Origin of the sequence: Bradyrhizobium sp. UBA2491, from assembly GCF_002341725.1 — a bacterium.
GTDB lineage: Bacteria > Pseudomonadota > Alphaproteobacteria > Rhizobiales > Xanthobacteraceae > Bradyrhizobium.
On sequence record NZ_DDOP01000030.1, the window covers coordinates 1 to 57671 of the forward strand.

The following is a 57671-nucleotide window of genomic DNA, read 5'->3' on the forward strand; positions in this document are numbered from 1 at the left end:
GGCGAGCAGCAGATGCTCGCGATCGGCCGCGCGCTGATGACGCGGCCACGCCTGCTGATGCTCGACGAGCCGTCGCAGGGCATCATGCCGAAACTGGTCGACGAAATCTTCCAGGCCGTGAAGCGCATCCGCGACGCCGGCATGACGGTCCTGATCGTGGAGCAGCGCATGGCTGAGTGCCTGGAGATCGCCGACCGCGCCTACATCCTGCAAACCGGCCGCCTGCTGATGCAGGGCACCGCCGCCGAGATCAGCACCAATCCGGACGTACGCAAGGCGTATCTGGGGCTGTAGCCGCCGTCATTGCGAGCGCAGCGAAGCAATCCATCCTTCCGCGCACGAGGAGGGATGAATTGCTTCGTCGCTTCGTAGCCCGGATGAGCGCCAGCGACATCCGGGGCAGGCTGTCCCGCATATCGCTTCGCTCATGCGGGCTACGATCATTTATTGAGATCTGGCCTTTGCGGCGGCCAACAACATCTGTTCTACGATTCCTTCAAACTCGCTTCTGGCGATGGGGTCCGTTTTCGCGAACTCCTGGTAGGGTTTGATCGATTTGGGCCACCAATGATGGTGGCGCCCGGCCCTGTCGAGGATAAGAGCGGCTGCTTCGACCTCGGCGTCTGTTGGTCGTCCTCACCAATTCGCGATGTCAGTTGTTTCCGGGTGCTAGTGCCCGTGCTCCGGCAACGTCAGCCCGAACACCCTCGTCAGATCCGCGACCTGTTCCGGTGACAGGTATCGCGGGTTCAACCCGCGCAGCAGCAGATAGAGCTTTGCGGTTTCCTCGAGCTCTTCGGTCGCGAACACCGCCGCCTCCAGCGTGTCGCCCGACACGACCGGGCCGTGATTGGCGAGCAGCACCGATGAATATTGCCCGGCGAGCCCCCTGATCGCGTCGGCGACGGCGGGATCGCCGGGGCGATAATACGGCACCAGCGCGGTCTGGCCGCACTTCATCACGTAATAGGCCGTCATCGGAGGGAGTGCGGCGCGTGGGTCGATCTCGGGCAGCATCGAGAGTGCGACCGAATGGGTGGAGTGCAGATGCACCACGGCGCCGGCGGTGTCGCGGGTCTGGTAGAGTGCCGTGTGCAGCGGCACCTCCTTGGTCGGGGCGTCGCCGGAGACGAGCCGGCCCTGACCGTCGAGCCGCGACATTTTCGCCGGATCGAGGAAGCCGAGCGAGGCGTTGGTCGGCGTCACCAGCCAGCCGCCATCATCGAGCCGGACGCTGATATTGCCCGAGGAGCCCGGCGTCAGCCCGCGTTCGAACAGCGAGCGGCCGAAGCGGCAGATGTCTTCACGAAGCTTTGTTTCGCTCATCCCGTTTCGCTCATGGCGCCATTCATGTCCCGGTTTGTCTCATGCTTTGGCAGCGCGGCCAAGCCGTGATAGGCAAGCCCTCTAAAGCAGCAAAGAACGTTCGAGGGATCGCCGCATGTCCAGTTCCGCAACGCCGCGCGTCGCCGTGATCGGGCTTGGCTCGATGGGATACGGCATGGCGACCTCGCTGAAGCGCAAAGGCTTCGAGGTCACCGGCTGCGATGTCTCGGCCGATGCGGTCAAGCGCTTCGAGGCCGAGGGCGGCAAGGGCGCGACGTCGCCAGCGGAGGCGGCAAAGGGCGCCGATATCATCGTCAGCGTCGTGGTCAACGCCGCGCAGACCGAGACGATCCTGTTCGGCAAGGACGGCGTCGCCGAGACGCTGGCGAAAGACGCGGTGTTCATCTCCTCGGCGACCATGGACCCCGACATCGCGCGACGGCTGGCCAAGCAGCTCGAGGCGACCGGCCGGCATTATCTTGATGCACCGATCTCCGGCGGTGCGCAGCGCGCCGCGCAGGGCGAACTGACGATTCTCGCCTCGGGCAGCGCGGCGGCGTTCGCCAAGGCGCGGCCGGCGCTGGATGCGATGGCCGCAAAACTCTACGAGCTCGGCGATGCCGCAGGGCAGGGCGCCGCGTTCAAGATGATCAACCAATTGCTGGCCGGCGTGCATATCGCCGCCGCCTCGGAGGCGATCGCGTTCGCCGCCAAGCAGGGCCTCGATATCAGGAAGGTCTATGAGGTGATCACGGCTTCCGCCGGCAATTCCTGGATGTTCGAGAACCGCATGCCGCATGTGCTCGACGGCGATTACGCACCGCGCAGCGCGGTCGAGATTTTCGTCAAGGACCTCGGCATCATCCAGGACATGGCGCGCAGTGCGCGCTTCCCGGTGCCGGTCTCGGCCGCGGCATTGCAGATGTTCCTGATGACCGCGGCCGCCGGCATGGGCCGCGACGACGATGCCTCGGTGGCGCGGATGTATGCCCAGGTCACCGGCACCAAGCTGCCCGGCGAGAAATAAGAGGATCCTGCAATGCCCCGCTTTGCCGCCAATCTCACCATGATGTTCAACGAGGTCCCGTTCCTCGACCGCTTCGAGGCGGCGGCGAAGGCCGGCTTCACCGCGGTCGAGTTCCTGTTTCCCTATGACCATCCGGCCGTGGAGGTCGGCAAGCGCCTGAAGGGAGCCGGTCTGACCCAGGCACTGTTCAATCTGCCGCCGGGCGACTGGGCCGCCGGCGAGAAGGGATTTGCCGCGCTGCCGGATCGCTTCAATGATTTGCAGCAGAGCCTGACGACCGCGCTGCCCTATGCGCAAGCGACCGGTGTCAAGCGGGTGCATCTGATGGCGGGGATTGCCGACCGTGGCGATGCCAAGGCCGTCGCCGCGTTCCGCAAATCGGTGGCTTACGCCGCTGAGTTCTTCGCGCCGCATGGTCTCGACGTCGTGATCGAGCCGATCAACCCGCGCAACGTGCCCGGCTACTTCCTCAACGACTTCATGTTCGCGCGCGACCTGATCGACGCGCTGAAGATTCCAAATCTCAAGCTGCAATTCGACATCTATCACTGCCAGATCATCCATGGCGACGTCACCATGCGGCTGCGCGAGATGATGCCGATCATCGGCCACATCCAGATCGCCTCGATTCCCTCGCGCAACGAGCCCGACGGCGAGGAGCTGAACTATCCGTTCCTGTTCGGCGAGCTCGACCGGCTCGGTTACGACGGCTTCGTCGGCTGCGAATACAATCCGCGCGGCAAGACCACTGACGGTCTGGCCTGGTTCAAGCCCTATGCCGGAGTGAAGCCGTGACGCGAGCCGGAAAACTGTCGCTGGGTTGTATCGCCGACGACTATACCGGCGCCTCAGACCTCGCCAACACGCTGACCCGCGCCGGCCTGCGCACGGTGCAGACCATCGGCGTGCCGGCCGACGATCTTGCGCTGCCCGAGGTCGACGCTGTCGTCGTGTCGCTGAAGAGCCGCTCGATTGCAGCCGATGTCGCGGTGACGCGTTCGCGCGACGCCGAGGGCTGGCTGCGCGGCCGCGGCGCCGGGCATATCCTGTTCAAGATCTGCTCGACCTTCGATTCCACCGATGCCGGCAATATCGGCCCGGTGATGGATGCGCTGCGCGCCGATTCCACGGATGCGATCGTGCTGGTGACGCCGGCCTTCCCGGAGACCGGCCGCACCGTCTACCAGGGCAATCTGTTCGTCGGCTCGGTGCCGCTGAACGAGAGCCCGCTGAAGGACCATCCGCTCAATCCGATGCACGATTCCAACCTGGTCCGCGTGCTGGGTCGCCAGAGCAGGACCAAGATCGGCCTGGTCGATCTGGCGACGCTCGCCCGCGGCGCGGACGCGGTGCGCGCCAAGCTGGCCGAACTCGCGCAGGGCGGCATCGGAGCCGCCATCATCGACGCGGTGTTCGACCGCGACCTCGAGACCATCGGGCAGGTGGCGCTGGATCACCGGCTCTCGGTCGGCGCCTCCGGGATCGGGCTTGGATTGGCGCGCGCGCTGGTCGATGCCGGCAACGCCAAGCCTGGTGCGACGGACAGGTTGCTTGAGACGCCGGTCGGCGGCCCGGCCGCCTGCCTCGCCGGCAGTTGCTCGCAAGCGACCCTGCGTCAGATCGCCAGCGCCGAGAAGGTAATGCCGGTGCTGCATCTTGATCCGGAGCGCGTGGTCGCCGGCAAGGACGAGGCGCAGCGTGCGCTGGCCTGGGCCAAGGACCGGCTCGGCGCACGGCCGATCCTGATCGCCAGTAGCTCGACACCTGAGGAGGTCGCAGCTCTGCAATCCCGTCATGGCCGCGATGCGACGGGACATGCCATCGAGCAGGCGATGGCCGACATCGCCGACGGGCTGGTGCAGTCGGGCGTGCGCAGGCTGGTGGTCGCAGGTGGTGAAACTTCAGGCGCCGTGGTCGATCGTCTGCACATTCCGGGCTTCCTGGTCGGCGCGGAAATCGCTGCAGGCGTTCCGGTTTTGCGCGCGGTCGGCGCGCGAGATGGCGACATGCTCCTTGCCCTGAAATCAGGCAATTTCGGCGGGCCGGCGTTTTTCTCGGATGCGCTCGCATTGATGCCTTGAGACGTCTCGCGCGCATCATGTCAGGAGCGTAACGGGTATCTCCGTAGTTCAACGGGTACGCAAATTAACCCTACCTAAGGAGGGGGGCTGGCTTTGATGTCTGCGGCGTCCCGCCGCGCCCACAGCCATTCGATCGGACCTCGCGGGCCCGATACCCAAGAGACCTCACGATGTTCGCCAAATTCTCGATCCGCGCCAAGATCATTGCCGCGGTTGCGTTCCTGCTTGTCGCGCTGAGCGGCATGGGCCTGCTCGCCGTCTGGAATATGCGGGCGATCAACGCCAACACGGTCGACATCACGACCAACTGGCTGCCGAGCGTGCGCGTGCTCGGCGAGTTGCGCGCCGGCGTCATCACCTATCGCAACGTGATCCGCGAGCACATGCTCTCCGAGACGACCGAAACCAAGCTGGCGCAGGAAAAGACGCTGGTCACCGTGGTCGAGATGATCGCCAAGGCCCGTACCACCTACGAGCCGATGATCACGTCTCCGGGGGAACGGGCGCTCTACAATCAATGGGTCGAGACCTGGGACAAGTACCGCAAGGGTACCGAACAGGTGATGGAGCTGTCACGCAAGGACGTCGGCAAGATTCCCCATGACGCGCATGAGCTCAATACCCAGGTCGTGAACAAGATCGGCCTCGAGGCGGACGAAATCCTCAACAAGGACATCGCCTACAACAACACCGGGGCCGACAAGGCCGCGCAGGACGCCACCGACAGCTACAATTCGGCTTTCATGCTGCTCGCGGTGATCCTCGGCGCTGCCGTCCTGATCGGCGTCGGTGTCAGCTTCTACCTGGTTCGTGACGTCTCGGCCGGTATCGCTTCGATCATCACGCCGATGCAGGCGCTGGGCCGCGGCGACCTCACCGCGGACGTGCCGCACCAGGGCGAGAAGACCGAGATCGGCGCGATGGCCGATACCTTGCAGGTGTTCAAGGAGGCGCTGGTCGCGAAGAAGGCGGCGGATGAAGCCGCGGCTGCCGACGCCGAAGCCAAGATCGAGCGCGGTCGCCGCGTCGACACCATCACCCGCAATTTCGAGCAGATGATCGGCGAGATCGTGCAGACCGTGTCGTCGGCCTCGACCCAGCTCGAAGCTTCAGCCTCTACGTTGTCATCGACCGCCCAACGTTCGCAGGAACTGACGACCACGGTCGCCGCTGCGTCCGAGGAGGCCTCGGCCAACGTCTCCTCGGTTGCGTCCGCGACCGAAGAGCTGTCGTCCTCGGTGACCGAGATCAGCCGTCAGGTGCAGGAATCGGCGCGGATGGCCGGCGATGCGGTTGGCCAGGCGCGCACCACCAATGATCGCGTCAGCGAGCTGTCGAAGGCGGCCGCGCGGATCGGCGACGTCGTCGAGTTGATCAACACGATTGCCGGCCAGACCAATTTGCTGGCGCTGAACGCCACCATCGAGGCGGCGCGCGCCGGCGAGGCCGGCCGCGGCTTCGCGGTCGTGGCGTCGGAGGTGAAGGCGCTGGCGGAGCAGACGGCGAAGGCGACCGGCGAGATCGGCCAGCAGATCGCCGGCATCCAGGCCGCGACCCAGGAGTCGGTCGGCGCGATCAAGGAGATCTCCACGACCATCGAACGGCTGTCGGAGATTTCGTCGACCATCGCAGCGGCGGTCGAGGAGCAGGGCGCGGCGACCCAGGAGATCTCCCGCAACGTGCAGCAGGCCGCGCAAGGCACCCAACAGGTTTCGGCCAACATCACCGACGTGCAGCACGGCGCCAATGAGACCGGTTCGGCCTCGAGCCAGGTGCTGTCGGCGGCACAGTCGCTGTCGGGTGACAGCAGCCGCCTCAAGCTCGAAGTCGGCAAGTTCCTCGACGCCGTCCGCGCCGCCTGACGTCATCGAGACATCACAGATCGGACAATGCCCGGCCCTCGCAGGCCGGGCATTTTTCATTGCCGATTCTTTCGGCAACGCTCCGTACTTCAACGGAAGGTCCGGTTAACGATCCGTAGTTCCACGCGCGGTAACTTGCCGCAGCGCGACACTGCCACCGCACGAGATCGCGACATTCACTCCGAACGAGGCAATCGATGATGATCCTGGCGCGCTTCCGTATTCTCACGAAGATTCTGGCGATTGTGGTCGGCCTCTCGGTCATTGCCAGTGCGCTGGCCTATCTCGGGATTTCATCGCTCAAATCGCTGAGCCAGCGCGGCGAGGTCACGGCACACGCGGCGGAACGCGCGCTGCTCTCGGCGCGCGCCAATCAGAGCGTGCTTGCGATTAACCGGGCCGAGTTCCGCAGCGCGCTCGATCCCCGCGACGAGAACCGGATCGCGGCCCGCGGCGTGATCGACGAACAGCTCAAATTGCTCGAGGAACGCCTCGTCGAACTCGGCAAGACCGAGGATCAGCCGACCATCGCGCTGCTGTCCGGCGTGCGGTCGGCGCAGTCGACCTATCAGGCCCAGTTGAAGCAGACGCTCGATGCGGTCGATGGCGCCCGGGCCGCCGACCTGACTGCGTCGGCGGAGAAGCTGCGCGATGCCGCGATGAAGAGCCGTGCGGCGGCGGAAGAGTTGCAATCCAAGGTGCGGGCGGTAGCCGATCGCCAGGATCAGCGGGTCAGGGACAACGTCAAGGCCAATGAGCTTGAGTATACCTCGACCTCGGAGCTGTTGATCCTGCTCGCGGCATCGGGCGTCGTGCTCGGCCTGGTATTCGGCTTCCTCGTCGGACAATACGGCGTCGCCAAGCCGATCCGGGCCGTCGTCGAGCTGTTGCAGCAGCTTGCCAACGGCAATTACGAGGTTGCGGTGCACGGCACCGACCGCCGCGACGAGGTCGGCGACGTGGCCAAGACCGCGCTCGTGTTCAAGGACAACGGCCTTGCCAAGATCCGGATGGAACGCGAGCAGAAGGCCGCCGAGGCGCGCGCCGCTGCGCAGCGCCGTGCCGACATGCTGCAACTCGCCGACGGTTTCGAGCGTGCGGTCGGCGAGATCGTGGAAACGGTGGCGTCAGCCTCGACCGAGCTCGAGGCCTCCGCGACCACGCTGACCTCGACCGCCGAACGGTCGCAGGAGCTGGCGACGACGGTCGCAGCAGCCTCGGAAGAGGCGTCGACCAATGTGCAGTCGGTGGCATCCGCGACCGAGGAGCTGTCGTCCTCGGTCTCCGAGATCAGCCGCCAGGTGCAGGAATCGGCGCGGATGGCGGGCGACGCGGTCGATCAGGCCCGTGCGACCAATGATCGGGTCGGCGAGCTGTCGAAAGCCGCCGCCCGTATCGGCGACGTGGTCGAACTCATCAACACCATCGCCGGCCAGACCAACCTGCTGGCGCTGAACGCGACCATCGAGGCGGCGCGCGCCGGCGAGGCCGGCCGCGGCTTTGCCGTGGTGGCGTCGGAAGTGAAGGCGCTCGCCGAGCAGACCGCGAAGGCGACCGGGGAAATCGGCCAGCAGATTTCCGGCATCCAGGCCGCGACCGAGGCCTCCGTGAACGCGATCCGCGAGATCGGCGCAACCATCGAGCGGCTCTCCGAGATCTCCTCGACGATTGCCGCCGCCGTGGAGGAGCAGGGCGCCGCGACCCAGGAAATCTCCCGAAATGTTCAGCATGCGGCCGAAGGCACCGGCCAGGTCTCGGCCAACATCGCCTATGTCCAGCGCGGCGCCACCGAGACCGGGTCGGCCTCGACGCAGGTGCTCGGTGCCGCACAATCGCTCTCCGGCGACAGCAACCGCCTCAAGCTCGAGGTCGGCCGGTTCCTGGACTCGGTCCGGGCCGCCTGATTCTGCGCAGGCGCGGTTGCGCCATCGGCGTGACGGACCGGACCGGTTCGTCATGCTTTGCATTTTCGCGGGGCAGCGATGCGCTGGCCACGCGTCGCCCGGAATGGTGTCCTTGCCCTGCTCACTCCCAGAGCAGGGCTGTCTCTTTTTGGTGATGATCCGACTGGGATCGCTGGCGCCGCGGCCGGCGCAACCGATCGAATCGCGCTGCCTCACGGGCTATGCCAAGGAAGTGAAGGCGGCCGCGGCTCCACGGGTTGGCGTTTTGCCCGGCATCGGGTAAATCGGCGCCAGCGGATCGGCCTTTTGGAACGCCGATTGCTTTGCCTGGGCGGGCTTTATTTCGGGAATGCTGCTTTTATGATCGCACTGGTCCGTATCGCGCTGAGCCGGCCATATACTTTCGTCGTGCTCGCGATCCTGCTGCTGATTATCGGACCGCTGGCGGCGCTGCGCACGCCGACCGACATCTTTCCCGAAATCCGCATCCCGGTGATCGGCGTGGCCTGGTCGTACACCGGCCTGCCTCCCGACCAGATGTCGGGGCGCATCACGACGCCGTTCGAGCGGACGCTGACCACGACGGTCAACGACATCGAGCACATCGTTGCGAACTCCTACAATGGCATCGGCATCGTCAAGATCTTCTTCCAGCCCAATGTCGACATCCGTACCGCCAACGCGCAGGTCACGGCGATCGCCCAGACCCTGCTGAAGCAATTGCCGCCGGGCGCGACACCGCCGCTGATCCTCAACTACAGCGCCTCGACGGTGCCGATCATCCAGGTCGCGCTGTCGGGCGACGGCCTCACCGAGCAGAACCTCGCCGACATCGGCATCAACCAGTTGCGCACGCCGCTGGTCACGGTGCCCGGCGCCGCGATCCCCTATCCGTATGGCGGCAAGCAGCGCCAGGTCCAGATCGACCTCAATTCGACCGCGCTGCAAGCGCGCGGCCTGTCGGGGCAGGACGTCGCCAATGCGCTCGCCGCGCAGAACCTGATCACGCCGGTCGGCACCCAGAAGATCGGCAACTTCGAATACACCATCAACCTGAACAACTCGCCGCTGAAGATCGAGGAACTCGGCGACCTGCCGATCAAGACCGTCAACGGCGCGATGGTCTATATCCGCGACGTCGCCACCGTCCGCGACGGCAACCCGCCGCAGACCAACATCGTCCATGTCGACGGCAACCGCTCGGTGCTGATGATGGTGCTGAAGGCCGGCGCGACCTCGACGCTCGATATCATCTCCGGCATCAAGCAGAAGGTGATCGAGGTCAAGGACCAGATGCCGGACGCGCTCAAGATCGGCTTCGTCGGCGACCAGTCGGTGTTCGTCCGCGGCGCCATCACCGGCGTCGCCTTCGAAGGCGTGATCGCGGCGCTCTTGACCAGCGTCATGATCCTGCTGTTCCTCGGCAGCTGGCGTTCGACCGTCATCATCGCGGTGTCGATCCCGCTGTCGGTGCTTGGCGCCATCATCATGCTGTCCCTGATCGGCGAGACGCTCAACATCATGACGCTCGGCGGCCTCGCGCTCGCGGTCGGCATCCTGGTCGACGACGCCACGGTGACGATCGAGAACATCAACTACCATCTCGAGCAGGGCAAGCCGGTCGAGCAATCGATCCTCGACGGCGCCAACCAGATCGTGACGCCGGCGTTCGTCTCGCTGCTGTGTATCTGCATCGTGTTCGTGCCGATGTTCTTCCTGTCAGGCGTCGCGCGCTTCCTGTTCGTGCCGATGGCCGAAGCGGTCATGTTCGCGATGATCTGGTCGTTCATCCTGTCGCGCACTTTGGTGCCGACGATGGCGAACTATCTGTTGCAGCCGCATGTCCATCACGAAGGCGCGCCGCCGAAGTCGCGCAATCCCTTGGTCTGGTTCCAGCGCGGCTTCGAAGCGCGGTTCGAGCGCATCCGCGGCGGCTATCACGGCCTGCTTGCGATGGCGCTCGGCCACCGCAAGGTGTTCGTCGGCGGCTTCCTCGCGGTGGTCGCCGCGTCGTTCCTGCTGGTGCCGTTCCTCGGCCGCAACTTCTTCCCGTCGGTCGATGCCGGCAACATCCTGATGCATGTCCGCACCCAGGTCGGCACCCGCGTCGAGGAGACCGCCAACCAGATGGCGGATGTCCAGAAGGCGATCCGCAAGCTGATCCCGGGCGAGATCGAGACCATGACCGACAACATCGGCATGCCGATCTCCAGCATCAACCTGACCTACAACAACACCGGCGTGATCGGTCCGCAGGATGCCGACATCCAGATCAAGCTGAAGGAAGGTCACAAGCCGACCGAGGAGCATGTGCGCACGCTGCGTGAGCAATTGCCGCGGCTGTTCCCGGGCACCAGCTTCTCCTTCCTGCCCGCCGACATCGTCAGCCAGATTCTGAACTTCGGTGCGCCGGCGCCGATCGATTTACAGATCCGCGGCGCCAATCTCGAAGGCAACTACGCCTATGCCAACAAGCTGCTGGCGAAGATCAAGCGCATTCCCGGCATCGCCGACGCGCGGATCCAGCAGTCGCCGAACAATCCGACCTTCAACATCGATGTCGATCGCACCCGCGCACAATATGTCGGCCTGACCGAGCGCGACGTCACCAACGCGCTGGTGGTCAATCTGGCCGGTTCGTCGCAGGTCGCGCCGACCTACTTCCTCAACCCCGACAACGGCGTGTCCTATTCGATCGTGATGCAGACGCCGCAATATCAGATCGACTCGCTGAGCGCGTTGCAGACCTTGCCGATCACCGCGACCGGCAACACCCAGGCGCCGATCCTCGGCGGCATCGCCGACATCAAGCGCGCGACCTCGAGCGCGGTGGTCTCGCAATACGACATCCAGTCGCTGGTGCAGATCTACGCCACGACGCAGGGCCGCGATCTCGGCGGCGTCGCGACCGACGTGCGCCAGCTGATCGCCGATACCGCCAAGGAGGTGCCGAAGGGCTCGTCCGTGGTGCTGCTCGGCCAGGTGCAGACCATGAACTCGGCCTTCACCGGTCTGTTGTTCGGCCTGCTCGGCGCGGTCGTGCTGATCTACTTCCTGATCGTGGTGAACTTCCAGTCCTGGTCGGATCCGTTCGTGATCATCACGGCGCTGCCGGCGGCGCTGGCCGGCATCGTCTGGATGCTGTTCACCACCCAGACCACGCTGTCGGTTCCGGCGCTGACCGGCGCCATCATGTGCATGGGCGTCGCGACCGCCAACAGCGTGCTGGTGATCAGCTTCGCCCGTGAGCGCTATGAGGAGCTTGGCGACCCCGTCGCGGCGGCACTGGAGGCCGGTTTCGTCCGCTTCCGCCCGGTGCTGATGACGGCGCTGGCCATGATCATCGGCATGGCGCCGATGGCGCTGGGGCTCGGCGAGGGCGGCGAGCAGAATGCGCCGCTGGGCCGCGCCGTGATCGGCGGCCTGATCTTCGCCACCTTCGCGACGCTGATGTTTGTTCCCGTGGTATTCAGTATGGTACACAAGAAGCAAGGCGCCAAAGTCGCCGCCTCATCGGAGATTCCGCATGCAGCCCACTGAACAGCGCCCCCCGGTGTCCGGCCGGAAATTGGGCATATTCGGCGTGGTTGCACTGGTCGGCGCAGGACTGATCGTCGGCACCGGAATCCGCGCCCGTGAGGAGCAGGACAGCAAGCTCAAGCAATGGACCGATGAGCAGGCCGTTCCCACCGTCGCCGTGGCGTTGCCGAGCGCCAAGGCGCTGAGCCCGACCATCGATCTGCCGGGCCGGCTCGAAGCCTATTCCCGCGCACCGATCTTCGCGCGCGTGTCGGGTTATCTGAAGAGCTGGGACGTCGACATCGGCGCCCGGGTCAAGGCCGGTCAGGTGATCGCCGAGATCGAGGCCCCCGACCTCGACCAGCAATTGTTGCAGGCGCGCGCCGATCTCGCCAGCGCCCAGGCCTCGGCCAAGCTGTCGGAGGCGACGCTCGCCCGGCGCAAGACGCTGGTGGCCTCGAACTTCGTCTCCGCCCAGGAGATCGACGAGCGCACCGCCGACCTCTCCAACAAGAACGGCGCGGTCAGGGCCGGTCAGGCCAATGTCGAGCGGCTGGAAGCGCTCGCCGGCTACAAGAAGATCACGGCGCCGTTCGACGGCGTGGTGACTTCGCGCGATACCGACGTCGGCGCGTTGATCAATGCCGGCGGCGGCTCGGGCCCCGCGATGTTCACGGTCTCCGACATCGCCAGGCTGCGCGTCTACGTCAACGTGCCGCAGAACTACGTCCCGGCGATCAAGATCGGCGCCAAGGCCACGCTGAGCCTGCCGGACTATCCGAACCGCACCTTCCAGGCGACCGTGGAAGCCTCCTCGCAGGCGGTCGATGTCGCCTCCGGCACGACGCGGATGCAGCTCGGGCTCGACAACTCCTCCGGCGAACTGATGCCGGGCAGCTACGCCAGCGTGAAGCTGAACCTGCAACGCGAATCGACGCCGCTCAGCATTCCTGCCAGCGCGCTGATCTTCAACGGCAACGGCCTGCGGGTCGCGACCGTCGGTCCCGACGACAAGGTGCTGTTCAAGACGGTGAAGATCGGCCGCGACCTCGGCAAGGAGATCGAGATCGCAGCGGGCCTTGCGCCTGACGACCGCATCATCACCGCGCCGCCGGACGGTCTCGCCGACGGCGATCATGTCCGCGTCACCGGTGTCGGCGCCAAGGGCAAGCCGACCACCGCCTCTGAAAAGCAGGACGCGAAGGGGTAGGGCGCGCGGCGTCTCTCACTCCGTCATGCCCGGGCGTGTCCCGGGCATTTTCGTTTCGAGATCCGATCAAGCCGGATGCGTAGGGTGGGCAAAGGCGCGAAAGCGCCGTGCCCACCGTCAAGTACACTGCACGCGATGGTGGGCACGCTTTCGCCTTGCCCACCCTGCCAATTCAGTCGCTCAGCCAACCCGCCATTCCGGCACGCCGTCAGCGGCGGTGACGATGTTGCCCGTGGTGCCGACCGGGGTGCGGTCGAGATTCTGCAGATGCGCCAGCGTTGCGGTGTCGCTTGCCGGGATGCGGCCGAGGCTGCGGCGGCCGTCGTCGGTGCGCAGCATGGTGACGCCGTGCTCGACCTCGCCATTGGCGCGATAGATCACGGTGAAGGCCTCGACCTTGCCTTTGCCTGTCGCCTCGGCGGTGAAGTCAGGCACGTCGCGGCGATGCCGGTCCGCCTCCGCCTGCACGCTGGTGTCCTGCTTGAGTGCTGATGTCGGCGCCGCGCGCGACAGCACCAGGCCGTGATGCTTGGTGACGAAGCCGCCCTGGCCGTAGAGCAGGCCGAGCGTGCCGCCGCTGCGCAGCTTGCGCACCATCGCGCAGGCCGAATGCGTCATGTAGGTGTTGAGCGGCGCGCCGAAGAACGTCAGCCCGCCTGTCACGGTCGGCTGTACGTCGGGCCCAAGGCCGAGCGTCCGGCGCGCCATCTTGGGCACGCAGGGGAAACAGCTATAGAGTTCGATCGCGTCGAACTTCTTGCCGTCGCCGCCGACCAGATCCATCACCGCCTTCAGCACCGCGGTCTGCGCGTGGCTCTCGACGAACTGGTCGCGGATCAGGTAATCGCGCGGCTCTTCCGCCGAGGCGCCGCCGAGCGGATAGATCAGCCTGTCTTCGGGCACGCCCGCGGCGCGCGCCTTCGCCAGGCTGGTCAGGATCAGCGCGCCGCCCATGTTCACCGTCGGGTTCGCGACCATCAGCTTCGTATAGGGCCACGCGATCATCCGGTTGTCCGGCGTCGCGGTCGTGATCTCGTCGCCGGTGAATGTCTTCTTCAGCCAGGAGTTCGGATTGTCGGCGGCAACCCGCGCATAGGTCGACCACAGCTCGCCGGATTCCTTCAGCGCCTCGCGCGGCGTCTGGCCCCAATGCGCCGAGGTCGCGGACTCATAGAGCGGATAGACCGTGATCGGCCTGAACACGCCGAGCGTCACGGCAAGCGGCTTCTGGAACGCGGCGCCGCGCTTGGGCTCCTCGACGTCATGCGCGAACGGCGTCCAGGGCAGTTCGACGCCGGCGCGCTGCGCCTTGGTCGCGGTCGACTGCGCCTCCGCGCCGCAGACCGCGGCCACGCTGCATTCGCCGCGCGCGATGCGCTGCGCCGCTTCGTGCAGATAGCGGATCGGGCTCTCGCCGCCGACCGGGCCGTAATAGAGATGCGCCGGCGCGATGCCGAGCCGCTGCGCCAGCTGCTTCTCCGGATCGCGGTAGCGCCAGCTCAGGAAGTTGACGACGTCGAGCGACTGCACGTCGGCGAGCAGCTTTGCGCCGCTGTCGGCCTCGGCGCGCTTCAGCGCCTCCTCGAGCAAGGTGAGCGGCTCGAGGCCGGCTGCGATGTCCTTCGGACGATCGACGATCTCGCCGACGCCGACGATGACGGGAATACGGTCTTCGGGGATATGAGATGTTGTCATTTCTTCTTGCTTCACTTTCTAAATCTTCGCCACGCCGCCGCCCTTCGAGGCCTCCGCTGCGCTACGGCACCTCAGGGTGACGGCTACGGGCACAGCGTCATCCTGAGGTGCTCGCTCAGCGGCGCACTAGCGCGGCTGAGCGAGCCTCGAAGGATGGGCCGCATACTCTCTCTACTCCGCCACCAACGCATTCATGTGCTCGACGGCCTCGACGAAATCTTCCTTGAACTCCTGCACCACGGCGCCGGCGGACTTGACGCTGTCGACCAGGCCGACGCCCTGGCCGACGAAGTAGCTGACGAGATCGCGCGCCTTCTCGTTGCCGGCCTCGGCGGCGCGGTCGATGGCGTTGAAGGCGTCGCGGCTGATGATGCTTTGCAGCGGCATCGGCAGCGCGCCGGGGCTTTCCGGCGAACGGTCCCAGGCGTCGGTCCAGACCGAACGGAGTTGCCGCGCGGGCTTGCCAGTGCGGCCCTTGGAGCGGATCGCGTCACGCGAGGAGGCCGCGATCATCTTCTCGCGGAAGATCTCGGAGGTCTCCGACTCCACGGTGGCAAGCCACACCGAGCCGGTCCAGGCGCCGGCCGCGCCCATTGCCATGCAGGCGGCCATCTGGCTGCCGGTCATGATGCCGCCGGCGGCGAGCACCGGCACGTCGCGGATCTTCTTCACCGCCTTGATCACCTCGGGCACCAGCACCATGGTCGAGACCTCGCCGCAATGGCCGCCGGCCTCGGTGCCCTGCGCGACCAGGATATCGACGCCGGCCGCGACCTGGCGCAGCGCGTGCTCCTTGGAGCCGATCAGGGCTGCGACCGGCACGTTGTGCTTGCGGCCCATCTCGATCATCGCCCGCGGCGGCACGCCGAGCGCGTTGGCGATCAGCCTGATCGGATGGCGGAACGAGACCTCGAGCAATTGCAGCGCGGTCTCGGCATCGAACGGTTGCGGCTGGTTGTCGGCGACGCTCTGCGCCGTGAGCTCGATGTCGTATTTCTTCAAGAGATTGCGGGTGAAGTCGCGGTGCTCCTTGGAGACGCGTTTCTCCAGGCTCTTCCAGGTGACGTTCTTCTCGCCGGCGGTCGAGATGTTCTCGGGGATCAGCACGTCGATGCCGTAGGGCTTGCCGTCGACATGCGCGTCGATCCATTTCAATTCCTGCTCCAGCGTTTCCGGCAGGTACCGGGTCGCGCCGAACACGCCGAAGCCGCCGGCGCGGCTGACCGCTGCGACCACGTCGCGGCAATGGCTGAAAGCGAGCAGGGGGAATTCGATCCCCAGCATGTCGCAGATCGGTGACTTCATGGATTGGTTTTCTCCCGCCGGCTGCTTCTTGTGCTTGTTGGCATCAGCCCCTGCAACGCTAGCGCATCACGGTCAGCGAAGCCAAGCGGGTTTCGGCCTCGGCGATCTTGCGTACAGGCGCTGCTTGGCAGCATCGCGCGCAGCGCATTCCGCTGGGTAGAAAATGCGATCGCGTGGGCTGGGCAAAGCGGAACCTGCCCACCATCTAGTGCAGACATGCGGATGTGCACGGCGGTTGCCGCGCCATGGAAAAACGTCAACCCGGGAGCCAACCACGTGACCGACACCCCTGCCTACGAGCCGCCGAAAGTCTGGACCTGGAACAAGGAAAGCGGCGGCCGCTTCGCCAGCATCAACCGGCCGATCGCCGGTCCGACCCATGACAAGGAGCTGCCGGTCGGCCGCCATCCGCTGCAACTCTACTCGCTGGCGACGCCGAACGGGGTGAAGGTCACCGTGATGCTGGAAGAGTTGCTGGCTGCCGGCCACACGGGTGCGGAATACGACGCCTGGCTGATCAAGATCGACGGCAACCAGTTCGGCAGCGGCTTCGTTGGCGTCAATCCGAACTCGAAGATCCCGGCGCTGATGGATCGCAGCGGAGCGGAGCCGATCAGGGTGTTCGAGTCGGGCTCGATCCTGGTCTATCTGGCGGAAAAATTCGGCGCGTTCCTGCCGACCGACGTCAAGACCCGCGCCGAAACCTTCTCCTGGCTGTTCTGGCAGATGGGTGCCGCACCCTATCTCGGCGGCGGCTTCGGGCACTTCTATGCCTATGCGCCGACCAAGATCGAATATGCCATCGACCGCTTCGCGATGGAGGTGAAGCGCCAGCTCGACGTGCTCGAGCGCCGGCTCGCCGACAACGAATATCTCGCCGGTGACGTCTACACCATCGCCGACATGGCGGTGTGGCCCTGGTATGGCGGGCTCGCCAAGGGCCTGCTCTACGGCGCCGGCGAATTCCTCTCGGTGCAGGACTACAAGAACGTGCAGCGCTGGACCGACGCGATCGCGACACGGCCCGCGGTGAAGCGCGGCCGCATGGTCAACCGCACCTGGGGCGAGCCGTCGAGCCAGCTCCACGAGCGCCATGACGCCAGCGATTTCGAGACCAGGACGCAGGACAAGATCGGGGAGCCGGCGTCGTCGTAAAGTTGCTGATACGCTGCGATCTCTCGGTGAAATTGGTCGTGCCCGGCCTTGTGCCGGGCATCCACGTCTTTGTTCACCGGAGACGAAGACGTGGATGGCCGGGACAAGCCCGGCCATGACGAAGTGTGGGATGCAGTAGGGCAGATTAGCTCAATAAATCGTCATACTCCGGGTTCTTCTTCATGAAGCCCTGGATGAATTCACATTTCACGACGAGCTTGATCTTCTGCGCATGCACGGCGTCGAGCGTGGCGCGGGCGAGCTTGGAGCCGATGCCGCGGCCGCCAAGCTCCGGCGGCACTTCGGTGTGGACCAGCGTGATCGTATCCGGCGTCTTGCGGTAGACCACGAAGGCGATGTGGCCGTCGACGGCGAGCTCGAACCGGCTCTGCGCCGCGTTGTCGTGGAATGCTTCAGTCATCGTTTCTCCTATTTCGTCTTTGCGCCTTCGGCTGCGGGAAACGCCACGCGGTCGTCGGTGCGGCAGTAGCGGTCGGCGAACATGCGGCCGATCGGGTGATAGCGATCCATATGAACGCGCATCGCGTCATCGTCCCACAATTCGTCGCGGATGTGGAAGTGAATGCCTTCGCCCATGATGAGCTCGCGGTCGCCGTTGACGTCGATCAGCTTCCAGGTCCTGCACTCCATCGCGAACGGCGCGTCGGCAAGCCGGGGCACCGCGATCTTGCTGGACGGCGCGAGCTTGAGGCCGAGGTAATCAGGTTCGCCGATCTCGGGCGGAAAGTCGCCCGAGCTCTCGTGCATGGCGCGCGCCAGGGGCTCGTCGGTCAGGTTGACCACGAATTCGCCCAGGCGCTGGATGTTGACCATGGTGTCCTTCTCGCGTCCATCCGGCCGACGATTGACCGCGAACATGCAGAGCGGCGGATCCTCGCAGAACACGTTGAAGAACGAGAACGGTGCCGCATTGACCACGCCGTCCGGGCCGAGGCTCGTGACCCAGGCGATTGGCCGCGGCAGCACGAAGGAGGTCAGCACCTTGTAGCGTTCGCGCTGGGTCAGGTCGCTTGCGGCGTATTCCATGGGATGATCCGAAATGGCGGAGCAGGTTGTCGGAGCGTAACCCGCCGCCGCCCGGCCGCAAAGCAAAAGGCGGGCTAGCTTGCGCTAACCCGCCTGACAGACTTGTTGTTGCTTTCTCACCTCGCCCCGCTTGCGGGGAGAGGGGGAAAATGAGCTGTTACGTCATGCTCAGTTCGTGGCGGCCGACCACCATCCAGTGCACCTCGTCCGGACCGTCGGCGAAGCGGAGATGGCGGACGTCCTGGTACATCTCGCCGAGCGGCGACCACTGCGAGATGCCGGTGGCGCCGTGCATCTGGATCGCCTGGTCGATCACCTTGCAGGCGCGCTCGGGCACCATCGCCTTGACCATCGACACCCAGACGCGGGCTTCCTTGTTGCCGAGCACGTCCATCGCCTTGGCCGCCTTCAGCACCATCAGCCGCATCGCCTCGATCTCGCAGCGCGCCTGGGCGATGATCTGCATGTTGCCGCCGAGATGGGCGATCTTCTTGCCGAACGCTTCGCGGGTTAGGCCGCGCTGCACCATCATGTCGAGCGCCTTCTCGGCCTTGCCGATGGTGCGCATGCAGTGATGGATGCGCCCCGGTCCGAGGCGGACCTGCGAGATCTCGAAGCCGCGGCCCTCGCCGAGCAGCATGTTCTCCTTCGGCACCCTGCAATTGTTGAAGCGCAGATGCATGTGGCCGCGCGGCGCGTGGTCGTGGCCGAACACGTGCATGGGCCCAAGGATCTCGACGCCGGGGGTGTCGATCGGCACCAGGATCTGCGACTGCTGCTTGCTGGGTGCGGCATCGGGATTGGTCTTCACCATCACGATCATGATCTTGCAGCGCGGGTCGCCGGCGCCGGAGATGTAGTACTTCTCGCCGTTGATCACCCACTCGTCGCCGACCAGCTTCGCGGTGGTCGAGATGTTCTTGGCGTCGGAGGAGGCGACGTTCGGCTCGGTCATTGCGTAGGCCGAGCGGATCTCGCCGTTGAGCAATGGCTTCAGCCACTTCTCCTTCTGCGCCTTGGTGCCGACCCGCTCCAGCACTTCCATGTTGCCGGTGTCGGGCGCCGAGCAGTTCATGGTCTCGGACGCCAGCGGGCTCTTGCCGAGCTCGGCGGCGATATAGGCGTAGTCGAGGTTGTTGAGGCCGTCGCCGGTCTCGGCGTCGGGCAGGAAGAAGTTCCAGAGGCCGACTTCCTTGGCCTTGTCCTTGGCCTTCTGCAGGATCGCGAGCTGCTCGTCGGTGAAGCTCCAGCGGTTGGTCTTCTTCTCGCCGGCGCGATAGAACTCGACCGACATCGGGTCGACGGTGTCGCGGATGAACTGCTTCACGTGGTCGTAGAGCGGGCGAACCTTGTCCGACATCCGGAGGTCGTTGAGCTCGTCGCCCGGGTTGAGCGTGTAGTTCGTGGTGCGCGGCACATAGGCATGTTTCATTGTCTTTTCTCCCTCGCGAAGGCGCGTTTCGCGGCGGACAATAGACGCGTGCGGCGCGAAGCGCGAGCACCGATTTCGCACCGTCGCTACCGCATCGCGGAATATCGCGACGGCGTTTCAAACGTTGTTTGAACGCCGCCGCTCACGACACGTGCCGGATCGTCAGGTCATCCGATGCATCGCGCAGATCTTGTTGCCGTCGAGATCGCGCAAGTAAGCGAGGTAGAGCTTGATGCCGCCGCCTTCCCGCACGCCCGGCGGATCCTCGATAGGCTTGCCGCCGTTGGCGACACCGGCCGCGTGCCAGGCATCGACCTGCTCGGGCGAAGCGCAGGCAAAGCCGATCGTGCCGCCATTGGCATGGGTCGCCGGTTCGCCGTCGATCGGCTTGGAGACCATGAAGATGCCGGCCTTGGTGAGGTACATGATGCGGTGACCGTCGACCCGGGCCGGCCGGACATCGATCGTACCGAGCAGTGCGTCATAGAACGACTTGGCCTTGTCCAGGTCGTTGGTGCCAACCATCACGTGTGAAAACATCTGAAATATCCTCCCTCTTGGTTATGAAAGCCGCCTTGTTGCGCCCTTGCGGTTGGAACGCTTAGCAGCAGTTTTATCGCAACGGAAGCGACGCGGCGTCGCGTGGTGTTCGCACTCGTCATTCCGGGTTCGCGCTTTGCGCGCCCCGGAATGACGTGGGGAGGAAATGCTGCGCCCTCTGTTGCGGAGGAGGGCGAGTAGACGCAAGACTCGGACGCGATCACGCCGCGAGGATGTGGGTGTATGTTTCACAGGTCGCGCAACAAGATCAGTGTCGTCCTGGCGAAAGCCCGGACCCATTACCCCGATCGCCAATTGCCGCACGACGCCGGGGCCGCGATCCCGATCACAAGCGAACGCGGTGGTTATGGGTCCTGGCTTTCGCCAGGACGACAGTCGTGATTGTGGACGCAGCAGCGCATTCAGAACGCGGTATACCCGCCGTCGATCACGAAACAATCCGCCGTATGATAGGACGACGCCTTGCTCATGAGGTAGACGGCGATGCCGCCGAAATCGCTCGGTTCGCCGAAGCGGCGCACCGGGATGCGCGGCATCACGTTGGCGACGAACTTGTCGTTGGCCATGATGCCGGCGGTCATGTCGCTCTTGATCCAGCCGGGCAGGATCGCGTTCGCGGTGACGCCGTGGCGGGCGAGCTCGACGCCGAGCGCGCGGCACAGCGCATTCAGCGCGGCCTTGGTGCCGGCATAGTGCTCGTTGCGCGCGGTGCCGAACAGCGAGGCGAGGCTCGAGGTCGCGACCAGCCGGCCGAACTTGTCGCCGGCCTCGGACCGCTCGGTCATGTGGCGTGCCGCAGCCTGGAATACGTGGAACACGCCGTCGAGATTGGTCGCGAACATCCGCCGCCATTCCTCCTCGGTGCGGTCGATGAAGGAGCGGCGTCCGCCGCCGCCGATGCCGGCATTGGCGAAGCAGCCGTCGACGCGGCCGAAGGTGTCGAGGGTTGCCTTCATCGCGGTCTTGACCGAACCGGGATCGCTGACGTCGCAGAATTGCGTGGCGACCTTGCCGGGGCCGGCCTTCATCGAGGCGGCGGCGTTGGCGTTTTTTTCCGCGTTGCGGCCCCAGATCGCGACGTTGCAGCCGGCGGCGTTGAGCGCCTGCGCGATGCCGAGGCCGATGCCGCCATTGCCACCGGTGATGACAGCGACGCGGCCGGTGAGATCGAAGATGCCACTCATTGGGGTTTCCATTTGGTTTGGTGCGCGCTAATCACGCGTTCACGGATGGGCTTGCCATCGACCATGGACAAGCCCGGCACAAAAATCAAATATGGGTCCAGATACAGGTCGACCCATCGACCTACTGCGGTACCAACCGCCGCAACAACGTAAAGAGGAAACCATGCAGTTCAAGCACGTCACGCTCGACTTCGACGGATCGGTCGCGATCCTCAAACTCGACCATCAGGAAGTCATGAACGCAGTCTCGATCGACATGCTGGGCGGCCTTGCCGAGGCGCTCGATGCGATCGACGACAAGCGCGACGAGGTGCGCTGCCTGGTGATCACGGGCACCGGCCGCGCCTTCTGCACCGGTGCCAACCTGCAAGGCCGCAACCAGCAGCAGAAGCCCGGCCGGAGCAACGCCGGCGCGGCGCTGGAGACCGCATTCCATCCGTTCCTGCGCCGATTGCGTAAGCTGCACTGTCCGATCGTGACGGCGGTGAATGGCCCGGCGGCCGGCGCCGGCATGAGCTTCGCGCTGATGGGCGATCTGATCCTGTGCGCGCGCTCGTCCTATTTCCTGCAAGCGTTCCGCCGCATCGGCCTGGTGCCGGATTGCGGTTCGACCTGGCTGTTGCCGCGGCTGATCGGCAAGGCGCGTTCGGTCGAGCTGTCGCTGCTCGGCGAGCGGCTGCCGGCCGAGAAGGCGCTGGAATGGGGTCTCGTCAACCGCGTCTATGACGACGCCGCGCTGATGGAGGAGACCATGAAGCTCGCGCATGATCTCGCCAACGGTCCGACGATCGCGCTGTCGCTGATCCGCAAGCTGTATTGGGACAGCCCGGAAAACACCCTCGAGGATCAGCTCAACCTGGAATGCGAGTCGCAGCGGATCGCGGGCCGCGCCGAGGATTTCAAGGAAGGCGTCACCGCATTCCTCGAAAAGCGGCCGGCGAAGTTCAAGGGCAAATGATCGAGACCGAACTCAGGCGCTGCGTCGCCGCGTTTCATCCGGGCGCGACCGGCGTCACCGGCGCGGCAAAGCTCTCCGGCGGCGCCAGCCAGGAGACCTGGACGTTCGACATCGTGCACCCCGACGGCACGATCGGCGCGATCCTGCGCCGCGCGCCGCCGGGCTACGGTGCGGCGCCCGGCCGCGCCGCCGGCCTCGACGCCGAGGCCACGCTGATGCAGCTCGCGCATGACGCGGGCCTGCCGTCGCCGAAGGTGATGCACGTCTTGAGGCCGGAGGATGGCCTTGGCCGCGGCTTCATCATGGCGCGGGTCGAAGGCGAGACCATCGCGCGGAAAATTTTGCGTGACGAGGAATACGCCAGCGCGCGGCCGATGCTGGCGCGCCAGCTCGGCCGCGTCATCGCCGGCATTCACGGCCTGCCACAGGCGCGGCTGCCGAAGCTGCGCGGTCTGACGGCGACCAAGGAGATCGAGGATCTCTCCCGCGAATATCACAGCTTCAACTGGCCTCGGCCGGTGTTCGAGCTGGCATTGCGCTGGCTGCGCGATCACGATCCCGGACCATCGTCCGAGGTGACGCTGGTGCATGGCGATTTCCGGCACGGCAATCTGATCATCGGGCCCGACGGGGTGCGCGCGGTGCTCGACTGGGAGCTCGCGCATACCGGCGATCCGATGGAGGATCTCGGCTGGATCTGCGTCAATTCGTGGCGCTTCGGCGAGATCGACAAGCCGGTCGGCGGTTTTGGCACGCGCGAGGATCTGTTCGCTGGCTACGAGGAAGCCGGTCGCAAGGCCGACCCCGACCGCGTGATGTTCTGGGAGGTGATGGGCACGCTGCGCTGGGGCGTGATGTGCTGCGGCATGATGCAGCGCTTCCGCGCCGGCCCTGACCATTCGATGGAGCGCGCGATGATCGGGCGACGCGCATCGGAGACCGAGATCGATCTGCTTAGGCTACTTGCACCGAGAGGTCGTTGAGATGCAGGACGAACCGACACCCACCGAACTGATCAAGGCCGTCGCCGATTTCCTGCGCGACGAGATTGCGCCCGCGATCAAGGGCCACAACGGCTTCAAGCTGCGCGTCGGCATCAACGCGCTCGACCTGGTGACCCGGCAGCTCGCGCTGGCCGGGGCAGGCGACGCCACCGAGGCGGCGCGGCTGAAGCAATTGCTCGGCGCGGACGGGACGCTGATGGAGCTCAACCGCACGCTGTCCGACAAGATCGCCAGCGGCGAGCTCGATCTGGCAACGCCGGGACTGCCGGAGCATCTCTGGCAGACCACGATGGACAAGCTCGCCGTCGATCAGCCGAACTACGCGTCGTACAAGAGGGAGTTGGGGAACAAGCAGACGTAACTGTCCATCTTCGTCATTCCGGGATGCGCCGGCAGGCGCAGGCCCGGAATCTATACTCACGATGGTGGTTATGGATTCCGGGCTCGTCGCTTCGCGCCGCCCCGGAATGACAGGAGGAGAGTGGGCGTCACCGCCCCAGCCACTTCGGCGGGCGCTTCTCGGAAAACGCCTTCGGGCCCTCGATGTAATCCTGCGAGGCCGCCATCGCCTTCACCGCGGGATACTCGCGCTGCTCGGCCAGCGCCTGCTCCAGCGAGACTTCGAGGCCCTTCTGGATCGCCTGCTTGGAGGCGCGGATCGACATCGGCGAGTTCTTGGTGATGGTCTCGGCCCAGCGCTCGGCAGCGGCCAGCGCCTCGCCCTGCGGCACCACCTCGTTGACGAAGCCGAGCTCGAGGCCTTCCTTGGCGCTGACATGGCGCGCGGTCAGGATCATGCCCATGGCACGCTTCAGCCCGATCTGGCGCGGCAGCCGGTGCACGCCGCCGGCGAGCGCGGCGAGGCCGACGCGCGGCTCGGGCAAAGCGAAGGTTGCGTTCTCCGAGGCGATGATCAGGTCGCAGGCCAGCGCGATCTCGAAGCCGCCGCCCATCGCGACGCCGTTGACGGCGGCGATGATCGGCTTGTCGCAGTCGAAGCGGCTGGTGAGTCCGGCGAAGCCGCCCTTGTCCCAGCCGCGCTTGCCGCCGGCGGCCTGCCATTTCAGGTCGTTGCCGGCGCAGAACGCCTTGTCACCGGCGCCGGTGACAATCGCCACCCACTGCTCGGGATCGGCGGAGAAGTCGTCGAACACCTTGTTGAGCTCGAAATGCGCGTCGATATGCAGCGCGTTGTAAACCTCGGGCCGCGACAGCGTCACGATGGTGATGGGACCCTTGCGCGTCACCTTGGAGAATTTCAGATCCATGTTTGCTCCCGTGGATTTTCTGCGGCGAAGAATATGGCGCGCATCCTACCGCCTGCGCGCCGTTCCGTGCCATTCAATTACGCAACGCGACCGCGCGCGCAAGCCTCACTGGCGCGCTTGACTTGGCCGCGTGCTTCTCAGCTTAATCGATCCGAACGCGGATCCGCGATAGCGCCTAAACGCAAAACCAGAATCAACAATATTTCCGGGAGAGACCGCCTTGGATTTCAATCTGCCGGCTGACCTGACAGCCTATCTCGCCGAGCTCGACCGCTTCATCGAACGCGAGATCAAGCCACTGGAAGAGGCCGATGACAACATCCGCTTCTTCGATCATCGCCGCGAATGGGCGCGCACCGATTTCGACAAGGGCGGCCTGCCGCGCCATGAATGGGAGCTCTTGCTGCGCAAGGCCAAGAACCTGGCCGACGCCGCCGGCCATCTCCGCTTCGCGATCCCGAAGCGCTATGGTGGCAAGGACGGTTCCAACCTGTGGATGGCCGTGATCCGCGAGCATTTCGCCTCGAAGGGACTCGGCCTGCACAATGATTTGCAGAACGAGCATTCGATCGTCGGCAATCTGCCGATCGTGACCATGCTCGACCGCTATGGAACCGACGAGCAGAAGGCGATGATCGACGGCTCGATCACCGGCAAGTACCGCATCACATTCGGCCTCACCGAGCCGGAGCACGGCTCCGACGCCACGCATATGGAGACCAAAGCCGTCCCGGCCACGCGTGACAACGTCAAAGGCTGGATCATCAACGGCGAGAAGATGTGGACCACCGGCATGCATGTCGCGACGCACTGCGCGCTGTTTGCCCGCACCTCCGGCAATGACGGCGACGCCCGCGGCATCAGCTGCTTCCTGGTGCCGGCGAAATCGCCGGGCGTGAAGGTTGAAGAATACATGTGGACCTTCAACATGCCGACCGATCATCCGCGGGTCAGCTTCACCGACGTGTTCGTGCCTGAGGATACGCAGTTCGGCGAGGTCGGCCGCGGCCTGTCCTTGGCGCAATGCTTCGTGCACGAGAACCGCATCCGCCAGGCGGCAAGCTCGCTCGGCGCTGCGGTGTACTGCATCAACGAGAGCGTGAAGTATGCCCGCGAGCGCAAGCCGTTCGGCAAGGCGCTGGCCGAGAACCAGGCGATCCAGTGGCCGCTGGTCGAGCTTGCCACCCAGGCCGAGATGCTGCGGCTGCTGATCCGCAAGACGGCGTGGGAGATGGATCAGCTCACCCAGGCCCAGGTCGAGCACACGCTGTCGGACCGGGTCTCGATGTGCAATTTCTGGGCAAACCGGCTGTGCTGCGAGGCCGCCGACCGCGCGATGCAGGTGCATGGCGGCATGGGCTATTCGCGCCACAAGCCGTTCGAGCACATCTACCGCCACCACCGCCGCTATCGCATCACCGAAGGCAGCGAGGAGATCCAGAAGCGCAAGGTGGCGGGCTTCCTGTTCGGCTACATGGGAGCCGGCAAGCACTGAGTTGGGGGCACGACGTCGCGATATGTTGACCCGTCATACCCCGCGAAAGCGGGGTATCCAGTACGCTGCGGCCTATCGATTCCATAACCGCTGTCTCCGGGATACCGGATCACCCGCTTTGATGACGGCAAAGTAGGGTCGCGCCCGATCAGTTCACCTGCCGGTCCTTGCCCGCCCAGTACGGCTCACGCAGGCTCCGCCGCAGGATCTTGCCCGACGGGTTGCGCGGCAGCGCAGCGATGAAGTCGACCGATTTCGGCGTCTTGTAGCCGGCGATCCGCTCGCGGGCGAAGTTGATGATGTCGGTCGCATCAGCGCTCTTGCCCGGCTTCATCACCACGACAGCCTTGACCGCCTCGCCCCATTTCTCGTCGGGGATGCCGATCACGGCGGCTTCCGCCACATCCGGGTGGTCGCACAGCGCGCTCTCGACTTCGGCCGGATAGATGTTCTCGCCGCCGGAGATGATCATGTCCTTGATGCGGTCGTGGATGTAGAGATAGCCGTCCTTGTCCATGTAGCCGGCATCGCCGGTGCGCAGCCAGCCGTCGCCGTCGATCGTCTTCGCGGTGGCCTCTGGCAGATTCCAGTAGCCTGCCATGTTGGAGCCGGAGCGGGTGGCGATCTCGCCGACCTCGCCCGGCGGCAGCGGCTTGCCGTCCGCGTCGAGGATCGCGAGTTCGACGCCCGCCAGCGCCTTGCCGGCCGAGCGCATCCGCTCGAGCCCTTCGATATGATCCTCCGGCGGCAGCGCGACGATGGTGCCGGTGGTCTCGGTCATGCCGTACATCTGCACGAAGCCGCATTTGAAGACCTCGATGCACTCCTTCAGCAGCGCCGCCGGGATCGGCGAGGCGCCATACAGCATGTACTTCAGGCGGGAGAAATCGACCTGCCGCGCGCGGGGCTGCCGCACCACGAATTGCATCGCGGCCGGCACCATGAACAGCTTGGTGATGCCGGACTGCTCGAAGAAGTCGAGCACCTTGGTCGGATCGAATTCGCGCGCGATCACGCCGCGGGCGCCGTGATAGAGTCCCATGACGCCCCAGCCGGAGCCGCCGATGTGGAAGATCGGCATCGCCACCAGCGAGACATCGTCGGTGGTCCATTTGTTCCAGTCCGGCTTCTCGTTCTCGTTGCCGGTTTGCACGAGGTTGAGGAAGTTGGCGTGCGACAGCATCGCGCCCTTCGGCTTGCCGGTCGTGCCCGAGGTGTAGAGCTGGATCGCGATGTCCTTCGGCTCGATCGCGACGCGCGGGTCGTCGCCACTTTGTGCGTCGCGCCATGCGAGATAGTCAGGCCATTCCGGTGCGCCGCCCTCGGTCGTGATGATGCTGCGGACGCTGGGCAGCTTGTCGCTGATATTGCGCGCCTGGGTGACGAATTCGGGGCCGACGAACAGCAGCGGCGCCTTGCAGTCGTCGACGATGAAGGCGACCTCGGGGCCGGCGAGACGCCAGTTCACCGGCGCCATCACCACGCCGGCCTTCATCGCGCCCATCAGCAGTTCGAAATAGAAATCGCTGTTCTTGCCGAGATAGGCGATGCGCTCGCCTTTCCGGACGCCCATCGCGATCAGCGCGTTGGCGACGCGGTTGGTCTTGGTGTCGAACTCGGTGAAGCTGGTCTGCCGGCCCTCGAACTCATAGGCCAGCGCATCGCCGCGGCTCTTGGCGCGGTCGCGCACCATGTCGGCAAGATTGTTTGGTTTCGGCGCGTCGGACATGTTTCCCCCGTGATGTTTTTGTTGGCGCGGAGTGTGGCTGCATCGCGCGGGAAAAACAATACGGGGTGGGTGCTCGCTATGTTTCAACGTCGTCCTGGCGAAAGCCAGGACCCATTACCACCAGTGCAAATAAGGCGCGACGCTACGGCCACAACGTGCGCAATCGCGCGCAGCGGTGGTTATGGGTCCTGGCTTCCGCCAGGACGACAGCGGACGTTGATGCGCAAGCGCCGGCCTCAGCCCCGCGCCGCGCGATCCTTTTCGTTCTGCGCCTTGATCGACTCCCGCGCCTTGGTCCAGTCGTCGTCGCTCCAGTCGCGGAGCTGGTAGAAATTGCCACCCATCGCCAGCGCCTGCGCGCCGTCCATGGCGATGGTCTCGCCGTTGATCCAGTCGCAGCCGCCGGAGATCAGGAACACTGCGAGGTTCTGCAACTCGTCCATGGTGCCGACCCGGCCCATCGGATTCATCGCCTTGGTGCGGGCGCCGGCCTCGTCGCCCGGCTTGATGCGCTTGCTCATGCCTTCGGTCGGAATCTCGCCGGGCGCGATGGTGTTGAGGCGGATGCCGTGGCGGCCCCATTCGATCGCCAGCGACATGGTCATGGCATGGATCGCGGACTTGCTCATCGCCGACGGCACCACATAGGGCGAGCCGTTGCGCACCCAGGTCACGGTGATCGACACCACGTTGCCGCGATGGCCGCCCGCGATCCAGCGCCGGCCTACCGCATGCGTCACATAGAAGGTGCCGTGCATCACGATGTTGGCCACGGCATCGAACCCGCGCGCCGAAAGCTCTTCCGAGCGCGAGATGAAATTGCCGGCGGCGTTGTTGATCAGATCGGTGAGGGGGCCGCTGGTGGTCCAGATCGCCTCGATCATCTCGTCGACCGCCATGGCATTGCGGATATCGACGCCGTGGCTGACGACGCGTCCGCCATGCTCGGCCATCAGTTCGGTGGCGGTCTCGTCGCAGACGCTCTTGCGGCGGCCGCAGATATGGACCTCGGCCCCGAGTTGCAGGAACCGGGTTGCCATGGCCTTGCCGAGACCGGTGCCACCGCCGGTTACCAATATGCGCCGCCCGGCAAGAAGCTGATTGCTGAACATCGTTTCCTCCACGGGGGTTGTCAGTTAATTGGTCGATTGACTAAAACCGGACAACGGCCTTTCTGTAAAGCGCCAACCAGGATCAGCGGAGGAGATTTCAATGGAAGATCGCGTTTCGATATCGATTTCAGACGGTATCGCGGATGTCCGCCTGGTGCGGGCGGAAAAGATGAACGCGCTCGATGCCGCGATGTTCGAGGCATTGGTCGCCGCAACCGACCGGCTTTCCAAGGAAAAAGGCGTCCGGGTCGTGGTGTTGTCCGGCGAGGGCCGCGCCTTCTGCGCCGGCCTCGACATGGGCCGGTTCGCCGCCATGAAGGATGGTGGTAATGGGGTGCCTGGCGGTGAGAAGCGGGATCTGACCATCCGGACCCACGGCAAGGCCAATTTTCCGCAGCAGGCGGTATGGGGCTGGCGCCAGCTTCCGGTGCCGGTGATCGCCGCGGTCCACGGCGTCGCGTTCGGCGGCGGCTTCCAGCTCGCGCTTGGCGCCGACATGCGCTTCCTCTCAACCGATGCGCGGATGTCGATCATGGAGATCAAGTGGGGCCTGGTGCCGGACATGGCGGGCACCCCGATCCTGGCGAGCCTGGTGCGTGACGATATCCTGCGCGAGCTCACCTATACCGGCCGCATCTTCTCCGCACAGGAAGCCCAGAGCTACGGGCTTGCCACCCGCGTCTGCGACGATCCGCGTGCCGCGGCGCTCGAGGTCGCGCGCGAGATCGCCGGCAAGAGCCCGGATGCGATCCGTGCCGCCAAGCGGCTGCTGAACAACCTGTCGGTCGATCCGGCGGCGGCGCTGCTTGCGGAATCCGTCGAGCAGCAGAAGCTGCTCGGCAGTCCGAACCAGACCGAATCGGTGCGCGCCAATCTGGAGAAGCGCGCGCCGAAGTTTGCGGATGCGTGAATGACCTTGCTGCCGTCATGGCCGGAGCTTCTTCCGGCTATGACGGGCACAGGCAACATCGCCAACCGATAAAGAAGAACAAGAACACATGAGCGAAACGTCCCACCCCTTCCTCGGCATCATCTCCGGCGAGCGCAGGCGCGATCACGCAGCGGTCGCCGAGCGCACCGAGCGTATCGCCAGCGGCCTTGCCAAGCTCGGCGTCAAGCCGGGCGACAGCGTTTGCATGCTGATGCGCAACGACATCGCCTTCATCGAGGCGGCCTATGCGGCGATGCGGCTCGGCGCCTATGGCGTGCCGGTCAACTGGCATTTCAAGCCGGAAGAGGTCAACTACGTGCTGACGGATTCCGGCACGCGGGTCCTGATCGGCCATGCCGACATGCTGCATCCGCTGCGTGGCGCGATCCCGCCCGACGTCACCGTACTCAGCGTGCCGACACCGCCGGAAATCCTTAGCCATTACAAGATCAATCCCGATCATCTCGGAACCCCGGATTTCGCGATCGATTTCGAATCCTGGCTGGCGCAATTCCCGCGCTATGACGGCCCTGTCGTGCCGCAACCGCAGAACATGATCTATACCTCGGGCACCACGGGCCATCCGAAGGGCGTGCGCCGCTTCGCGCCGACGCCGGAACAGACCTCCAACGCGGAAGCGATGCGCGCGATGATCTATGGCCTGAAGCCCGGCGCGCGCGCGATCCTGCCGGGACCGCTGTATCATTCCGCGCCGAATTCCTTCGGACTGCGGTCAGGCCGGCTCGGCGGCGCGCTGGTGCTGATGCCACGCTTCGACGCGGAGGAATTTCTGGCGCTGATCGAGCGCGAGAGGATCGACACCATCTTCATGGTGCCGACCATGTTCATCCGCCTGATGAAGCTGCCGGAGGAGGTGCGGAAGAAATACGACGTATCGTCGCTGCGCCACATCATTCACGCCGCTGCGCCGTGTCCGGCCGATGTCAAGCGCGCCATGATCGAATGGTGGGGCCCGGTGATCTACGAATTCTATGGCTCGACCGAGTCGGGCGCGGTGACGTTCGCGACCTCGGAGGATGCGCTGAAGAAGCCCGGCACGGTCGGAAAGATCTCGCCCGGCGCCGAGCTTCGCTTCATCGGCGACGACGGCAAGGAGGTGCCTCGAGGGCAGATCGGCGAGATCTATTCGCGGATCGCCGGCAATCCCGATTTCACCTATCACAACAAGTCCGAGAAGCGCGCCGAGATCGACCGGGAAGGCTTCATCACCTCAGGCGACGTCGGTTATATCGACGCCGACGGCTACGTCTTCATCTGCGATCGCAAGCGCGACATGGTGATCTCGGGCGGCGTCAACATCTATCCGGCCGAGATCGAGGCGGTGCTGCATGCAGTCCCCGGCGTGCATGACTGCGCGGTATTCGGCATCCCCGACGCCGAGTTCGGCGAGGCGCTGATGGCGGTGGTCGAGCCGCAGCCGGGTGTCTCGCTCGACATATCGGCGGTCCGCGCCCAGCTGAAAACCGCGCTCGCCGACTACAAGGTGCCCAAGCACATCGAAATCCAGACCAACCTGCCGCGGGAGGATTCCGGAAAGATCTTCAAGCGCCGCCTGCGCGACCCGTATTGGGAGCGGGCAGGGCGGAGGATCTAGCGCCGCAAAGAAGCCTGTCGTTCCGGCCTGGTGCGCCATTGCGGGGGCCGGGACGATGGCCGATGTGTGCACCGCCACCAAGTTCATCTTGCGCTGCGGCAAAAAAAGCGCACACTCCGGAGGAACCCGGCAGCCTCTGGAGTAGCCCGCCATGTCACCCCAGACCATGCCTTCCGAGACCGACCTCGGTACCAGGAGCGCCGCTGAAGCCAGTCTCCTCGATAGGGCGGCGCAGGAGGAGGACGCGCGGCTCCGCAACGACATCCGCCTGCTGGGACGTGTGCTGGGCGACACCGTGCGGGACCAGGAGGGCGCCGACGCGTTCGACTTGGTCGAGCGCATCCGCCAGACCTCGGTCCGGTTCCACCGCGATGAGGACAAGCTGGCCCGGCGCGAGCTCGAGGGCATCCTCGACAGCATGTCGATCGCCGAGACGCTGCGGATCGTCCGTGCCTTCAGTTATTTCTCCCACCTAGCCAACATCGCCGAGGACCAGAACAACATCCGCCAGATGCGCAGCCTCGGTCCCAACGGGGCGCCGCGGCCGAGCACGCTGGAGCAGACCCTGGTCCATGCCCGTCAGGCCGGCATCAGCCCGGCCGACCTGCGCAGCTTCTTCAAGGGCGCGCTGGTCAGCCCGGTGCTGACAGCGCATCCGACCGAGGTCCGCCGCAAGAGCACGATGGACCGCGAGATGGAGATTGCCGATCTGCTCGACCGCCGCGAGCGATTGCAGATGACGCCGGACGAGAGCGACGCCAGCGACGAGCAGCTTCGCCGCGCGGTGGTGACGCTGTGGCAGACCAATCTGCTGCGCCGGACCAAGCTGACCGTGCTCGACGAGGTCGCCAACGGCCTGTCGTTCTACGACTACACTTTCTTGCAGGAACTGCCGCGGCTGCATTGCGCGCTGGAGGACCGGCTGAACAAGGAAGTCGGCGAGGCCGGCGAGCTCGCCTCGTTCCTCAGGATGGGAAGCTGGATCGGCGGCGACCGCGACGGCAATCCGTTCGTGACGGCGGAGGTGATGCGCGGCACGCTGCGGCTGCAATCGAGCCGGGTGCTCAGCTTCTACCTCGAGGAACTGCACGCGCTCGGCGCCGAGCTGTCGCTCGCGGCCCATCTCGCCGATATCTCGGAGGAGTTGCGGATCCTCGCCGAGCGTTCGCCGGACACCTCGCCGCATCGCAGCGGCGAGCCCTATCGTCTGGCGGTGTCGGGCATCTATGCGCGGTTAGCCGCCACCGCCATGCGGCTCGAGGTCGAGACCACGCGGCCGCCGGTCGGCAAGGCGGAGCCGTATGCGAGCGTCAGTGAGTTCCAGGCCGATCTCGACGTGCTCAACCGCTCACTGATCGCGAACAATTCCGGCGTCATCGCGCGCGGCCGGTTGCGGCAGTTGCGGCGGGCGGTGGATTGCTTCGGCTTCCATCTGGCGCGGCTCGACATCCGGCAGAACTCGGCGGTGCATGAGCGCACCATCGCCGAGCTGTTCGACACCGCCAATCCCGGCATGTCCTACCTCGCGCTGGGCGAGGAGGCGCGCGTCAGCCTGCTGCTCGGCGAGTTGCGCAGCGCGCGGCCGCTGGCCTCGCCCTTCGTGAAATATTCCGAGGAGACCCAGAGCGAGCTCACCGTGTTCCGGGCCGCCGCCGAGGCGCATGGCAAGTTCGGTCCCGAGGTGATCTCGCAATGCATCATCTCGATGTGCAAGGGCATGTCCGACATGCTCGAGGTCGCGGTGCTGCTCAAGGAGGTCGGGCTCGTCAATCCGTCCGGCCGCAGCGCGATCAACATCGTGCCGCTGTTCGAGACCATCGAGGACCTGCAAGCTTCCAGCGGCATCATGGACCGGATGCTGGCGCTGCACGACTATCGCAGGCTGGTCGACAGTCTCGGCGGCGTCCAGGAAGTGATGCTCGGCTATTCCGACAGCAACAAGGATGGCGGCTTCGTCACCTCGGGCTGGGAGCTCTACAAGGCCGAGATCGGCCTGGTCGAGGTGTTCGAGCGCCACGGCGTGCGGCTGCGGCTGTTCCACGGCCGCGGCGGCTCGGTCGGCCGCGGCGGCGGGCCGAGCTATGACGCGATCATCGCGCAGCCCGGCGGCGCCGTGAACGGCCAGATCCGCATCACCGAGCAGGGCGAGATCATCTCCTCGAAATATTCCAATGCCGAGGTCGGCCGCAGCAATCTGGAGATCCTCGCCGCGGCGACGCTGGAGACCAGCCTGTTGCAGCCGCGGCAGAGCGCGCCGCGTCCCGAATATCTCAGGGCGATGGAGGAGATCTCCGCGCTCGCCTTCAAGGCCTATCGCGGGCTCGTCTATGAGACGCCGGGATTTGCCGATTACTTCTGGGGCTCGACCGTCATCAACGAGATCGCGACCTTGAACATCGGCAGCCGTCCGGCCTCGCGCAAGAAGACCCGCGAGATCGAGGACCTGCGCGCGATTCCGTGGGTGTTCTCCTGGGCGCAATGCCGGCTGATGCTGCCGGGCTGGTACGGCTTCGGTGCCGCGGTCGAGACCTGGATCGCGGAGCATCCGGAGCAGGGCATGCCGTTCCTGCAGGAGCTCTACAAGGAGTGGCCGTTCTTCCGCACGCTGCTCTCCAACATGGACATGGTGCTGGCGAAGAGCTCGATCGCGATCGCCTCGCGCTATGCCGAGCTGGTACCGGACGTCGCCCTGCGCGAGAAGATTTTCGGCCAGATCCGCCGCGAGTGGCATTTGTCGATCGAGACGCTGCTCGACATCATGGGCCACGACCGGCTGCTGCAAGGCAACCCGCTGCTGGAGCGCGGCATCCGCAACCGCTTCCCCTACATGGACCCGCTCAACCACGTGCAGGTCGAGCTGTTGAAGGAGCATCGCGCGCAGAACCCGGACGAGCAGGTGCTGCGCGGGATTCAGATCACGATCAACGGGATCTCGGCGGGGTTGCGAAATAGCGGTTAAGCACCACTGTCGTCCCGGCCTTCGCCGGGACGACGGCTAGATCAGCAATTGTGCGCGCCCCGCGTCTCCACATACACCGCATAGAGCGATTGGCTCGCGGTCATGAACAGGCGGTTGCGCTTCCTGCCGCCGAAGGTGAGGTTGGCGCAGGTCTCCGGCAGCAGGATCTGGCCGATGCGTTGACCGTCGGGCGCGAACACCTGGACGCCGTCATAGCCCGGTCCGACCCAGCCGGCGCCGACCCAGATGTTGCCGTCGATGTCGACCCGCATGCCGTCCGGAAAGCCCGACTTGCCGTCCAGCGTCATGTCGATCAGCGTGCGCGGATTGGAGAGCTTGTCGCCGTTGAGGTCGTACTGCCAGACGATGTTCTTGGCGTTCGGATAATGCGTGATGCCGGTGTCGCAGACATAGACCTTCTTGTAGTCGTGGCTGAAGGCGATGCCGTTCGGCTTGAACGGTTCGTCGCAGACCTTGGTGATCTGTCCGGTCGACGCATCGATGCGGTAGACGGCTTCCTTCTGGAAGGGCTGGACCGAGCCGGTGTTGGCGCGCTGGCCCTCATAGATCGAGACCGCGCCATAGCCGGGATCGGTGAACCAGATCGACTTGTCGTTGGGATGCACGACCATGTCGTTCGGCCCGTTGAGCTGCTTGCCGTTGGCCTGCTCCGCCAATGAGGTGACGGTTCCGTCGTGCTCGTAGCGCACCAGCCGGGTGCGCTCGGCGGTGATCTGCCGGCCCTCGAAGTCGAAGGTCGAGCCGTTGGCCTCGTTCGACGGCTTGTGGAACTGCTCGGAGATGTGGCCGTCATCGTCGAGATAGCGCAACTGGCGGTTGGCCGGGATGTCGCTCCACACCAGGTACTGGCCCTGCGCATTCCAGGCCGGCCCTTCCGCCCACAGGCAGCCGGTGTAGAGCCGCTTGATCGCGGTGTTGCCGACCTTGGCCTTGAAGCGCTTGTCGTCGATCACGACGATGTCGGGATCGGGATAACGCTGCGGCTCCGCGTTGCGGCCGTAGTCGCGCGCCGATGCATCGGATGCAGCCATCGCGGTCGCAGCAAGCGCGGTTGCGCCGCGCAAGATCGTTCGACGGTCGAACGCCTTCGTTCCGTCGGCCTCGTGCTTCAATGTGTTGCTTGGATTCGTCACGAAGTCCTCCCAGGCTTTTTGTTATGGGGAGGACGATCATGCGCCCGCAATTCGGGCACAATGCGGGCACGCTGTGAAGAAACAACCAAAGAGTGTGTCGCCCCCGCGGCTTCGCGGAGGCGACTTTTTCATAAAACTGTCAGATCGAAACCGAAATCCTCAGATCGGATCCCAGGTGAACACGTCGGCCGAGCGGTCGAGCTTGGCGAACGATCCCTTCAGCGCCGGCATGCCGTGCTCGGCAATGGTCTCCGGCGTCCAGCCTTCGCCGCGATGCACCGAGCGCACCGGACGATGCTGGCCGAACAGGAAGATCTCGTTCATGCGCACGCCGAAGATCTGCCCGGTGACGTCCTTGGCGGCGTCCGACAGCAGATAGGCGCAGACCGGCGCGATCTTCTCCGGGCCCATCTGCTTGATCTTCTCGACACGCGCCTTCTCGGCGTCGGTCTCGGTCGGGATGGTGCCGATCATGCGGGTCCAGGCGAACGGCGACACGCAGTTCGAGCGCACGTTGAAGCGGCCCATGTCGAGCGCGATCGACTTCGACAGCCCGACGATGCCGAGCTTGGCGGCGGCGTAGTTGGCCTGGCCGTAATTGCCGATCAGGCCGGAGGTCGAGGTGAAGTGCACGAACGCGCCCGACTCCTGCTCGCGATAGATCCGCGCCGCGGCATGGCTGACATAGAACGAGCCCATCAGGTGCACCTTGATGACGGCCTCGAAGGCTTCCACGCTCATCTTGTGGAAGATCATGTCGCGCAGGATGCCGGCATTGTTGACGACGCCGTCGAGCCGGCCGAAATGATCGGTCGCGGTCTTCACGATCTTGCTGGCCGGGATGGCTTCCGCCACCGACTCGAAATTGGCGACCGCGGTGCCGCCGCGCTTCTTGATCTCCTCGACCACCTCCTCGGCGGGCGCCGCGCTGGAGCCGCCGCCGTCGGCCGCGCCGCCGGGATCGTTGACCACGACCTTGGCGCCTTCCGCCGCGCAGAGCAGCGCGATCTCGCGGCCGATGCCGCGGCCCGCGCCGGTGACGATGATGACTTTGTCTTGCAGTGATTTTGCCATGTGGGTTTCTCCTTGTTGCTGCCCGTCATTCCGGGGCGATGCGTCAGCATCGAACCCGGAATCTCGAGGTTCCGGGTTCGCGCTTCGCGCGCCCCGGAACGACGGGTTGGGTTACTTCTCGTTCGTAAAGATGATCGTGCCACTCGCGGCGAACATGCCGCCGACGCCGTGGCAGACCGAGATCTTGGCGTTCGGCACCTGCGCCGGCGCGATGCCGCGCATCTGCCGCACGCTCTCCTGCAACGCATACATGCCGTACATGCCGGAGTGCATGTAGCTCAACCCGCCGCCATTGGTGTTGAGCGGCAGCTTGCCGCCGGGGCGGGTGTTGCCATCGGCGATGAACTTGCCGGTTTCCTCATGGGGCATGAAGCCGAGGTCGCCGAGGCCGTACAGCGGCAGGTGCGCGAAGGCGTCGTAGATCATCAGGTGATCGACGTCCTTGTGGGTGATGCCGGCCTCCTTGAAGGCGAGGGGACCCGCCACCTTGAAGGCGCGCGACGAGTCGAAGGTCTTCATCTGGCTGACCATCGGCGTTTCGACGCTCTCGCCGGTGCCGAGGATGTAGACCGGTTTGCGCGGAAAATCCTTGGCGCGGTCGGCCGAGGTCAGGATCAGCGCGCCGCCGCCGTCGGTGACGAGGCAGCATTGCAGCAGCCGGAACGGATAGGCGATCATCCGCGAGTTCAAGACGTCGGCGACCGTGATCGGGTCCTTCATGGTGGCGCGCGGGTTCTTCGCCGCCCATTCGCGCTGCACCACGGCGACCATCGCGAGCTGCTCATGGGTGATGCCGTGCGTCTTCATGAAGCGCAGCACCGGAATCGGGAACATGCTCGGCGGCCCGTAGACGCCGAACGGTGACTCAAATTGCCCGTTGAGGCTGTCGGGCGCGGTGAAGCGCGGCTGCTTGCCGATCATCGACTTGCCGCTCTCGGCATGGGTGATCAGCACGGTCTTGCACAGGCCGGCCTCGATCGCAGCCGCGGCGTGGCGGACATGCAGCATGAAGGAGCAGCCGCCGACCGAGGTGCCGTCGACCCAGGTCGGCGTGATGCCGAGATAGTGCGCCATCTGCTGCGGGGTCTCGACCGCGGTGGCGAAGCCGTCGATGTCCGACAGCTTCAGACCGGCGTCCGCGATCGCGTTCAGCGCCGCGTCCGCGTGCAGCTGGATCTGCGACATGTTGGGAATGACGCCGAGCTCGGTGGTTTCGGCCGCACCGACGACGGCAACCTGGTTCCTGCGCATCGCGTTAGCCCTTTGCCGGACGGAACAAGGGAAGGGTGATCTTGTCGTCGAGCGCCTCGAAGGCGACCTCGAGCGGCATGTCGAGCTCGAGCGCTTCCGGCGTCTGCGGGCAATCGATGATGTTGCTCATCATGCGCGGGCCTTCGTCGAGCTCGACGATGGCGATCGCATATGGCGGCGTGAAACCGGGCGCGGCGGGACGATGATTGATGACGTAGCTGTACAGCTTGCCCTTGCCGGTGGCCTTGAACACCGAAACCTTGCGCGAGGCGCAGGAGGGGCAGAACGGCCGCGGCGGAAAGTAGACATTGGCGCAGGCGTCACAGCGCTGCAGGCGCAGTTCGCCGGCCTTGGTGCCATCCCAGAAATGCTGGGTTTCAGGTGTCGGTTTTGGTTTCGCGCGCGCGGGTTCGGCCATGACTGAATGTTTCCTCCCGAAATCGTTCCAGTCTTGATGCGCCATCGGACCGAGGCCCGTCAACGGTCCATCCATGCCCCGCGCAGCGGCCTGTGTCCGGCGCATGCCGCATATTCCGCCCCTCGCACAATTGCTAAGGCCGCGATGCTTGTGTCGCCTCGATCCGGCGCGTAGAAGGGCCGCGTCCAACACAGCTGCAAGACACGTCCAAGATACGTCCATATCTGTCCAGGACACGTCCAAGGTACCCGGGAGGAATAATATCATGCTGAGGATCATCGGCGCGGCACTCGCTGCCAGCCTCGCATTTGCCACGCAGGCAATCGCCGCCGACGCACCGTCGGAGATCAAGATCGGCACGCTGTACGCGTCCTCCGGGCGCTACGCCTCGATCTCGATGCCGGTCTACAGTTCGCTGAAATTGTGGGTCGAGCAGAAGAACGCCGAGGGCGGCGTCTTCGTGAAGGCGTTCGACAAGAAGCTCCCGATCAAGCTCGTCTCCTATGACGACCAGAGCAACACCGCGACCGCCGCGACGTTGTATAACCAGCTCATCACCCAGGATAAGGTCGACCTGCTGGTCGCCGATTCCGGATCGGTGCTGACGGCGCCCGCGGTCGCGATCGCGCGCGATCGCAAGATGTTCCTGTTCGACCAGACCGGAACCGGCGCGAGCTTCTTCTCCAAGGACAATCCCTACATCGCGCTGATGGCCGACCCGGTGTCGACGGTGTGGCCGAAGCCGGTCGCCGATTTCATCAGCCATGACGGCCCGGGCCTCGGCATCAAGAAGGTCGCGATCCTCTACGCGACCAACGAGTTCACCGGCACCCAGGCCAACGCGTTCCGCAAGTTCGTCAAGGAGTCCGGCGCGCCGATCGAGATCGTCTACGACCAGGGCGTTCCGACCGAGACCACCAACTACAACGTGATCATCAACAACATCAGCAAGACCAATCCCGATGCGGTGATCCATTTCGGCTACGCGCCGAACGACATCGCCTTCCTGCGCAACGTCCAGGACGTCGGCACCAAGTTCAAGATGCTGTTTGCGATCTATGCCGGCCTCGAGACCGAGCTGCTGGAGAAGAATGTCGGCGCCAAGGGGCTGGAGCACATCTGGACCTATGTGCCGCCGTCCGAGCTGGATTATCCCGTCAATTTCGGGATGACCATGAAGGATTTCCGCGAAGCCTGGCTGAAGAAGTACAACGACGGCAAGATGGAGTTCGGCTTCAACGCGGTGGCCGGCTACACCACGGCGCTGGTGATCGAGAAGACGCTGTCGGTTGCGACCAGCCTCGACCAGATGGAGCTGCGCCGCGCCGTGTTCTCGCTCAGCGGCCAGCTCAAGACCCTGGACGGCACCTTCGCGCTGGACGAGACCGGCGGCCAGATCGGCGAACTGACGCCGCTCGGCCAGCTCACGGTCGACGAGCACGACCACATCAAGTTCGTCTCGATCTATCCGCATGAGACCGCCACCGGCAAGCCGATCTATCCGGCGCCGTGATGCGGTTCACGGTAGACTATCGCATATGGGCTCGATCTCCCCACAAGCTCCGTCATGCCCGGCCTTGTGCCGGGCATCCACGTCTTGGTTTCCGCGTGAGAGAGACGTGGATGGCCGGGACAAGCCTGGTCATGACGAACGTGGGCGGCGGGCGCTAGCATGACCTATGCGCTCGTTGCCGGCGTGCTGTTCGGGCTGTATTTCAGCCTGGTCGGCATCGGTCTCAACCTCGTGTTCGGCGTCATGCGCATCGTCAATCTTGCGCATGGCGACATCCTGATGCTCGGTGCCTTCATCGCGTTCGGCGTGGTCGGCATCGCCGGGCTCGACCCGCTGTTCGCGGTGCCGCTGGCCTTCGTGGTCTTCGTGCTGGCGGGCGTGCTGCTGTACTGGGTGCTGGTGCCGCGGCTGCAAGGCTCGGCCAATCCGGAAATGCTGTCGATCATCCTGTTCTTCGGCCTGTCGCAGGTGATCGAGGCGGTGACCACGATCTTCGCCGGCACCAGCGAGCGCTCGATCCAGAGCCGGCTGCTCGGCACCGTGTTCTCGACCATCAAGGTCAAGCTGTTCGGCGGCAAGGCCGGTGGAGCAGGGCCGATCGAGATCTTCGGCCAGGGCTTTCCCGCGCCGTGGGTGATCGCGGCGATCACGAGCCTCGTCGCGATCGCGCTGGTGTACCTCTATCTCTACCACACGCGGCTCGGCACCCTGACCCGCGCGGTGATGTCACGCCGTGACGAGGCCCTGGCCACCGGCATCGATGTCGATCGCGTCTCGGCCGCGGCGTTCGGCATCGGGCTCGGCATCGCGGCCGTCGCCGGCGTGTTCGCGCCCTTCATGTTCGGCTCGGTGACGCCTGCCTTCGGTGCGGACGCGACGGTGACGTCGTTTGCGATCGTCGTGCTCGGCTCGCTCGGCAACCCGCTGGGCACCGCGCTCGGCGGCGTCGTCTATGGCCTCTGCTACATGCTGGTGCAGACCTATCTCAGTTCCTGGGCCGACCTGCTGCCCTATGTGTTGTTGATCGTGATCCTGTTGTTGCGCCCGAGCGGTCTGCTCGGAAGGCGGGTGCGCGTTGCATAACGCCTCGAAACACCTGCTGTTCATCCTGGTGCCGCTGGTGGTGGTGTTCGCACTGCTGCCCGGCGTCTATCAAAACCATCTGCTGCTGTTCAACTTCGTGATCTTCCTGATCCTCGCGCAGGGCGTGAACATCATCTATGGTTTCACCGGTTATCTGCCGTTCGGCTATGTCGGCTTCTTCGGGGCCGGCGCCTACGGCTTTGCCATCATGGTGATGCACCTCCAGACGCCGGCGCCGCTCGCGGTGCTGGTCGGCGGCCTCGTCGCGGTCGCGCTCGGTCTGTTGCTGACGCCGCTGCTGCGGCTGTCGGGTGCGTATTTCGCGATCGCCAACCTCGCGGCCTCGCTCGCGGTGCTGCACTTCGTCGCCAACCCGGCGCTGGAGGGAATCACCAAGGGACCATACGGCGTGTCGCTCACCGGCACGTTCAATCCGACCCACGCCTACTACGCCGCGGTCGTGGTGATGGCGCTGACGGTCGGCGCGGTGGTGTATCTGAAGAACTCGCCGTTCGGCCTTGCATTGCAGGCCGTGCGCGAGGATGCGGTGTCGGCGTCGATGGCCGGCGTCAACATCATCAAGATGCGGGTGATCGCCTGGCTCGCCTCGGCATTGGTCGCGGGCCTCGCCGGCGGCATCTACGCCTGGTACGTCTCGGTGTTCTACCCCGACAACGTGTTCTCCGGCGAGTTCTCGATCTTCGCCATCGTGTTCGCGCTGTTCGGTGGCGTCGCCACCATCACCGGGCCGATCGTCGGCGTGCTGATCCTCTACGGCATCTACAATCTGATCGGTTTCACCACGCCGCAATATTTCCAGCTGATCTATGGCCTGTTGATCATGGGACTGGTGCTGTTCCTGCCCGCAGGGCTGGTGTCGCTGGCAACGCGCAGGGGGTGGCATGTCCCCTGAGAAGACCCCCATCCTCAAGGTCTCGAAGCTGGTCAAGCGCTTCGGCGGCTTCCACGCGCTCGACGGCCTGAGCTTCCACGTCGTCCCCGGCGAGATCCTTGGTCTCGTCGGCCCGAACGGCTCCGGCAAGACCACGGCGATCAACGTGATCTCGGGCCTCTATGCGCCCGATGGCGGCGAGGTGGTGTTCGACGGCGCGTCCTCCGGCGGCATTGCCTCGCACCGGCTGGTTCACCGCGGCATCAACCGCACCTTCCAGGTGCCGAAGCCGTTTCTGTCGCTCACGGTGCGCGAGAACATCCAGGTGGCGCTGGCCTATGGCGGCGCCACCGGCACGCCGCCCTCGATCGCCGAATTGCTCGAGGAGTACAGGCTGAAGGAGGTCGCCGACCGTCCGGCCGCCGATCTCAACAGCGCGCAGCAGAAGATGCTCGACCTCACCCGCGCGCTGGCGACGCGGCCGCGGCTGCTGCTGCTCGACGAGCTCGCGGCCGGCCTCAACCCTGCCGAGCTCAACTGGATCGCCGGCCGCATCAAGGCGCTGGCCGCGACCGGCATGGCTGTTATCGTGGTCGAGCATCTGATGGGCTTCATCGAGCAGATCACCGACCGCGTCATCGTGCTCAATGCGGGCAAGGAGATTTTCGAGGGCACGCTTGCGACCGCGGTGCGCGAGCCGCAGGTGATCGAAGTGTTCCTGGGAGGCGAGCATGCCCACTGACACGGCTTCGCTTCTCGACGCCAAGGGCGTCGATGCCGGCTACGGCACCATGCAGGTGTTGTGGGGCGTCGATCTCGACGTCCGCCCCGGCGAGACCGTGCTGCTGCTCGGCGCCAACGGCGCCGGGAAGACCACCTTCCTGAAATCGCTGGTCGGCCTGATCGAGGCCCGCAGCGGCCAGATCAGGCTCGGCGGCGAGGACATCACCAGGATGCGCTCGTCGGACCGCATGAAGCGCGGCATGACCTACATGTCCGAGCTTGCGGTGTTTCCCGACCTGTCGATCGAGGAGAACATCCGCGTCGGCGCGCAGGCGCTGGGCCATGCCAATCCCGGCGCGCGGGTCGACGAACTGTACGGCCTGTTTCCGGTGCTGCGCGACAAGCGCCGCGATCCGGCCTCCAGCCTGTCCGGCGGCCAGCGCAAGATGCTCGGCATCGCCAAGGCGCTGTCGGCGGAGCCGAAGCTCTTGGTCATGGACGAGCCCTCGGCCGGGCTGTCGCCGCTGTTCGTCAAGGAAGTGCTGCGGGCGCTGTCGAGCCTGCAAGGCCGCGGGCTGGCGCTTCTGATCGCCGAGCAGAATATCGGCTTCCTGGAGATCGCCACCCGTGTCTTCGTGCTGGAAGGCGGCCGCATCCGCTTCTCCGGCACCGTTGCGGAAATGAGCGGCAATGAGGAGCTGCACAAGGCCTATTTCGGATTGAAGTAATCGCGAAGCCGGGGACGGGCATCGACGATCTGGAAATCGGCCCCGGTTCGCGCAACAATCAAGTGGAAGCGGTGAGAGCCGCGACGTCCAAGCCTTGAAGTGAGAGCCATGCCCAGCAATCCGACACTCGCCTCCCTTGCCGCCGATCTCGCCAGCGGCGCGACCTCCGCCCGCAAGCTCGTTGAGCAGTGCATCGCCCGGATCGCCGATCCCGCCGGCGAGGGCCAGCGCACCTTCATCCATGTCGACCGCGACGCGGCGCTGGAAGCCGCCGACGCGATGGACCGGCTGCGCAAGGCCAACGCCGCGCCGTCGCCGTTTGCCGGCATTCCCATCTCGATCAAGGACCTGTTCGACATCAAGGGGCAGGTGACCCGCGCCGGCTCCCGGGCGCTGGAGGATTCCGCGCCGGCGGATGCCGATGCGCCTGCCGTGGCACGGCTGAAGCGCGCCGGCTTCATCGTGATCGGCCGCACCAACATGACCGAGTTCGCCTATTCCGGTATCGGCATCAACCCGCATTACGGCACGCCGAAGAGTGCCTGGAATCGGAGCGCGGGCCATGTGCCCGGCGGCTCGTCCTCGGGCGCCGCGGTGTCGATCGCCGACGGCATGGCGTTCGGCGCGCTCGGCACCGACACCGGCGGCTCCTGCCGGATTCCCGCGGCGTTCAACGGCATCGTCGGCTACAAGCCGACGCAGCGGCGGATTCCGCTCGATGGCGGCGTGCCGCTGTCGTTCAGCTTGGACAGCTACGGCCCGCTGGCCAATTCGGTGGCCTGCTGCGCCGTGCTCGACGCGGTGCTGGCCGACCAGCCGGTGACACCGCTTGCCCCGCGCCCCGTGAAGGGCATGCGGCTCGCGGTGCCGACCACGGTCGCGCTCGACGACCTCGATGATGCCGTCGCAAAGACCTTCGAGCGTGCGCTGGCGGCGCTGTCGCGCGCCGGTGCGCTGATCGAGCGGATCGAGGTGCCTGAGTTTCTTGATGTCGGCGTGATGAACGCCAAGGGCGGCTTCTCAGCGGCCGAGAGCTATGCCTGGCATCGCTTCCTGCTCGCCAGCAAGGGCGACATCTACGACCCGCGGGTCGCGGTGCGCATCCAGCGTGGCGAGGGATTCCTCGCCGCCGACTACATCGACCTGCTCAATGCCCGCCGCTCCTTCATCGCGCGCACCGAGGCGCGGATCGCGCCCTATGATGCGCTGGTGCTGCCGACCACGGCGAACCTGCCGCCGACCATTGCAGCTCTCGCCGACGACAAGGCGTTCGCCACCGAGAACCTGCGCGCGCTGCGCAACCCCTCGCTGATCAACACGCTCGATGGCTGCGCCATCTCGCTGCCGGCGCATCGCGAGGGCGAGGCCCCGGTCGGCCTGATGCTCGCCGCCGCGGGCGGTTCGGATCGCCGCATCTTCGAGCTTGCGGCCGGAATGGAGACCGTCATCCGTGTTTGATCTCACCTTCAATGTCGACGACAAGGGCGTCGCAACGCCGCTGACGCTGGAAATCCGGCAGGCCGTGATCGCCGGCTGGACCGGCCGCGATCCGGTGGCGCGCGACAAGCACATCGCCGAGCTCGAAGCGCTCGGCATCGCCCGGCCCGCGACCACGCCGATCTACTACCGCTGTTCGGCGCGTCGCCTGACCTTCGCCGATACGATCGAGGTCTGCGGCGAGGACTCCAGCGGTGAGGTCGAGTTCGTCCTGATCGGCTGGCAGGACCGCATCTTCGTCGGCTGCGGCTCGGACCATACCGACCGCAAGGTCGAGAGCTACAGCGTCACGGTGTCGAAGCAGATGTGCGACAAGCCGGTCGCCTCCGAGCTCTGGGAGCTCGATGACGTCATCGGCCACTGGGACCAGCTGACCTTGCGCTCCTGGGCCACGATCGGCGGCGAACGCGTGCTCTACCAGGAGGGCACGCTCGACCACATGCTGCCGGTGAAAGACCTGATCGCGCGCGGCTTCGACGGCGGAGCGCTGCCCGACGGCTGCGCCATGTTCGGCGGCACCTTCGCCGCCAAGGGCGGCATCCGCCCCGCCAGCCGCTTCGAGTTCGAGCTGGAAGACCCGGTGCTGAAGCGCAAGATCAGCCACGGCTATGACGTCGTGACCTTGCCGGTGCGGGGCTGAATTCCTTCCGCGCGCGCGTTCATAGAGCCGACCGATACTCTCCCCACGCGTCGTCCCGGCGAAGGCCGGGACCCATAACCACAGGATGCTGTGGTCGGCACGCTGTGGCCCCAGCTTTCTCAACAACTGATGACGGTGGCTATGGGTCCCGGCCTTCGCCGGGACGACACCGTGAATGTGGCGGCGATCTTGAAACATTCCACTCGGAAATCGGGTGGCGCGGGTCGTAATCACGGGCCAGATTCCGGCCCATGACAGCAACAGCAAAGACCATCAGCCGCCCAGCCACCGGCATTCCCGCCCGCATCGACGGGCTCGATTGGGACCAGATTGCAACCGACCTCGACGGGCAGGGCTCCGCCGTTCTCAGTGGCCTGCTGACGCCGGACGAGTGCGACACCATCGCCGCGCTCTATCCCGACGACAGCCGGTTCCGCAGCCGGGTCGTGATGGGCCGCCACGGCTTTGGCCGCGGCGAATACAAATACTTCTCCTATCCGCTGCCGGATCTGATCGCGGAGCTGCGGCCGGCGCTGTATGCACGGCTGACGGCGACCGCCAACCGCTGGAACCAGACGATGGGGATCGAGATCAGCTATCCCTCGTCGCACGCGGCGTTCCTGAAGCGCTGTCATGACGCCGGGCAGACGCGGCCGACGCCGCTGCTGCTGCAATATGGCGAGGGCGACTACAACTGCCTGCACCAGGACCTCTACGGCGAGCACGTGTTTCCGATCCAGGTCGCGATCCTGCTGTCGGAGCCGGGGCGCGATTTCAGCGGCGGCGAGTTCGTGCTGACCGAGCAGCGGCCCCGGATGCAGTCGCGGCCCGAGGTGGTGCCGCTGACCAGGGGCGATGCGGTAGCTTTTGCCGTGCATCATCGTCCGGTGCAGGGGACACGCGGGCCGTATCGTGTCAATCTGCGCCACGGCGTCAGCCGGATCAGGTCCGGCCATCGTCACACCGTCGGTGTGATCTTCCACGACGCGAAGTGAGTGCGAGACAGGCGTGGCCGCTGATCTGTTCGAGACTGTTGGCGATGCACGGCCGCCGCGCGAGACGATCGCTGACGGCGCGGTGCTGCTGCGCGGCTTCGTCCGGCCGTTCGAGGCTGAGCTGATTCCCGCCTTGCGCGCGATCGTGAAGCAGGCGCCGTTCCGCCATCTGATCACGCCGGGCGGCCACCGCATGTCGGTGGCGATGACCAATTGCGGCAGCCTCGGCTGGGTCTCCGATCCCGGCGGCTATCGCTACGATCCGATCGATCCTGATACCGGACTGAACTGGCCAGCCATGCCTGACGTGCTGCGCAGGCTGGCTGCCGCTGCCGCTGATGAGGCCGGTTTCGCCGGCTTCGCCCCGGAGGCCTGCCTGATCAATCGCTATGTGCCGGGCGCAAAACTGTCGCTGCATCAGGACAAGGACGAGCTCGATTACGGTGCGCCGATCGTCTCGATCTCGCTCGGGTTGCCGGCGACCTTCCTGTTCGGAGGGCTCAAACGCAGCGACACGCCGCGCCGTTACCGGCTCGAACATGGCGACGTCGCCGTGTGGGGTGGGCCGTCACGGCTGTTTTATCACGGCGTCGCGCCGCTCGCCGAGGGCGAACACGGCGTGCTCGGCCGCCAGCGCATCAATCTGACCTTCCGCAAGGTGCGCTAGCTACTGCGCGGCGGCAGGTGGTGGCAATATTTCGGAATAATGGAAATATACTGTTGAGTTGCCCGGCGCGTCAAGCGCTTTTCCGAGGGCCGGCGGAACGCCTGCTGCTTTGCATGGGGTTGTTTTCGATATTTTTTGGCCGCTCGTACCTTTGCTTCGTCGCTCCAGTCAGGCTAAGGGCCTCCCGCCAATGGGAGAGCTGGTCTACACTTCGGGTATGACCACCAAGGCCGACCACGCGGTCAATCGCACCGGCATCTATCTTGCCGTGTTGCAGCTTGTCTTCACGCTGGGCTGGACCACCTATCTGATCTATCTGCCCAAGCTGTGCGCGGATGTCGGCATCGCGCCTGCAACCGTCATCCTGATCCTGATGATGGATCAAGCCATCTTCACCATCACCGACACCGCGATGGGCATGGCCGCCGACCGCGTGTCGCTGCTGGTCGGCCGTCTCGGCCGGTTCGTCGGCATCCTTGCCGCGATCTCCTGCGCCGCCTTCGTCGCGCTGCCTTACGTCGCCGGCAGCGGGCCGGGCGCAAGAGTCTGGCTGATTGCGCTGATCGTGATCTGGGCCGTCACATCGTCGGCGTTGCGTGCGCCGCCGCTGACGCTGCTGGGGAAGTATCGCGCGCAACCGTCCGTTCCGTTCCTCGCCGCGCTCGCAATGCTGGGCTATGGCATCGCCGGTGCAGTGTCGCCCTATCTCGGCGTCGTGCTGCGTGACCATGACGCGCGGCTGCCGTTCGTATTGTCCGGCGCCGTGCTGCTGTTGACCGCGCTGGCGTTCTCAGGGATCGAGCGGCGCATCGCGACGGAGGCCCAGCCGGAGCGGCTTGCGGCGCCCGCCAGGCGGCTCGGGGCGGTGCCGATGTTCCTGATCGCGTCGATGGTGCTGCTCTCGCTCGGCTATCAGCTGCACTTCAACATCAACAGCGCGCCGTTCTATCTGCGCTTCGCCAAGCCGAACGATCTGCAATGGCTGATGCCGGTGTTCTGGATCGGCTTCAACATCGCGATGTTTCCGGCGAGCCTCGTCGTCAAGCATCGCGGCGGGCTGATCGTGATGGGCGCAGCCGGGTTGCTCGGTGCGTTCGCCATCGTCGCGGCGGAGATCGCCGGCAGCCTCAACGTGCTGATCGTGGCGCAGTTCATGGCGGGGGCGGCCTGGGGCTGCATGCTGATGAGCGCGGTGTCGGCCGCGCTTGCGATCGGCGAGACCGGTGCCGAAGGCAAGGTGACGGGCCTCGTGTTCTCGGCGCTCGCGCTCGCGACCTTTGCGCGGATGGCGGCGGTCGCCGGCGGCTTGCAGAAGCTGCCGGACTATGCGCCGCTGGTGCACTGGGCCCCGGTCGCCTGCTGGTCGGTCGCAGGCGCCGGCCTGCTGGTGATCGCCGCGTCGCGGCTGCAACGCGGCGCGAGGACCGTCTAGTTGTTTCGTGCCGGGTGGATGAACGCCCAGGGCGAGACTTCGGAATCGGTCGGCACTTCCACCGAGATCACATAGGGCCCGCCATCGGCCAGCGCCTTCTCCAGCACGGGACGGAACTGATCCGGTGAGGTGACGCGCGCAGCGCCGGCACCGAACGATTCCGCAAGCTTGACGAAGTCCGGGTTGACCAGGTCGGAGGCGACGACGCGACCGTCGAAATGCTGGCGCTGGTCGCGGCGGACATTGCCATAGGCGTTGTTGTTGAACACCAGCGTCACCACGCCGATCTTGAACTGCACGGCGGTGGCGAGTTCCTGCACGCCGAACATGAAGCCGCCGTCGCCGGTGATCGCGACCACCGGCTTGTTCGGGTTGGCGACCTTGGCGCCGAGCGCGGTCGGGAAGCCCGAGCCGAGCGTACCCTGATAGCCTGAGGTGACGAAGGTGCGCGGCTGGTAGATCGGAAAGCCGTACCAGGAAGCGAAGCCGACCTGCGACAGCTCGTCGGTGACGATGGCGTTGGCCGGCAGCACCTCGCGCAAGATCTTGAGGTAAGCCATCTGCGGCTGGACACGCTGGATCTCCTGCTCGGTGGCTGCGGTCGCCTCGCGGATCGCGGCGCGGCGGCCCGAGGTCTTGCTGTAGCCCACCTTGCGCACGGCGGCGACCAGATCGGCGGTGCCGGCCCTGGCGTCGGCGATCACAGCGGCATCGGCCGGCCAGCGCCGCAACTCGACCGGATCGATGTCGATGCGCACGCATTTCAGGCCGGCCGGCTGATACGGCCAGCGCGACATCGTCGGCAATTCCATGCGGGTGCCGATGCCGATCATCAGGTCGGTCTTCGGCCAGAGCTTGTAGGCGGACGCCATCGTCAGGCCGAGTTCATGCGCGTTGGAGACGATGCCGCGGCCGCTGCGGAACGCGACGACAGGCGCGTCGATCATCTCGGCCAGTTCGAGGATCTCTTCGCCGGCCTCGATCGCACCGCTGCCGACGAAGATCATCGGCGCCTTGCTGCCGGCGATCAGATCGGCAGCCTGCCTGATGCGGTCGGGATCGGGCTGCGGCGCCGGCAACGGATCGAACGGCTTGACGGCTGTGACCTGGGTGCGCTGGGTGAACACGTCCCACGGCATCTCCAGCGACGCCGGGCCGCGCCGGCCCGACAGCATCTCCTGGAACGCGCGCGACACCAGCGCGGGCGCGTTGTCGGGGTATTCGATCCGGTCGGCCCATTTCACGAAGGTGCGCAGGGTGGCGAGCTGATCCGGCATCTCGTGCAGATGGCCGCGACCCTTGCCGAGGAATTGCGTCGGCACCTGGCCGGTCAGACACAGCACCGGCTCGTTGCAGCCGAAGGCGGTGAGCAGCGCCGCAGAGGCGTTGAGCACGCCGGGGCCGGGCACCACGCTGAACACGCCGGGCCTGCCCGAGGAGCGGGCATAGCCGAACGCCATGTAGCCGCAAGCCTGCTCGTGGCGAGCGCCGATCACCTTGAGCTGCGCCTGGTGGAACGCATCGAACAGGCCGTAGATCTGGGCGCCGGGCAGGCCGAACACGGTGTCGACGCCGTGGGCGACGAGGCCGTTGACGATCGCTTCGCCGCCGGATGTAGAGGTCATGGCACTGTCCACTTGCTTGCGAGGTTAGTTGGCTTCGTCGACGACGCTGTTGCGCAGCACGCCGACGCCTTCGGCCTCGACCTCGACGACATCGCCGGGCTTCAGATAGCGCGGCGGATCGAACCGCGCACCCGCGCCGGTCGGCGTCCCCGTCACGATGATGTCGCCGGGAGCCAGCGTCGTGAAGGTCGAGATGTAGTTGATGAGGTAGCGGAAGCCGAAGATCAAGCGCGAGGTGCGGTCGTCCTGCCTGAGTTCGCCGCTGACCTTGGTGGTCAGGCGGATATCGGCGATCTGCGCCTCGCTGGTGAAGGGCACGATCCAGGGGCCGAGGCTGCCGGTGGAATCGAAATTCTTGCCCTGGGTGACGTTGAACTTGGCGTGGCGGACCCAGTCGCGGATGGTGCCTTCGTTGCAGAGCGTGATCGCGGCGACGTGATCGAGCGCGCTGCTTTCCGGGATGTGCCGGCCGGCCTTGCCGATCACCAGCACCAGCTCACCTTCATAGTCGAGTTGCGGCGAGGCCCGCGGGCGCACCACCGGCGTGTCGTGGCCGACGAAGGAGCGCGGCACGCGCAGGAACATGCTCGGATATTTCGGTGCGTCCGAGCCGTCCTTGTACTCGGCATTGCGGTCCGGATAGTTGACGCCGATGCAGATGATCTTCTCCGGCGCCGGGATCGGCGGCTGCCACGCCACCGCGTCGAGCGCGTGGTCGGGCGATCGCTTGGCGGCGTCCTCCACGAGCCGGGTCAATGCGCCGGCGGCGATCGCCTCGCGCAAGGTCGGATAGTCCTTGGCGAAACGTGACGAGAGATCGACGATGCCGCTGTCGGTGACGGCACCATATTGCGTGGCGCCGTTGACGGAGTAGGTGGCGAGGCGAGGGGCTGACATGAGCAATCCATTCATTGGTGTCGTCCCGGCGAATGCCGGGACCCATACGCCGCGGCCATCGGAATGGGTATGCGGCCAGACATTCGTTCAACAACTCAAGTCGGTGGTTATGGGTCCCGGCCTTCGCCGGGACGACGTTTCGAGAGGCGTGTATCAGTCCGCGACCAGCACGTCGGCGACGAAGCGCGGCTCGCGCACGGCTTGCCCCGCGAAGGTCGAGCCCTCTTCGAACCAGGAGCGCGGCGCCGGTGCGCCCCACAAGGTCTGACGGCGCGGATCGCGCAGCGACCAGCGCAGCGGCTCGTGGTCGTGATCGCCGGTGAAATAGTCGCTGGTGTAGAGCTCGATGCGATGGCCGTCGGGATCGCGGATGTAGAGGAAGAAGGCGTTGGAGATGCCGTGCCGGCCCGGGCCGCGCTCGATGTTGTTGAGGAAGCCGGACGAGGCCATCACGTCGCAGAGATGCACGATGTTCATCGCGGTCGGCACCCAATAGGCGATGTGATGCAGGCGCGGGCCACGGCCGTTGGTGATGGCGAAGTCGTGGACATTGCCCTTGCGGTGCATCCAGGCGGCGGCGATGCGGCCATTGTCGCCGTCCTCCTCGGCATATTCGGTGAGGCGGAAGCCGAGCCGCGCGTAGAAATCGACGGTGTCCTGCACCTCGGCGGCGAACACGTTGAAATGGTCGAGCCGCTGCGGATGGCAGCCCTTGTAGAGATCGTAGCGCCGCAGCAAATGCGGGCGCTTCTCCATCGTGGCGTAGAGCTCGATCTGGAAGCCGAACGGATCGGTGAATTGCAGCGTGCGACCCTGGAACGGCTGGTCGACGAAGGCGTAGCTGATGCCGTTCTCGGAGCAGAAGGCGGCGGCCTTGTCGAGGTCGCCGTCATTGCCGACCTTGAAGCCGAGCCGGTTGCAGGCGGCCTTCGCCGCCTTGCGCAGCACCACCGAGTGATGCTGGTGCTCTTCGCTGGCGCGCAGATACACCGATCTGTCGTCGCGGTCCTCGATGTGGAGGCCGACGGTGTTCTCGTAGAAGGCGGCGCTCTTGTCCAGGTCCGTGACGTCGAGCACGGCGTGGCTGCAGCGGATGATGTTGAACGGCGGATCGAAGACGTGGGTCGGAGCGGGCATCGGTGTTTCCTCTGTCTGTCGTCATTCCGGGATGCGCCTCTTGGCGTAGGCCCGGAATCCATACCCACGATCGTGGTTATGGGTTCCGGGCTCGCCGCTACGCGTCGCCCCGGAATGACAGTTGTCGTTAGATTCCCAGTTTCTGAATCTTGTGCGTCCCGCGCGCGAGCGAGACGTGCTTGGTTTCCATGTAGAAGTCGAACGAGTAGTCGCCGCCGTCGCGGCCGATGCCTGACGACTTCATGCCGCCGAACGGGGTCGGCAGATGGCGGACGTTTTCCGAGTTGAGCCAGATCATGCCGGCTTCCAGCGCATCGGCGACACGCAGCGCGCGGCCCATCTCGCCGGTCCAGACATAGCCGGTCAGACCGTATTGCACGCCGTTGGCGATTTCGATGGCCTCAGCCTCGTCCTTGAACGGGATGACGGTCAGGAACGGCCCGAACACCTCTTCCTGCGCGACGCGCATGTTGGCGCTGGCGCCGGTGACCAGCGTCGGCTGCACATAATGGCCGCCGCCGGGGCCGTCATGCGGCTTGCCGCCGACCGCGATCGTCGCGCCGTCCTTCCTGGCGACGTCGAAATAGCTGCACACCTTGGCGAGATGCCGCTCATGGATCAGCGGCCCGATCTCGGTCGCGGGATCGAGCGGATGGCCGACCTTGAGCGCCTTGACGCGCGCCGTGAGCTTCTCGATGAAGCTGCCGGCAATGCTCTCCTGAACCAGCAGCCGGCTCGACGAGGTGCAGCGCTCGCCATTGAGCGAGTAGATCATGAACACGACGGCATCGAGCGCGCGGTCGAGATCGGCGTCGTCGAACACGATCACCGGGTTCTTGCCGCCGAGCTCGAAATGCACCCGCTTCAAGGTCGGCGCGCCCTGCGCCATGATTGCCGAGCCGGTCGAACTCTCGCCAACGAAGCCGATCGCCTTGATCGCGGGGTGCTCGGTCAGCGCCTTGCCGGCCTCTTCGCCGAAACCATGCACGGTGTTGAGCACGCCGTCGGGAAGACCGGCCTGCTTGGCGAGCTTGACCAGCATGTCGGCCGTCACCGGCGACCATTCCGCCGGCTTGTGCACCACGGTGCAGCCGGCGGCCAGCGCCGGCGCGATCTTCCAGGTCGAGAGCATGAACGGCGTGTTCCACGGCGTGATCACGCCGACCGGGCCGATCGGCACCCGGGTCGAGATGTTCCAGTGCTCGTCCGAAGGCGTGTTGAGGCCGTCGCGGGCCTCGCCGCATTTGTCGGCGAAGAAGCGGAAATTCTCCGCGGCGCGGATGGCGGCCTTGGCCATGAAGCGGTGCGCCTGACCGGTGTCGATGCATTCGAGCACGGCGATGTCGTCGGCGCGCTCCTCGATCGCATCGGCGACGCGGTGCAAAACCTTGCGGCGCTGCGCCGCCGGCATGTCGCGCCAGGCCTTGAACGCGTTGGACGCCGCGGTTGCCGCGCGGTCGATATCCGCGGCATTGCCGCGCGCGACCGTCGCCAGCACCGTGCCGTCGACGGGCGATTTCGTCTCGAAAGTCTGACCGGATGCCGCCGGCACGACCTTGCCGTCGATCACATTGCCCATGCCTTCGGCCTTCAGCTTCGCCAGCAGGGGACCGGCGCGATCGCGGTTGGCCTGGAACACATCGGCTGACGATTTCGCTGTCGCTTTATCCATTGACCGTCTCCACCTTCAATGCGTCGTGGATGTTGTTGCGTTTCCAGCTGGTTTCCTTGTCGTTGATCTGCATGTCGAACGACAGAGCGAACTTGCTGTTGGCGAATACCGGATCGAGATGGGCCGATAGCGCCTTGAAGATGTGCTCGCCCGCCTTCTTGCGGGCGGCGAGGTCACGGCCTTCGCCGAGCCGCAGCACCATGTCGAGGAAGCCGTAGGTCTTGCGGCCGTCGGCGATCGCGTAATGCTCGCATCTGATGGCGCGGACACGGATGCCGCCGAGCGGGAAGATGCCGGTCTCGACCGCGGCCCTGCGGACCAGTTCGACCGTCGCGCCCATGTCGACGAGGCCGTCGAGATTGGCCGAGTATTCAATCGTGAAATGCGGCATGCAGCGCTCCTGCTGATGGCGTCAAGCGAAGTAGCAGCTCACGGAACCATAAGGTCCGTAATCGGCCTGGATGGTGTCGCCCTTGCGGGTCTCGATCGGGCGGATGAACGAGCCCGCCAGCACGATTTGACCGGCCTCCAGCGCCAGCCCGTTGGGCGCGATCTTGTTGGCGAGCCACGCCACCGCGGTCGCCGGATGGTTCAACACGCCGGCGGCCAGACCGGTTTCCTCGAGCTGGCCGTTGCGGAAGCAGAGCGCGCCGATCCAGCGCAGATCGGCCTCCAGCGGTCGGATCGGCCGGCCGCCCAGCACGATGCCGGCATTGGCGGCATTGTCGGCGATGGTGTCGAAGATCTTTCGCGTTGCTTTGGTTTCCGGATCGACGCGTTCGACCCGGGTATCCAGGATTTCCAGCGCCGGCACCACGAAGTCGGTGGCGTTGAGCACGTCGAACAGCGTGCAGTTCGGTCCCGCCAGGCGATGCTTCATCACGAAGGCAAGCTCGGCCTCGACGCGGGTTGCGATGAAGCGATCGGTCGGCACCAGGCCGCCATCGGCAAAGAACATGTCGTCGAGCAGGATGCCGGAATCGGGCTCGTCGATGTTGAGCGCACTCTGCATCGCCTTCGAGGTCAGGCCGATCTTGTGGCCCTTGACGAGGCGGCCCTGCGCCACCTTCATCTCGACCCAGGCCTTCTGAATCGCGTAGGCATCCTCGAGGGTGATGCGGGGGTATTCCAGCGAGAGCTGGCGGATCTGCTTGCGGGTCTTTTCCGCGGTGTCGAGCCGTTCGGCGGCAGCGCGGATATCGTCCTTGGAGAGGGCCATGCGTGATACACAAAAAGTGGATGTCGGGAGATGATTAACATGTTAAGTGAATTCCCGCAAACTGAATCAGGGCATGCTGCGCTGCAAAAGTTTGCGGTGGCGGATTAGGTCATGGCGCGCAAGAAATCGTCCGACGAGCTAGGGCCGAGGCAGGGTGACGAGGTGGCGTCGTCGCGACGTGGCCCGATGCGCGAATTCTCGCGCTCGCTGCCGATGTCGCTGCTGCGCGCCCGCGAGGCCGTGATGCGGCAATTCCGTCCGTCGCTGCGCAGTCACGGGCTGACCGAGCAGCAATGGCGGATCTTGCGTGCGCTGACCGCGGTCGAGGAGATCGAGGTCACCGAGCTCGCCCGCGTGGCGTTCCTGCTTGGCCCGAGCCTGTCGCGGATCCTGCGCGATCTCGAGGCGCGCGCCTTGATCGAGCGCAAGGCGGCCGAGACCGATGCGCGGCGCGCGGTGGTTTCGATCTCTGCCAAGGGACTGAAGCTGATCGAGGCGGTGGCCCCGACGTCGGAGGCGATCTACGCCGAGATCACCCGGCGGTTCGGCGCCCGCAAGCTCGCGGAACTGCACGAAATGCTCGGCGCACTGGAGGCCAGCCTCGCCGGAATGGCGGCTGCCGATGATGCCGAGGTCGAGGCCGATACGTAGCCGCGGTCCCGTGCGACAGGATGGCTAGACCATGTAGGGCACGCGCGAAATCACGTTGATGGCGCGGAATTCGGCAATCCAGCGGGCAACTTTCGAATGCGACCATTCGATGTGACTGCGCAAGGTCGCGGCCGCCGCATCGCCGTCGCGTGTGCGCAAGGCTTCGATGATCACCAGATGCTCGTCCATGAAGGAATCGATCTGCGGCGCGGTCAGAGCCACCTGAATGTGCTTGCCGATCACGAAGGAGCAGTGCGTGCGTTTCAGCGCCTCGATCATCTCGCGATTGCTGCCGTAGCCCAGGCACTGGATGTGGAGGTCGCCCTCGATCTCGTCGAGCTCCCCGACGCCGACGCCGCTGCGGAACTGGATCCCTTCGCGCAGCCGCTCCGCCATCCGGTCGAGCAGTGCGGCAGGAATCCTCGTCGTCGCGGATTTGAGCAGCAGTGGCTCGAGGGTCGCGCGGACCTCGAAGATATCGCGGAGGCGATCTTCATCCAGGGGCACCACATACCAATGAGCCTTGGCGCCTTTCTCCAGGACTCCGATTGCCTGCGCACGTAGCAACAGGTTGCGCGCAACGGTGCGTCCGACCCGGAAGTGCCGCGCCAGCGCGAGCTCGCTGACCCGAAAGCGCCCGAACAGCGACCGGTAGATGATCTCGCGCTCGAGCTTGTAGTAGAGTGCATCCCAGGCATCGCTGCGCACCGCCTCGACCGGGCCATCGGTCAGCCCGAACATCTCCGGCGTGATCGGGACGCGGCGTGGTTCGGCGTTTCGCTTGCCGGCGATGACGCCGCGGCCGTCGAAGCGGCGCACCAGGCCGACATGCTCGAGCTGTTCGAACGCCTGTCGCACCGGCGAGCGGCTGGAGCCGAACAAGGTCGCGATCGCCGATTCCGAGAGAACCGTTCCGGGTGGAACGTCGCCGGCCCGGATGTGCTTTGCCAATGCGCTCTTGATCAGCGCGTAGGCCGGCTGCTTCCGTCTGGTCTGCGATTTCGCTCTTGGAATCGACATTGATGACTGCCCGTCGGTCACATTATCACGTGATCCCGTTCTGGTCGTTGGTAGCAGGCAATTACGCACCGTTGCCAGCGAACGTTTGGCTATTGCGTGCAATGTGCAATCATGTTTAGCTGGGAGTCAAACGCCAGATCGATGGCCGCCGTCACGTGTCCTGGACCACAGATCGACGCGTCAGCTCATCTCAACGCAGCCGACATGCAAGTTCGGCGCACCAAAGGGAGGATTGAATGAAACTGACGAGGCGTGAGTTTTCCGCCGGCTTGGCGGCAGGTCTCGCTGCTCCCGCGCTGATGCGCAGCGCCTGGGCGCAAGGAGCGACGATCAAGATCGGCATGTGCGTGCCGGTGACCGGACCGGCAGCGGAGCAGGGCCTGTGGGCCCAGAACGGCGCCAAGCTGGCGCTCGCCGCGGTCAACAAGGCCGGCGGCGTGCTCGGCAAGCAGGTCGAGCTCGTGATCGAAGACGACCAGACCACCAACCCGGGCATCGTGCTGGCCTTCTCCAAGCTCGCCGCGCAATCCGACATCGTTGCCTTCCTCGGCTCGATCCGCTCGACCCAAGTGCAGGCGATGGCGCCCGACGTGATCAAGGTCGGCAAGCCCGTGATGATCGGTGGCACCAATCCGGATCTCACCCATTCCGGCAATCCCTGGCTGTTCCGCTTCCGCCCGAATGACAATTACTCCGGCCGCGTGATCGCCGACTTCGGCGTCAACACGCTCGGCAAGAAGAAATGGGCGATCGTCCATTCCACCGACGCCTTCGGCACCGCGGGCGGCAAGGCGCTGACCGAAGCGCTGGCCAAGCTCGGTGCGCCGCCGGTGCTCGATCAGGGCTATGCCAACCAGAGCCAAGACTTCACCCCGGTCGTGCTGGCGGTGAAGCAGTCCGGCGCCGACGTGCTCGGCACCTATTTCACCTTCGAGAACGACCTCGGCATCTTCGCCCGCCAGCTGCGCCAGCTCGGCGTCAACATCCCGTGGGTCGGTTCGCCT

General features: G+C 65.4%; 49 protein-coding genes and 1 pseudogene (1 of these 50 running past the window's edge). 28 read left to right on the plus strand and 22 right to left on the minus strand.

Going from position 1 to position 57671, the window contains the following annotated elements:
• A pseudogene (locus tag B2W55_RS08705) lies at positions 1-294 on the plus strand (ATP-binding cassette domain-containing protein); the annotation flags it as partial.
• 375 nt (positions 295-669) lie between these two features.
• On the opposite strand, the gene B2W55_RS08710 reads toward B2W55_RS08705, so the two are convergent.
• Positions 670-1326, minus strand: a complete 657-nt coding sequence (locus tag B2W55_RS08710) for an aldolase (RefSeq protein ID WP_024579371.1) — start codon at positions 1324-1326, stop codon at positions 670-672.
• Between the two features lie 115 nt (positions 1327-1441).
• Here B2W55_RS08710 and ltnD point away from each other — a divergent pair, with 115 nt between their 5' ends.
• The 7 genes from ltnD to B2W55_RS08745 all read left to right on the plus strand — a co-directional run bounded on the left by ltnD (position 1442) and on the right by B2W55_RS08745 (position 12929).
• Positions 1442-2353 (plus strand): L-threonate dehydrogenase, encoded by a 912-nt coding sequence (gene ltnD, locus B2W55_RS08715; RefSeq protein WP_024579372.1) that lies wholly within the window; start codon positions 1442-1444, stop codon positions 2351-2353.
• A 12-nt stretch (positions 2354-2365) separates the two neighbouring features.
• Positions 2366-3148, plus strand: a complete 783-nt coding sequence (gene otnI / locus B2W55_RS08720; RefSeq protein WP_024579373.1) for a 2-oxo-tetronate isomerase — start codon at positions 2366-2368, stop codon at positions 3146-3148.
• Entirely contained in the window at positions 3145-4434 is a 1290-nt protein-coding gene (gene otnK / locus B2W55_RS08725) for a 3-oxo-tetronate kinase (protein WP_024579374.1), read from the plus strand. The genes otnI and otnK overlap by 4 nt, the downstream gene beginning before the upstream one ends.
• A 170-nt stretch (positions 4435-4604) precedes the next feature.
• Positions 4605-6296 carry a methyl-accepting chemotaxis protein gene (locus tag B2W55_RS08730; RefSeq protein WP_024579375.1) on the plus strand — a complete coding sequence of 564 codons (1692 nt, stop codon included), beginning with the start codon at positions 4605-4607 and terminating at the stop codon, positions 6294-6296.
• Between the two features lie 197 nt (positions 6297-6493).
• Positions 6494-8200 carry a methyl-accepting chemotaxis protein gene (locus B2W55_RS08735; protein ID WP_024579376.1) on the plus strand — a complete coding sequence of 569 codons (1707 nt, stop codon included), beginning with the start codon at positions 6494-6496 and terminating at the stop codon, positions 8198-8200.
• Positions 8201-8560: 360 nt separating this feature from the next.
• The gene (locus B2W55_RS08740; protein WP_024579377.1) at positions 8561-11740 is read left to right on the plus strand and encodes an efflux RND transporter permease subunit; all 3180 of its coding nucleotides are present in this window, start codon (positions 8561-8563) and stop codon (positions 11738-11740) included.
• Entirely contained in the window at positions 11727-12929 is a 1203-nt protein-coding gene (locus tag B2W55_RS08745; RefSeq protein ID WP_024579378.1) for an efflux RND transporter periplasmic adaptor subunit, read from the plus strand. Before B2W55_RS08740 ends, B2W55_RS08745 begins: the two co-directional genes overlap by 14 nt.
• 180 nt (positions 12930-13109) lie before the next feature.
• Here the strand turns inward: B2W55_RS08745 and B2W55_RS08750 are convergent, their stop codons facing one another.
• Positions 13110-14624: an acetyl-CoA acetyltransferase gene (locus B2W55_RS08750; RefSeq protein ID WP_024579379.1), complete on the minus strand. Its 1515-nt coding sequence runs from the start codon at positions 14622-14624 to the stop codon at positions 13110-13112.
• A 171-nt stretch (positions 14625-14795) separates the two neighbouring features.
• The gene (locus tag B2W55_RS08755) at positions 14796-15929 is read right to left on the minus strand and encodes a nitronate monooxygenase (RefSeq protein WP_024579380.1); all 1134 of its coding nucleotides are present in this window, start codon (positions 15927-15929) and stop codon (positions 14796-14798) included.
• A 276-nt stretch (positions 15930-16205) separates the two neighbouring features.
• Between B2W55_RS08755 and yghU the strand changes: the two genes are divergently transcribed.
• Positions 16206-17084 (plus strand): glutathione-dependent disulfide-bond oxidoreductase, encoded by an 879-nt coding sequence (gene yghU, locus B2W55_RS08760; protein ID WP_024579381.1) that lies wholly within the window; start codon positions 16206-16208, stop codon positions 17082-17084.
• A gap of 145 nt (positions 17085-17229) precedes the next feature.
• On the opposite strand, the gene B2W55_RS08765 is transcribed toward yghU, so the two are convergent.
• From B2W55_RS08765 to B2W55_RS08785, 5 genes are all read right to left on the minus strand, one after another.
• Positions 17230-17505: a GNAT family N-acetyltransferase gene (locus tag B2W55_RS08765; protein WP_024579382.1), complete on the minus strand. Its 276-nt coding sequence runs from the start codon at positions 17503-17505 to the stop codon at positions 17230-17232.
• Between the two features lie 8 nt (positions 17506-17513).
• Positions 17514-18131, minus strand: a complete 618-nt coding sequence (locus tag B2W55_RS08770) for a flavin reductase family protein (RefSeq protein WP_024579383.1) — start codon at positions 18129-18131, stop codon at positions 17514-17516.
• A 157-nt stretch (positions 18132-18288) separates the two neighbouring features.
• Positions 18289-19563 (minus strand): acyl-CoA dehydrogenase family protein, encoded by a 1275-nt coding sequence (locus B2W55_RS08775; RefSeq protein WP_024579384.1) that lies wholly within the window; start codon positions 19561-19563, stop codon positions 18289-18291.
• A gap of 162 nt (positions 19564-19725) precedes the next feature.
• Entirely contained in the window at positions 19726-20103 is a 378-nt protein-coding gene (locus B2W55_RS08780) for a VOC family protein (protein WP_024579385.1), read from the minus strand.
• 422 nt (positions 20104-20525) lie between these two features.
• Positions 20526-21308, minus strand: coding sequence for an SDR family NAD(P)-dependent oxidoreductase (locus B2W55_RS08785; RefSeq protein ID WP_024579386.1), 783 nt, complete (start codon positions 21306-21308; stop codon positions 20526-20528).
• 163 nt (positions 21309-21471) lie between these two features.
• Between B2W55_RS08785 and B2W55_RS08790 the strand changes: the two genes are divergently transcribed.
• From B2W55_RS08790 to B2W55_RS08800, 3 genes are read left to right on the plus strand one after another with little or no spacing between them, the layout of a single operon-like run.
• Positions 21472-22266: an enoyl-CoA hydratase/isomerase gene (locus tag B2W55_RS08790; RefSeq protein ID WP_024579387.1), complete on the plus strand. Its 795-nt coding sequence runs from the start codon at positions 21472-21474 to the stop codon at positions 22264-22266.
• Entirely contained in the window at positions 22263-23249 is a 987-nt protein-coding gene (locus tag B2W55_RS08795; protein ID WP_024579388.1) for a phosphotransferase family protein, read from the plus strand. Before B2W55_RS08790 ends, B2W55_RS08795 begins: the two co-directional genes overlap by 4 nt.
• A 1-nt stretch (position 23250) precedes the next feature.
• On the plus strand, positions 23251-23631 hold the full coding sequence (locus B2W55_RS08800) for a DUF6285 domain-containing protein (RefSeq protein ID WP_024579389.1): 381 nt from the start codon (positions 23251-23253) through the stop codon (positions 23629-23631).
• Between the two features lie 127 nt (positions 23632-23758).
• On the opposite strand, the gene B2W55_RS08805 is transcribed toward B2W55_RS08800, so the two are convergent.
• Positions 23759-24538, minus strand: coding sequence for an enoyl-CoA hydratase-related protein (locus B2W55_RS08805; protein WP_024579390.1), 780 nt, complete (start codon positions 24536-24538; stop codon positions 23759-23761).
• Positions 24539-24758: 220 nt separating this feature from the next.
• On the opposite strand from B2W55_RS08805, the gene B2W55_RS08810 reads away from it, so the two are divergent.
• A complete protein-coding gene (locus B2W55_RS08810; protein ID WP_024579391.1) occupies positions 24759-26033 on the plus strand; it encodes an acyl-CoA dehydrogenase family protein in 1275 nt (424 codons plus the stop codon).
• 148 nt (positions 26034-26181) lie between these two features.
• Here B2W55_RS08810 and B2W55_RS08815 read toward each other — a convergent pair whose 3' ends face one another.
• Positions 26182-27762 carry a fatty acid--CoA ligase gene (locus B2W55_RS08815; protein WP_024579392.1) on the minus strand — a complete coding sequence of 527 codons (1581 nt, stop codon included), beginning with the start codon at positions 27760-27762 and terminating at the stop codon, positions 26182-26184.
• A gap of 236 nt (positions 27763-27998) precedes the next feature.
• Complete coding sequence (locus B2W55_RS08820) at positions 27999-28874, minus strand: SDR family oxidoreductase (protein WP_024579393.1); 876 nt, start codon at positions 28872-28874, stop codon at positions 27999-28001.
• A 100-nt stretch (positions 28875-28974) separates the two neighbouring features.
• On the opposite strand from B2W55_RS08820, the gene B2W55_RS08825 reads away from it, so the two are divergent.
• From B2W55_RS08825 to ppc, 3 genes are all read left to right on the plus strand, one after another.
• Complete coding sequence (locus B2W55_RS08825; RefSeq protein ID WP_024579394.1) at positions 28975-29784, plus strand: crotonase/enoyl-CoA hydratase family protein; 810 nt, start codon at positions 28975-28977, stop codon at positions 29782-29784.
• Positions 29785-29872: 88 nt separating this feature from the next.
• A complete protein-coding gene (locus tag B2W55_RS08830; RefSeq protein WP_024579395.1) occupies positions 29873-31420 on the plus strand; it encodes an acyl-CoA synthetase in 1548 nt (515 codons plus the stop codon).
• Between the two features lie 151 nt (positions 31421-31571).
• Positions 31572-34379, plus strand: coding sequence for a phosphoenolpyruvate carboxylase (ppc, locus tag B2W55_RS08835; protein WP_024579396.1), 2808 nt, complete (start codon positions 31572-31574; stop codon positions 34377-34379).
• 41 nt (positions 34380-34420) lie between these two features.
• On the opposite strand, the gene B2W55_RS08840 is transcribed toward ppc, so the two are convergent.
• The 4 genes from B2W55_RS08840 to B2W55_RS08855 form a co-directional block, all read right to left on the minus strand.
• Positions 34421-35533 (minus strand): SMP-30/gluconolactonase/LRE family protein, encoded by a 1113-nt coding sequence (locus tag B2W55_RS08840; RefSeq protein ID WP_024579397.1) that lies wholly within the window; start codon positions 35531-35533, stop codon positions 34421-34423.
• A 159-nt stretch (positions 35534-35692) separates the two neighbouring features.
• Positions 35693-36607 (minus strand): SDR family oxidoreductase, encoded by a 915-nt coding sequence (locus tag B2W55_RS08845; RefSeq protein ID WP_024579398.1) that lies wholly within the window; start codon positions 36605-36607, stop codon positions 35693-35695.
• Between the two features lie 111 nt (positions 36608-36718).
• Positions 36719-37858, minus strand: coding sequence for a thiolase C-terminal domain-containing protein (locus tag B2W55_RS08850; RefSeq protein WP_024579399.1), 1140 nt, complete (start codon positions 37856-37858; stop codon positions 36719-36721).
• 4 nt (positions 37859-37862) lie between these two features.
• A complete protein-coding gene (locus tag B2W55_RS08855) occupies positions 37863-38276 on the minus strand; it encodes a Zn-ribbon domain-containing OB-fold protein (RefSeq protein ID WP_024579400.1) in 414 nt (137 codons plus the stop codon).
• Positions 38277-38541: 265 nt separating this feature from the next.
• Between B2W55_RS08855 and B2W55_RS08860 the strand changes: the two genes are divergently transcribed.
• From B2W55_RS08860 to B2W55_RS08905, 10 genes are all read left to right on the plus strand, one after another.
• Positions 38542-39789 (plus strand): amino acid ABC transporter substrate-binding protein, encoded by a 1248-nt coding sequence (locus B2W55_RS08860; RefSeq protein ID WP_024579401.1) that lies wholly within the window; start codon positions 38542-38544, stop codon positions 39787-39789.
• 159 nt (positions 39790-39948) lie between these two features.
• Positions 39949-40872 (plus strand): branched-chain amino acid ABC transporter permease, encoded by a 924-nt coding sequence (locus B2W55_RS08865; protein WP_024579402.1) that lies wholly within the window; start codon positions 39949-39951, stop codon positions 40870-40872.
• Positions 40865-41785 carry a branched-chain amino acid ABC transporter permease gene (locus B2W55_RS08870; RefSeq protein ID WP_024579403.1) on the plus strand — a complete coding sequence of 307 codons (921 nt, stop codon included), beginning with the start codon at positions 40865-40867 and terminating at the stop codon, positions 41783-41785. The genes B2W55_RS08865 and B2W55_RS08870 overlap by 8 nt, the downstream gene beginning before the upstream one ends.
• Complete coding sequence (locus B2W55_RS08875; protein WP_024579404.1) at positions 41775-42506, plus strand: ABC transporter ATP-binding protein; 732 nt, start codon at positions 41775-41777, stop codon at positions 42504-42506. Before B2W55_RS08870 ends, B2W55_RS08875 begins: the two co-directional genes overlap by 11 nt.
• Positions 42496-43215: an ABC transporter ATP-binding protein gene (locus B2W55_RS08880; RefSeq protein ID WP_024579405.1), complete on the plus strand. Its 720-nt coding sequence runs from the start codon at positions 42496-42498 to the stop codon at positions 43213-43215. Before B2W55_RS08875 ends, B2W55_RS08880 begins: the two co-directional genes overlap by 11 nt.
• A 108-nt stretch (positions 43216-43323) precedes the next feature.
• Positions 43324-44673, plus strand: coding sequence for an amidase (locus B2W55_RS08885; protein ID WP_024579406.1), 1350 nt, complete (start codon positions 43324-43326; stop codon positions 44671-44673).
• A complete protein-coding gene (locus tag B2W55_RS08890) occupies positions 44666-45352 on the plus strand; it encodes a DUF2848 domain-containing protein (protein WP_024579407.1) in 687 nt (228 codons plus the stop codon). The genes B2W55_RS08885 and B2W55_RS08890 overlap by 8 nt, the downstream gene beginning before the upstream one ends.
• A 251-nt stretch (positions 45353-45603) precedes the next feature.
• Positions 45604-46347, plus strand: a complete 744-nt coding sequence (locus B2W55_RS08895; RefSeq protein ID WP_024579408.1) for a 2OG-Fe(II) oxygenase — start codon at positions 45604-45606, stop codon at positions 46345-46347.
• Between the two features lie 13 nt (positions 46348-46360).
• Positions 46361-47014, plus strand: a complete 654-nt coding sequence (gene alkB, locus B2W55_RS08900; RefSeq protein ID WP_024579409.1) for a DNA oxidative demethylase AlkB — start codon at positions 46361-46363, stop codon at positions 47012-47014.
• Between the two features lie 217 nt (positions 47015-47231).
• Positions 47232-48446, plus strand: coding sequence for an MFS transporter (locus B2W55_RS08905; protein WP_024579410.1), 1215 nt, complete (start codon positions 47232-47234; stop codon positions 48444-48446).
• Here the strand turns inward: B2W55_RS08905 and B2W55_RS08910 are convergent.
• The 6 genes from B2W55_RS08910 to hpaH form a co-directional block, all read right to left on the minus strand.
• A complete protein-coding gene (locus B2W55_RS08910) occupies positions 48443-50071 on the minus strand; it encodes a thiamine pyrophosphate-dependent enzyme (protein WP_024579411.1) in 1629 nt (542 codons plus the stop codon). The two genes, B2W55_RS08905 and B2W55_RS08910, sit on opposite strands and share 4 nt — an antisense overlap.
• Before the next feature lie 24 nt (positions 50072-50095).
• Complete coding sequence (locus B2W55_RS08915) at positions 50096-50968, minus strand: fumarylacetoacetate hydrolase family protein (RefSeq protein WP_024579412.1); 873 nt, start codon at positions 50966-50968, stop codon at positions 50096-50098.
• A gap of 153 nt (positions 50969-51121) precedes the next feature.
• A complete protein-coding gene (gene hpaD, locus B2W55_RS08920) occupies positions 51122-52105 on the minus strand; it encodes a 3,4-dihydroxyphenylacetate 2,3-dioxygenase (RefSeq protein ID WP_024579413.1) in 984 nt (327 codons plus the stop codon).
• Between the two features lie 127 nt (positions 52106-52232).
• Positions 52233-53777, minus strand: coding sequence for a 5-carboxymethyl-2-hydroxymuconate semialdehyde dehydrogenase (gene hpaE / locus B2W55_RS08925; RefSeq protein WP_024579414.1), 1545 nt, complete (start codon positions 53775-53777; stop codon positions 52233-52235).
• Positions 53770-54168, minus strand: coding sequence for a 5-carboxymethyl-2-hydroxymuconate Delta-isomerase (locus tag B2W55_RS08930; protein ID WP_024579415.1), 399 nt, complete (start codon positions 54166-54168; stop codon positions 53770-53772). Before B2W55_RS08930 ends, hpaE begins: the two co-directional genes overlap by 8 nt.
• Positions 54169-54189: 21 nt before the next feature.
• Positions 54190-54996, minus strand: a complete 807-nt coding sequence (hpaH, locus tag B2W55_RS08935) for a 2-oxo-hept-4-ene-1,7-dioate hydratase (RefSeq protein ID WP_024579416.1) — start codon at positions 54994-54996, stop codon at positions 54190-54192.
• 111 nt (positions 54997-55107) lie between these two features.
• Here hpaH and hpaR point away from each other — a divergent pair, with 111 nt between their 5' ends.
• Positions 55108-55647 (plus strand): homoprotocatechuate degradation operon regulator HpaR, encoded by a 540-nt coding sequence (hpaR, locus tag B2W55_RS08940; RefSeq protein ID WP_024579417.1) that lies wholly within the window; start codon positions 55108-55110, stop codon positions 55645-55647.
• 24 nt (positions 55648-55671) lie between these two features.
• Here hpaR and B2W55_RS08945 read toward each other — a convergent pair whose 3' ends face one another.
• Complete coding sequence (locus B2W55_RS08945; RefSeq protein ID WP_024579418.1) at positions 55672-56667, minus strand: GntR family transcriptional regulator; 996 nt, start codon at positions 56665-56667, stop codon at positions 55672-55674.
• Positions 56668-56903: 236 nt separating this feature from the next.
• Here B2W55_RS08945 and B2W55_RS08950 point away from each other — a divergent pair, with 236 nt between their 5' ends.
• Positions 56904-57671 carry the 5' portion of an ABC transporter substrate-binding protein gene (locus tag B2W55_RS08950; RefSeq protein ID WP_024579419.1) on the plus strand. The gene runs 378 nt beyond the window's last position, so only the first 768 of its 1146 coding nucleotides appear in the window; it begins with the start codon at positions 56904-56906; its stop codon lies off the right edge, out of view.

What these genes read in the sequence shown, in the direction of transcription:
- B2W55_RS08775 (WP_024579384.1), bottom strand. Translation starts at nt 19,563, where the DNA reads ATGAAACATGCCTATGTGCCGCGCACCACGAACTACACGCTCAACCCG.
- hpaH (WP_024579416.1), bottom strand. Translation starts at nt 54,996, where the DNA reads ATGGCCCTCTCCAAGGACGATATCCGCGCTGCCGCCGAACGGCTCGAC.
- B2W55_RS08880 (WP_024579405.1), top strand. Translation starts at nt 42,496, where the DNA reads ATGCCCACTGACACGGCTTCGCTTCTCGACGCCAAGGGCGTCGATGCC.
- B2W55_RS08785 (WP_024579386.1), bottom strand. Translation starts at nt 21,308, where the DNA reads ATGAGTGGCATCTTCGATCTCACCGGCCGCGTCGCTGTCATCACCGGT.
- B2W55_RS08755 (WP_024579380.1), bottom strand. Translation starts at nt 15,929, where the DNA reads ATGAAGTCACCGATCTGCGACATGCTGGGGATCGAATTCCCCCTGCTC.
- B2W55_RS08800 (WP_024579389.1), top strand. Translation starts at nt 23,251, where the DNA reads ATGCAGGACGAACCGACACCCACCGAACTGATCAAGGCCGTCGCCGAT.
- B2W55_RS08875 (WP_024579404.1), top strand. Translation starts at nt 41,775, where the DNA reads ATGTCCCCTGAGAAGACCCCCATCCTCAAGGTCTCGAAGCTGGTCAAG.
- hpaE (WP_024579414.1), bottom strand. Translation starts at nt 53,777, where the DNA reads ATGGATAAAGCGACAGCGAAATCGTCAGCCGATGTGTTCCAGGCCAAC.
- B2W55_RS08740 (WP_024579377.1), top strand. Translation starts at nt 8,561, where the DNA reads ATGATCGCACTGGTCCGTATCGCGCTGAGCCGGCCATATACTTTCGTC.
- B2W55_RS08905 (WP_024579410.1), top strand. Translation starts at nt 47,232, where the DNA reads ATGACCACCAAGGCCGACCACGCGGTCAATCGCACCGGCATCTATCTT.
- B2W55_RS08745 (WP_024579378.1), top strand. Translation starts at nt 11,727, where the DNA reads ATGCAGCCCACTGAACAGCGCCCCCCGGTGTCCGGCCGGAAATTGGGC.
- B2W55_RS08790 (WP_024579387.1), top strand. Translation starts at nt 21,472, where the DNA reads ATGCAGTTCAAGCACGTCACGCTCGACTTCGACGGATCGGTCGCGATC.
- hpaD (WP_024579413.1), bottom strand. Translation starts at nt 52,105, where the DNA reads ATGCCCGCTCCGACCCACGTCTTCGATCCGCCGTTCAACATCATCCGC.
- B2W55_RS08885 (WP_024579406.1), top strand. Translation starts at nt 43,324, where the DNA reads ATGCCCAGCAATCCGACACTCGCCTCCCTTGCCGCCGATCTCGCCAGC.
- B2W55_RS08825 (WP_024579394.1), top strand. Translation starts at nt 28,975, where the DNA reads ATGGAAGATCGCGTTTCGATATCGATTTCAGACGGTATCGCGGATGTC.
- B2W55_RS08855 (WP_024579400.1), bottom strand. Translation starts at nt 38,276, where the DNA reads ATGGCCGAACCCGCGCGCGCGAAACCAAAACCGACACCTGAAACCCAG.
- hpaR (WP_024579417.1), top strand. Translation starts at nt 55,108, where the DNA reads ATGGCGCGCAAGAAATCGTCCGACGAGCTAGGGCCGAGGCAGGGTGAC.
- B2W55_RS08830 (WP_024579395.1), top strand. Translation starts at nt 29,873, where the DNA reads ATGAGCGAAACGTCCCACCCCTTCCTCGGCATCATCTCCGGCGAGCGC.
- B2W55_RS08770 (WP_024579383.1), bottom strand. Translation starts at nt 18,131, where the DNA reads ATGGAATACGCCGCAAGCGACCTGACCCAGCGCGAACGCTACAAGGTG.
- B2W55_RS08895 (WP_024579408.1), top strand. Translation starts at nt 45,604, where the DNA reads ATGACAGCAACAGCAAAGACCATCAGCCGCCCAGCCACCGGCATTCCC.
- B2W55_RS08930 (WP_024579415.1), bottom strand. Translation starts at nt 54,168, where the DNA reads ATGCCGCATTTCACGATTGAATACTCGGCCAATCTCGACGGCCTCGTC.
- B2W55_RS08865 (WP_024579402.1), top strand. Translation starts at nt 39,949, where the DNA reads ATGACCTATGCGCTCGTTGCCGGCGTGCTGTTCGGGCTGTATTTCAGC.
- B2W55_RS08910 (WP_024579411.1), bottom strand. Translation starts at nt 50,071, where the DNA reads ATGACCTCTACATCCGGCGGCGAAGCGATCGTCAACGGCCTCGTCGCC.
- ppc (WP_024579396.1), top strand. Translation starts at nt 31,572, where the DNA reads ATGTCACCCCAGACCATGCCTTCCGAGACCGACCTCGGTACCAGGAGC.
- B2W55_RS08805 (WP_024579390.1), bottom strand. Translation starts at nt 24,538, where the DNA reads ATGGATCTGAAATTCTCCAAGGTGACGCGCAAGGGTCCCATCACCATC.
- B2W55_RS08845 (WP_024579398.1), bottom strand. Translation starts at nt 36,607, where the DNA reads ATGGCAAAATCACTGCAAGACAAAGTCATCATCGTCACCGGCGCGGGC.
- B2W55_RS08945 (WP_024579418.1), bottom strand. Translation starts at nt 56,667, where the DNA reads ATGTCGATTCCAAGAGCGAAATCGCAGACCAGACGGAAGCAGCCGGCC.
- B2W55_RS08815 (WP_024579392.1), bottom strand. Translation starts at nt 27,762, where the DNA reads ATGTCCGACGCGCCGAAACCAAACAATCTTGCCGACATGGTGCGCGAC.
- B2W55_RS08765 (WP_024579382.1), bottom strand. Translation starts at nt 17,505, where the DNA reads ATGACTGAAGCATTCCACGACAACGCGGCGCAGAGCCGGTTCGAGCTC.
- B2W55_RS08730 (WP_024579375.1), top strand. Translation starts at nt 4,605, where the DNA reads ATGTTCGCCAAATTCTCGATCCGCGCCAAGATCATTGCCGCGGTTGCG.
- B2W55_RS08915 (WP_024579412.1), bottom strand. Translation starts at nt 50,968, where the DNA reads ATGTCAGCCCCTCGCCTCGCCACCTACTCCGTCAACGGCGCCACGCAA.
- B2W55_RS08780 (WP_024579385.1), bottom strand. Translation starts at nt 20,103, where the DNA reads ATGTTTTCACACGTGATGGTTGGCACCAACGACCTGGACAAGGCCAAG.
- B2W55_RS08820 (WP_024579393.1), bottom strand. Translation starts at nt 28,874, where the DNA reads ATGTTCAGCAATCAGCTTCTTGCCGGGCGGCGCATATTGGTAACCGGC.
- B2W55_RS08795 (WP_024579388.1), top strand. Translation starts at nt 22,263, where the DNA reads ATGATCGAGACCGAACTCAGGCGCTGCGTCGCCGCGTTTCATCCGGGC.
- B2W55_RS08735 (WP_024579376.1), top strand. Translation starts at nt 6,494, where the DNA reads ATGATGATCCTGGCGCGCTTCCGTATTCTCACGAAGATTCTGGCGATT.
- otnI (WP_024579373.1), top strand. Translation starts at nt 2,366, where the DNA reads ATGCCCCGCTTTGCCGCCAATCTCACCATGATGTTCAACGAGGTCCCG.
- B2W55_RS08750 (WP_024579379.1), bottom strand. Translation starts at nt 14,624, where the DNA reads ATGACAACATCTCATATCCCCGAAGACCGTATTCCCGTCATCGTCGGC.
- B2W55_RS08850 (WP_024579399.1), bottom strand. Translation starts at nt 37,858, where the DNA reads ATGCGCAGGAACCAGGTTGCCGTCGTCGGTGCGGCCGAAACCACCGAG.
- ltnD (WP_024579372.1), top strand. Translation starts at nt 1,442, where the DNA reads ATGTCCAGTTCCGCAACGCCGCGCGTCGCCGTGATCGGGCTTGGCTCG.
- B2W55_RS08710 (WP_024579371.1), bottom strand. Translation starts at nt 1,326, where the DNA reads ATGAGCGAAACAAAGCTTCGTGAAGACATCTGCCGCTTCGGCCGCTCG.
- B2W55_RS08860 (WP_024579401.1), top strand. Translation starts at nt 38,542, where the DNA reads ATGCTGAGGATCATCGGCGCGGCACTCGCTGCCAGCCTCGCATTTGCC.